This window comes from Streptomyces sp. NPDC046881 (assembly GCF_040645015.1).
Lineage (GTDB): Bacteria > Actinomycetota > Actinomycetes > Streptomycetales > Streptomycetaceae > Streptomyces.
Map to the genome: position 1 here is coordinate 1 of NZ_JBEYXJ010000001.1, position 57,671 is coordinate 57,671.

Annotated in this window: 45 protein-coding genes and 4 pseudogenes (1 of these 49 running past the window's edge); 21 read left to right on the plus strand and 28 right to left on the minus strand. The window is 70.1% G+C overall.

The genetic code is table 11. From position 1 onward, the window contains the following. Nucleotides 1-366: 366 nt before the first annotated feature. Both ABZ923_RS00005 and ABZ923_RS00010 read right to left on the minus strand, forming a co-directional pair. Nucleotides 367-933 carry a hypothetical protein gene (locus tag ABZ923_RS00005; protein WP_361464568.1) on the minus strand — a complete coding sequence of 189 codons (567 nt, stop codon included), beginning with the start codon at nt 931-933 and terminating at the stop codon, nt 367-369. Nucleotides 934-1,426: 493 nt separating this feature from the next. Next, nucleotides 1,427-2,173 carry a hypothetical protein gene (locus ABZ923_RS00010; RefSeq protein ID WP_361464571.1) on the minus strand — a complete coding sequence of 249 codons (747 nt, stop codon included), beginning with the start codon at nt 2,171-2,173 and terminating at the stop codon, nt 1,427-1,429. A gap of 365 nt (nt 2,174-2,538) precedes the next feature. Between ABZ923_RS00010 and ABZ923_RS00015 the strand changes: the two genes are divergently transcribed. The 6 genes and pseudogenes from ABZ923_RS00015 to ABZ923_RS00040 all read left to right on the plus strand — a co-directional run bounded on the left by ABZ923_RS00015 (nt 2,539) and on the right by ABZ923_RS00040 (nt 4,613). Beyond that, nucleotides 2,539-2,739, plus strand: a complete 201-nt coding sequence (locus ABZ923_RS00015) for a hypothetical protein (RefSeq protein WP_361464574.1) — start codon at nt 2,539-2,541, stop codon at nt 2,737-2,739. A gap of 30 nt (nt 2,740-2,769) precedes the next feature. Further along, the gene (locus tag ABZ923_RS00020; RefSeq protein ID WP_361464577.1) at nt 2,770-2,955 is read left to right on the plus strand and encodes a hypothetical protein; all 186 of its coding nucleotides are present in this window, start codon (nt 2,770-2,772) and stop codon (nt 2,953-2,955) included. After that, nucleotides 2,952-3,137: pseudogene (locus ABZ923_RS00025) on the plus strand (GntR family transcriptional regulator); the annotation flags it as partial. The gene ABZ923_RS00020 and the pseudogene ABZ923_RS00025, both read left to right, overlap by 4 nt. Nucleotides 3,138-3,785: 648 nt before the next feature. After that, on the plus strand, nt 3,786-4,022 hold the full coding sequence (locus ABZ923_RS00030) for a hypothetical protein (RefSeq protein WP_361465263.1): 237 nt from the start codon (nt 3,786-3,788) through the stop codon (nt 4,020-4,022). A gap of 31 nt (nt 4,023-4,053) precedes the next feature. Beyond that, nucleotides 4,054-4,197 carry a hypothetical protein gene (locus ABZ923_RS00035; RefSeq protein WP_361464580.1) on the plus strand — a complete coding sequence of 48 codons (144 nt, stop codon included), beginning with the start codon at nt 4,054-4,056 and terminating at the stop codon, nt 4,195-4,197. Between the two features lie 236 nt (nt 4,198-4,433). Then, the gene (locus tag ABZ923_RS00040) at nt 4,434-4,613 is read left to right on the plus strand and encodes a hypothetical protein (protein WP_361464583.1); all 180 of its coding nucleotides are present in this window, start codon (nt 4,434-4,436) and stop codon (nt 4,611-4,613) included. 169 nt (nt 4,614-4,782) lie between these two features. On the opposite strand, the gene ABZ923_RS00045 is transcribed toward ABZ923_RS00040, so the two are convergent. After that, nucleotides 4,783-5,178, minus strand: a complete 396-nt coding sequence (locus ABZ923_RS00045) for a hypothetical protein (RefSeq protein WP_361464586.1) — start codon at nt 5,176-5,178, stop codon at nt 4,783-4,785. 105 nt (nt 5,179-5,283) lie between these two features. After that, nucleotides 5,284-6,339 carry a Glu/Leu/Phe/Val dehydrogenase dimerization domain-containing protein gene (locus ABZ923_RS00050; protein WP_361464589.1) on the minus strand — a complete coding sequence of 352 codons (1,056 nt, stop codon included), beginning with the start codon at nt 6,337-6,339 and terminating at the stop codon, nt 5,284-5,286. Between the two features lie 113 nt (nt 6,340-6,452). On the opposite strand from ABZ923_RS00050, the gene ABZ923_RS00055 reads away from it, so the two are divergent. Then, nucleotides 6,453-6,917 (plus strand): Lrp/AsnC family transcriptional regulator, encoded by a 465-nt coding sequence (locus ABZ923_RS00055; protein WP_361464592.1) that lies wholly within the window; start codon nt 6,453-6,455, stop codon nt 6,915-6,917. 83 nt (nt 6,918-7,000) lie between these two features. Next, nucleotides 7,001-7,868: pseudogene (locus ABZ923_RS00060) on the plus strand (IS5 family transposase). A gap of 1 nt (nt 7,869) precedes the next feature. Here the strand turns inward: ABZ923_RS00060 and ABZ923_RS00065 are convergent. Together ABZ923_RS00065 and ABZ923_RS00070 are read right to left on the minus strand one after the other, a co-directional pair. Then, nucleotides 7,870-8,271 carry a DUF6193 family natural product biosynthesis protein gene (locus tag ABZ923_RS00065; RefSeq protein WP_361464595.1) on the minus strand — a complete coding sequence of 134 codons (402 nt, stop codon included), beginning with the start codon at nt 8,269-8,271 and terminating at the stop codon, nt 7,870-7,872. A 144-nt stretch (nt 8,272-8,415) separates the two neighbouring features. Then, nucleotides 8,416-8,640 (minus strand): transposase family protein, encoded by a 225-nt coding sequence (locus tag ABZ923_RS00070; protein WP_361464597.1) that lies wholly within the window; start codon nt 8,638-8,640, stop codon nt 8,416-8,418. Between ABZ923_RS00070 and ABZ923_RS00075 the strand changes: the two genes are divergently transcribed. Next, a complete protein-coding gene (locus ABZ923_RS00075) occupies nt 8,566-8,943 on the plus strand; it encodes a transposase (RefSeq protein ID WP_361464600.1) in 378 nt (125 codons plus the stop codon). The genes ABZ923_RS00070 and ABZ923_RS00075 overlap by 75 nt on opposite strands. Nucleotides 8,944-9,180: 237 nt before the next feature. Here ABZ923_RS00075 and ABZ923_RS00080 read toward each other — a convergent pair whose 3' ends face one another. From ABZ923_RS00080 to ABZ923_RS00110, 7 genes are all read right to left on the minus strand, one after another. Continuing rightward, a complete protein-coding gene (locus ABZ923_RS00080; RefSeq protein WP_361464603.1) occupies nt 9,181-10,827 on the minus strand; it encodes a M4 family metallopeptidase in 1,647 nt (548 codons plus the stop codon). 768 nt (nt 10,828-11,595) lie between these two features. Continuing rightward, nucleotides 11,596-11,820, minus strand: coding sequence for a hypothetical protein (locus tag ABZ923_RS00085; protein WP_361464606.1), 225 nt, complete (start codon nt 11,818-11,820; stop codon nt 11,596-11,598). A 369-nt stretch (nt 11,821-12,189) separates the two neighbouring features. Continuing rightward, on the minus strand, nt 12,190-12,357 hold the full coding sequence (locus ABZ923_RS00090) for a hypothetical protein (RefSeq protein ID WP_361464608.1): 168 nt from the start codon (nt 12,355-12,357) through the stop codon (nt 12,190-12,192). 125 nt (nt 12,358-12,482) lie between these two features. After that, on the minus strand, nt 12,483-12,776 hold the full coding sequence (locus ABZ923_RS00095) for a hypothetical protein (protein ID WP_361464610.1): 294 nt from the start codon (nt 12,774-12,776) through the stop codon (nt 12,483-12,485). A 755-nt stretch (nt 12,777-13,531) separates the two neighbouring features. Beyond that, nucleotides 13,532-15,448 (minus strand): hypothetical protein, encoded by a 1,917-nt coding sequence (locus ABZ923_RS00100; protein WP_361464613.1) that lies wholly within the window; start codon nt 15,446-15,448, stop codon nt 13,532-13,534. A 1,492-nt stretch (nt 15,449-16,940) separates the two neighbouring features. Continuing rightward, nucleotides 16,941-19,457 (minus strand): M48 family metalloprotease, encoded by a 2,517-nt coding sequence (locus ABZ923_RS00105; RefSeq protein ID WP_361464616.1) that lies wholly within the window; start codon nt 19,455-19,457, stop codon nt 16,941-16,943. Nucleotides 19,458-19,472: 15 nt separating this feature from the next. Continuing rightward, complete coding sequence (locus ABZ923_RS00110) at nt 19,473-19,970, minus strand: hypothetical protein (protein WP_361464618.1); 498 nt, start codon at nt 19,968-19,970, stop codon at nt 19,473-19,475. Nucleotides 19,971-20,492: 522 nt separating this feature from the next. Here ABZ923_RS00110 and ABZ923_RS00115 point away from each other — a divergent pair. Further along, nucleotides 20,493-21,080, plus strand: coding sequence for a suppressor of fused domain protein (locus ABZ923_RS00115; protein WP_361464621.1), 588 nt, complete (start codon nt 20,493-20,495; stop codon nt 21,078-21,080). A gap of 75 nt (nt 21,081-21,155) precedes the next feature. Here the strand turns inward: ABZ923_RS00115 and ABZ923_RS00120 are convergent, their stop codons facing one another. From ABZ923_RS00120 to ABZ923_RS00130, 3 genes and pseudogenes are all read right to left on the minus strand, one after another. Continuing rightward, nucleotides 21,156-21,407: a hypothetical protein gene (locus tag ABZ923_RS00120; protein ID WP_361465227.1), complete on the minus strand. Its 252-nt coding sequence runs from the start codon at nt 21,405-21,407 to the stop codon at nt 21,156-21,158. Beyond that, nucleotides 21,407-21,529: pseudogene (locus ABZ923_RS00125) on the minus strand (MarR family transcriptional regulator); the annotation flags it as partial. The pseudogene ABZ923_RS00125 and the gene ABZ923_RS00120, both read right to left, overlap by 1 nt. 25 nt (nt 21,530-21,554) lie before the next feature. Next, nucleotides 21,555-25,358: a hypothetical protein gene (locus ABZ923_RS00130; RefSeq protein WP_361464623.1), complete on the minus strand. Its 3,804-nt coding sequence runs from the start codon at nt 25,356-25,358 to the stop codon at nt 21,555-21,557. A gap of 831 nt (nt 25,359-26,189) precedes the next feature. Here ABZ923_RS00130 and ABZ923_RS00135 point away from each other — a divergent pair. Continuing rightward, on the plus strand, nt 26,190-29,777 hold the full coding sequence (locus ABZ923_RS00135; RefSeq protein WP_361464625.1) for a serine protease: 3,588 nt from the start codon (nt 26,190-26,192) through the stop codon (nt 29,775-29,777). 26 nt (nt 29,778-29,803) lie between these two features. On the opposite strand, the gene ABZ923_RS00140 is transcribed toward ABZ923_RS00135, so the two are convergent. Then, nucleotides 29,804-30,343: a hypothetical protein gene (locus ABZ923_RS00140; protein ID WP_361465266.1), complete on the minus strand. Its 540-nt coding sequence runs from the start codon at nt 30,341-30,343 to the stop codon at nt 29,804-29,806. Here ABZ923_RS00140 and ABZ923_RS00145 point away from each other — a divergent pair. The 3 genes from ABZ923_RS00145 to ABZ923_RS00155 all read left to right on the plus strand — a co-directional run bounded on the left by ABZ923_RS00145 (nt 30,271) and on the right by ABZ923_RS00155 (nt 32,924). Next, the gene (locus tag ABZ923_RS00145) at nt 30,271-30,639 is read left to right on the plus strand and encodes a BBE domain-containing protein (protein ID WP_361464628.1); all 369 of its coding nucleotides are present in this window, start codon (nt 30,271-30,273) and stop codon (nt 30,637-30,639) included. The two genes, ABZ923_RS00140 and ABZ923_RS00145, sit on opposite strands and share 73 nt — an antisense overlap. Before the next feature lie 200 nt (nt 30,640-30,839). Next, nucleotides 30,840-31,820 (plus strand): SDR family NAD(P)-dependent oxidoreductase, encoded by a 981-nt coding sequence (locus ABZ923_RS00150; protein ID WP_361464630.1) that lies wholly within the window; start codon nt 30,840-30,842, stop codon nt 31,818-31,820. 48 nt (nt 31,821-31,868) lie between these two features. Continuing rightward, nucleotides 31,869-32,924: a terpene cyclase gene (locus ABZ923_RS00155; RefSeq protein ID WP_361464633.1), complete on the plus strand. Its 1,056-nt coding sequence runs from the start codon at nt 31,869-31,871 to the stop codon at nt 32,922-32,924. On the opposite strand, the gene ABZ923_RS00160 is transcribed toward ABZ923_RS00155, so the two are convergent. The 6 genes and pseudogenes from ABZ923_RS00160 to ABZ923_RS00185 all read right to left on the minus strand — a co-directional run bounded on the left by ABZ923_RS00160 (nt 32,918) and on the right by ABZ923_RS00185 (nt 42,713). Further along, complete coding sequence (locus tag ABZ923_RS00160) at nt 32,918-33,055, minus strand: hypothetical protein (RefSeq protein WP_361464634.1); 138 nt, start codon at nt 33,053-33,055, stop codon at nt 32,918-32,920. The two genes, ABZ923_RS00155 and ABZ923_RS00160, sit on opposite strands and share 7 nt — an antisense overlap. 128 nt (nt 33,056-33,183) lie before the next feature. Further along, nucleotides 33,184-35,010, minus strand: coding sequence for a WD40 repeat domain-containing protein (locus ABZ923_RS00165; RefSeq protein WP_361465229.1), 1,827 nt, complete (start codon nt 35,008-35,010; stop codon nt 33,184-33,186). Nucleotides 35,011-35,601: 591 nt separating this feature from the next. Further along, nucleotides 35,602-36,922: pseudogene (locus ABZ923_RS00170) on the minus strand (hypothetical protein); the annotation flags it as partial. A 1,502-nt stretch (nt 36,923-38,424) separates the two neighbouring features. Next, nucleotides 38,425-40,050, minus strand: a complete 1,626-nt coding sequence (locus ABZ923_RS00175; RefSeq protein WP_361464637.1) for a M4 family metallopeptidase — start codon at nt 40,048-40,050, stop codon at nt 38,425-38,427. A gap of 145 nt (nt 40,051-40,195) precedes the next feature. Next, a complete protein-coding gene (locus tag ABZ923_RS00180) occupies nt 40,196-41,176 on the minus strand; it encodes a LysR family transcriptional regulator (protein WP_361464640.1) in 981 nt (326 codons plus the stop codon). Between the two features lie 688 nt (nt 41,177-41,864). After that, nucleotides 41,865-42,713 carry a GNAT family N-acetyltransferase gene (locus ABZ923_RS00185; RefSeq protein WP_361464641.1) on the minus strand — a complete coding sequence of 283 codons (849 nt, stop codon included), beginning with the start codon at nt 42,711-42,713 and terminating at the stop codon, nt 41,865-41,867. Between the two features lie 315 nt (nt 42,714-43,028). Here ABZ923_RS00185 and ABZ923_RS00190 point away from each other — a divergent pair, with 315 nt between their 5' ends. Further along, nucleotides 43,029-43,631: a cadmium resistance transporter gene (locus tag ABZ923_RS00190; protein ID WP_361464643.1), complete on the plus strand. Its 603-nt coding sequence runs from the start codon at nt 43,029-43,031 to the stop codon at nt 43,629-43,631. A 206-nt stretch (nt 43,632-43,837) separates the two neighbouring features. On the opposite strand, the gene ABZ923_RS00195 is transcribed toward ABZ923_RS00190, so the two are convergent. From ABZ923_RS00195 to ABZ923_RS00205, 3 genes are all read right to left on the minus strand, one after another. Next, complete coding sequence (locus ABZ923_RS00195; protein ID WP_361464646.1) at nt 43,838-46,621, minus strand: tetratricopeptide repeat protein; 2,784 nt, start codon at nt 46,619-46,621, stop codon at nt 43,838-43,840. Further along, the gene (locus ABZ923_RS00200; protein ID WP_361464648.1) at nt 46,618-47,055 is read right to left on the minus strand and encodes a hypothetical protein; all 438 of its coding nucleotides are present in this window, start codon (nt 47,053-47,055) and stop codon (nt 46,618-46,620) included. Before ABZ923_RS00200 ends, ABZ923_RS00195 begins: the two co-directional genes overlap by 4 nt. Before the next feature lie 259 nt (nt 47,056-47,314). Further along, entirely contained in the window at nt 47,315-48,286 is a 972-nt protein-coding gene (locus tag ABZ923_RS00205; RefSeq protein WP_361464651.1) for a LuxR C-terminal-related transcriptional regulator, read from the minus strand. 295 nt (nt 48,287-48,581) lie between these two features. On the opposite strand from ABZ923_RS00205, the gene ABZ923_RS00210 reads away from it, so the two are divergent. The 5 genes from ABZ923_RS00210 (at nt 48,582) to ABZ923_RS00230 (ending at nt 54,443) form a co-directional block, all read left to right on the plus strand. Continuing rightward, complete coding sequence (locus tag ABZ923_RS00210; protein ID WP_361465232.1) at nt 48,582-49,601, plus strand: alpha/beta hydrolase-fold protein; 1,020 nt, start codon at nt 48,582-48,584, stop codon at nt 49,599-49,601. 33 nt (nt 49,602-49,634) lie between these two features. Further along, the gene (locus ABZ923_RS00215) at nt 49,635-50,471 is read left to right on the plus strand and encodes a hypothetical protein (protein WP_361464654.1); all 837 of its coding nucleotides are present in this window, start codon (nt 49,635-49,637) and stop codon (nt 50,469-50,471) included. Nucleotides 50,472-50,548: 77 nt separating this feature from the next. Further along, a complete protein-coding gene (locus tag ABZ923_RS00220) occupies nt 50,549-51,652 on the plus strand; it encodes a hypothetical protein (RefSeq protein WP_361464656.1) in 1,104 nt (367 codons plus the stop codon). Nucleotides 51,653-52,185: 533 nt separating this feature from the next. Continuing rightward, nucleotides 52,186-53,127, plus strand: a complete 942-nt coding sequence (locus ABZ923_RS00225; RefSeq protein WP_361464659.1) for an RNA polymerase sigma-70 factor — start codon at nt 52,186-52,188, stop codon at nt 53,125-53,127. Between the two features lie 113 nt (nt 53,128-53,240). Continuing rightward, nucleotides 53,241-54,443 carry an FAD-dependent oxidoreductase gene (locus ABZ923_RS00230; protein WP_361464662.1) on the plus strand — a complete coding sequence of 401 codons (1,203 nt, stop codon included), beginning with the start codon at nt 53,241-53,243 and terminating at the stop codon, nt 54,441-54,443. Nucleotides 54,444-55,441: 998 nt separating this feature from the next. On the opposite strand, the gene ABZ923_RS00235 is transcribed toward ABZ923_RS00230, so the two are convergent. After that, nucleotides 55,442-56,344, minus strand: a complete 903-nt coding sequence (locus ABZ923_RS00235; RefSeq protein ID WP_361464665.1) for a LysR substrate-binding domain-containing protein — start codon at nt 56,342-56,344, stop codon at nt 55,442-55,444. A gap of 105 nt (nt 56,345-56,449) precedes the next feature. Here ABZ923_RS00235 and ABZ923_RS00240 point away from each other — a divergent pair, with 105 nt between their 5' ends. Then, nucleotides 56,450-56,953, plus strand: a complete 504-nt coding sequence (locus ABZ923_RS00240; RefSeq protein ID WP_361464667.1) for a hypothetical protein — start codon at nt 56,450-56,452, stop codon at nt 56,951-56,953. A gap of 251 nt (nt 56,954-57,204) precedes the next feature. Here the strand turns inward: ABZ923_RS00240 and ABZ923_RS00245 are convergent, their stop codons facing one another. Continuing rightward, a protein-coding gene (locus tag ABZ923_RS00245; RefSeq protein ID WP_361464670.1) for a hypothetical protein crosses the window boundary here: on the minus strand, nt 57,205-57,671 show its 3' portion. It continues 19 nt past the right edge of the window; the window shows 467 of its 486 coding nt (coding positions 20-486); its start codon lies beyond the right edge, outside the window; the stop codon is at nt 57,205-57,207.

Genomic DNA, 57,671 nt, shown 5'->3' on the forward strand with positions numbered 1-57,671 from the left:
TTATCGCCTCTCTACCGCCCCGCCCGCCGCCCCGCCGCGGGGCCCACGCCCACGCCCTTCCGGGCCCCCGCCCCCCCCCCCACCCCCCGCGGCCGGCGGCGGGATCTGGACGGCGCATCATCAGCAAGGAGCGCTTCGCGCGTGGCGGGGTCGTGCATGAGGTCGACGTGAAGGACCAGAACGCCGCCGGAGTTGCGCTCGGGATGCTGGACCGGGTCGGTCAGACGCGGTGGTGCCGCTGGGCGTGGCGGCCGGGGGCATCGCTCATGGCGTCGTAGCAGCGAGGGCCGCACGCCCGTCCCAGACTGGCCTGCATCCAGCTAGCTTCAGGAACTGGTTCGGCGTGATGGGGTCGAGCCGCAGTTGTCACAGTGCCGTACGCCCTGCCCGGGGCACGGCAGTTCCCGGTCTGGGATAGGGGCCGACGGTGCTGGCCTGCGGTGCGCGTCCCGGGCCTCGCACGAGTCGGTCCTGGCGCTGCGGGCGGACAGGAAAAAGGGTGGTTGTCTCACCGGCGTCGGCGTCCGCACCGTAGTCCCACCAGCCGTCGCTGACCTCCCACAGCGAGCGCGTCGAGCCATCCGCCAGGCCGAAGTCGTGGCGTGTCAGGCGTACCCAGACGCCACTGCCCTGAGGGCCGAACGGACTGCGGTGATCGTCCGTCCATTCGTCCAGAGCGACGGTGGTGTGGGTGCGTGCCCTCGGCAGCGCTTCAGCGAGGTCGTCGGGGACCGTCTCGGTGGCATCGGCCAGCAACTCCAGCGCCTCGCGGCTGGCCTCTGTTACCGCAACCGCATCCTGAGCGATCAACTCCTCGACGGTGCGGACGCTCTCGCCGTCGGCGCGCAGCTCATAGGCGCGCGCCGCGCCGATTCCGGCGTCGGCGAGGCGTGCAGCCTCGGCAGCCGTCCAGCACCGGGCCGGGTCGGCCATCGCGGCGAACGGCTGCCCGGCCAGGTCGAATCCGGTGCCGTTGAGGCTCCATCCGGCCTCAGCCCACTCGGCCAGCGCGGCCCCGGCTGCCGAGGGACGGCGACATCGGCAGCGTCGCGGACCGCGAGGATGCGCAGCATCCGGTAAAGGCGGTGCGGGGTGAAGTCGGTGGCGGCGAGTGCGGTGGCGGCGGCCTCGCTCGCGCCGATGGTGGCGTAGGCTGCCGACGACCGGCCGTAGGCCTGTGCGTATGCCTCCAGTGCCGTCCGCCGTTCGTCGGTCAGCGGCAGGACGTACTCCGTGATGTGGGTCGGTTCGTGGCTGGCGACGTAGATCCTGCCGGCCTGCTCATCCACGTGCAGGGAGTCGGCGAGGTGCTCGCCGGGGTAGTCCGTGGGCACCTCGTACAGGCCATGCGGTCAGTTGCCAGGGATGGGGCCCAGGCGTCCTTCGGCTGCGTCGGCCGGGGGCGGCGGGACGTGGTCGCCATACCTCAGGCCCAGCAGCCGCCAGCCCTGGCGACGCACCGGATCGGTGGGATCGTCCGTGCTGACGGCCACCACGTCGTAGGCATCGGCAGGTTCGCCTGCGAAGGCTGTGCGGGGAACGCCTTGTACCCACAGCACTGTGCCGGGATCCCAGGTGATCCGCCGCCGGGCGGTTTCCCCTGCCTCTCGGTCTCCAGGAGCATCGTGCCGGCGAGGACCTCGCAGTGCGTCAGTCGCGGGCTCGTCCAGGAGTGGTGATCGCCTGCATGAGCCAGCTCCACCCCCGCCCACTCCAGCAGCAGCCGCCCCTCGGCCCGGACAGCGTCCAGGCGCACGTCGACGTCGACGTACTCGGTCGGCTCCAGCTCGCGTCCGGTGCGGCCGCACACCGCACGCAGTACCTCCAGGAGCAGGTCACGGTGCTCGCAGGCCACGTGGGGCGTCGCGCCGTCCCAGCGGTCGATCAGCAGCGGCTCGATCCGCTCGATCCACAGCCGATGAGCGCGCACCGAGCGCGGCACCGAGACCCGTACGCCCGTCTCCGCTGTGGCCAGCGGCGGAAGCCAGCACAGGCCGTCGCGAAGTGGTCCGTGAGCGCGCCAGCGGTCCGGATCGGTCCGGGGGGTCGGCTTGGCGGTCCGCTCCTCGTGGCCGGCCCGCAGGCGTTGCAGGGCGGCTGCGTAGGAGATGCCTTCCTTCGCGGCTAGGCGCCGAGCGCGCGCCTTGAGATCGTTACTCCCGTGCTTCGCCATGACGAGTCCTCCGGACGGTTCCCCACGCCTCCCGCCACCAGGCTCACGACCGTCTCAGGCATGCCGCAGCGTCGCGGGCCCCCGCCCGGACCCTGGTCCGGGTGCCGGGCTTTCCCGGCGAGCCTTCAGCCTTGACCACCCGGCGGCGTGGGCGCCCGGATGATGGCCTCGGGGAGTGCGCGTCCAACCCCGCTCAGGACTCTAAAGGCAGGCACTGACAATCCCTGGTGGATCTCCGGAAACGGGTCCGAGGAGGCGGCACAAGCTGCGGGCGGAGGTGTCGCCTGCGGAGCGGGGTCGGTCGTGTGCCGCCGTTCCGTGAACCTCTATTGCGATCATCGCAAAATTCTGCGATTCGTCGCATCATGCGTCCGGTTGAAGAACTGACCGCCCTGCGCCACCCCATGCCCGAACCGGGCACCGTCATCCCCGAGGCCTGTTACGCCGACGCCTGCGAACAGGTAGCGGAGCAGCGCAGCAACGACGCCCTCGCCCTGGAGGCCGCGGGCCAGGAACTCCGGACAGACCCGCTGCTGCTGGCGCTCGACGACCTGAAGGCACATTAGGAGGCCGGGGACGCCCGGATCCGGCAACTGTTGGCCTTCGGGCGCGAGTTCCACGGCAGCCGCCCCTACGGGCTGGAGGAACTCGCCCGCCACGCCGGGTACAGCCCCTCCGGGGTGCGCACCGCCTACGGCGAGGCGGAGATCAGGCAGGTCGCCGCACAGATCGGCCGGGAGCCGAACCGGCCCCGCCGCGACACCACCGGAAGCCGCCGGTGAACGCGGCGGACGGCGCCGCGCCGCCCCCGTCAGATCTTGCACTGCTGCCTCCCTACCAGCGGACGGCGGCAGACTTGAGGCGGAAGATCCTGTCCGGACAGCTGCGGCCGGGTGAACGGCTGCCTGCCGTGCGCAGCCTCCAGGAGCAGTACGACATCGCGGGCGCCACCGCCCAGGCGGCACTGCGCGTACTGCGCGCCGAGAGGCTGGTCGACATCGTGCACGGCAGAGGCACCTTCGTCACCGACCCCCTCCCCCAGGCCGCAAAGGCAGTGCCCGGCAAGACGGCCGACGCCCGCCACATCGAGGTGCTGGAGGACCCATTGCGCGACGTCCTCAGCGGCATCCGGCCGCAGGGGCACCCGAGCTGGGGACTCAACACCTGCTTGGTGAGCAAGGAGGTGCCGACCGCCTACGCCAAGCCGGCCACCACGTGCGTGCTCGGCACCATCGACACCTTGGCCCCGGAGCCCGCGGGATCGCCAACGCCGTACCGCCACGCCTGGCCCCGTGGGGTCTGGCGAGTTGAGGCTGGGCCCCACGCCACTTCTTCAGGCCGGACCACCAAGCACTGCACCTTCCTGCGCATCCGACCCCAGCCCCCGGGTCCCCCAAGCATGGTCGGCCCGTGGGCGGCTGCTCGGCGGAAAGAATGTCGCCGGGGAGGGAAAGCGATGGTGGTAGAAGACGATGTTCGGTGTCCGCCGTACGGCCGCCGGGGCGCGGCGGCTCGCCGTGGATCGCGAGCACCGCACGGCACTGCTTGGGACACCCACAGGCGGCCGGGGGCGCCGCCCGCACCCGACCGCGAGCGCAGACAGGAGACGCAGGTGACCGCCATACCCCAGGGCCGGGACTGGACCCGGATGAAGCGCGCCGATTTCGACGACTGCGCCCCGCTGAACCTGGTCGACGCGGCCGTGTGCCGGCCGGTGCCCGCCGTGCCCGACGAGTGCGGGACCCAACCCCTGTTCGGGAAGGACCCCAAGCCCCCGCGTCCCCGCCGCCCCCGCACGCCGGGCCGGGCACCCGCCGAGGACTTTGAGAACACTGACACCTTGTTCTAGAGCGGGCACGTCGCGCCCGTAGGGTGCGGGCATGACCGACCCCGTCCCGCTCACCGGCCGCCAGGCCAGCCGGCTCATCACCGTTCTCCGGCACGGGCGGAACCTGGACGTTGCGGCCGCGGAACTCGGCATCGATCTGCGCGCTGTGTGGGCCAGGGCCCGTAGCGACACCTGACTGGCGATCGCTCTCGCCGGCCGGGATCCCGACGTCCTCGAGGAACGCGGCCACACCCTGCGGGCCGACTTCCTTCGCCTCCTGGCCCTCGGGATCTCCCCGGGCCGGGCAGAGCTGATCCTCGGGATCAGCGGTGCGGGGGCCTGGCGGGGAGACGATCCGACGTTCGCGGCCGCATGCGACGCGGTCAGCGCCGCCTCCTCCCCCCCCAGGTCATCCGGCTCACTCCCCAGCGCGTGGCTCGTTTCCTCGGGGAACTGAGCAAGCCGGGCACCACCGTCATCGCGGCCGCCGCCGCCATCGGCGTGAGCAGCGCGGCGATCTACCAACGGCGCGGCCGGGACGCGGAGTTCGCCAAGGCCCTGGACGAGGCGCGGGCATCCGCCCGACAGGCCACTCCCAGCGGGCCACGTTGAATGGGACGCAGCTTTACGGTGCTCGCCGGCCCTCGCCTGCACTGGGCGCGGAGGCGTTGTCAGGGTCTGTGCGCGGCCGGCCGGGCGACGTCTTCAGGATGCGGGAACGGGGTTGTGCAGGCCCGCCGCCGGTAGAGCCCCGCACCTCGCATTCCCCTCCTCGATGTGGTCAGCCCCATAGGGCGCCCCGACGGTGTTCCGGCGACGTCTGGGGCTCCGCCCGCGGCACCAGCGGGCGCCACGGAAGATGGACGGGGTTACGCCAGGCCCTCGCGGGCGGGAAGAGGTCGCCGTGCACGGGCCGGACGCTCGCGCCGTCGGGGACGTGCGCGAGCAGCTCGTCGAGCAGGGGGTGGCTGGTGTCCACCGCGACCACCGGGTGGGCACCGGAGCCGCAGCCCAGGTCGACGGCTGTGCCGGTTGCGGTGCGGGTCAGGCCGAGGCCGGCGAGCAACTCGGCCTGCCGGTCGGCGACCTTCCGCAGGTCGCCGCCCAGCATCCAGGTGTAGTGCTCGGCCAGCATCCGGTCGTAGTGGTCGACGGCGCTTCCCGTGTCGGGGGACATGATCCTCCAGGTGTGGTCGGTGGCCCGGCGCCCGGGCGACACCGGTGACGGCCGGTCCCGGTCCGACTCCCGTGCCGGCGGCTCGTGTTCGCGCGCCCAAGGGTGCTAGGCGGCGGAGGGGCCTGCGGGGTCGGACGCGGCGTCCAGGCGGCGCCGGGCCAGCTCGTCGGCCGCCTGGGCCGGGGTCCGGCCCCGGGATTCCGCGGTGTGGAGCAGCTCGCTGACGGTGTCCTCGATTGCGTCGACGCGTGCGCGTGCCTCCTCGGCGGCGAGGCGGTGGACTTCGACGCTGACGGCATGGATGACCCCGCCGGCGCTCGCCACGTAGTCCGGCACCCAGACGATGCCGCGCCGGTGCAGCAGGTCGGCGACATCCGGCGTGGCCAGTTGGTTGTTGGCCGGCCCGACCACGGCGCGGCAGCGCAGCTCGGCCACGCCGTTGCGAGTCAGGAAGGAGCCGAGGGCCGCGGGGACCACGATGTCCACGTCCGCGGCGTGGATCTCGTCGGGCGCGGCCCAGTCGGCGCCCAGCTCGTCGCCGATCCTCCGCTTGGCGGGGTCGACGTCGGTCACCGTCAGGGCGGCGCCCTCGGCGGCGAGCAGCCGGGCGAGGCCCGCGCCGACCCGGCCCAGACCGGCCACGGCCAGCCGACGTCCGTCCAGCCGCCCGGTGCCGTACAGCCGCCGGCCGACGGCCCGCAGAGCGGCGAGCGTTCCCCGTGCGGTGTGCGGGGACGAGTCGCCGCTGCCGCCCAGACGCGCGGGCCGGCAGAAGACGTGGGGGGTGGTCCGTCCGATCACCGCCATGTCGTCGGGGCCGGTTCCGACATCCGGTCCGGTGGTGTACGTCCCGCCCAGCGACTCGATGGTGTCGGCCACGTCTTCGAGTACGGCGCCACGTCGCTCCGGTTCCAGCACCGCGCCCTCCGGCAGGGCCACGACTGCTTTGCCTCCCCCGCTGGGCAGCCCGGCCACGGCGAACTTCGCGGTCATCGCCGCGGACAGGCGCAGGGCGTCGGTGAGGCCGTCCCGCCAGTCGGGGTAGTGCCACAGGCGCAGGCCTCCCGCCGCCGGGCCGAGTGCCGTGGAGTGGACGGCCACGATCACCGGCAGCCGGGAACGCCGACCGGTGCGGACCACTACCTGCTCGTGATCGAGCATCACTGCGTCCTTCCTTCGTTCGTGCGATCTGACCCTCGCAACACTGCCCGATTGATCCTCTGCGCGGGCCTTCCACCGAACGAATGAGTGAAGTTGGGCTAGGGTCGCCGACCATGGATGAACTTGATTCGGAGATTGTCCGGCTCCTCCAGACAGATGCGCGGCGGTCCAACCGCGACCTCGCCCGACAGCTCGGCATCGCCCCCTCCACCTGCCTGGAACGGGTCCGGGCGCTCCACCGCCGCGGCGTCATCCGCGGCTACCACGCGGACATCGACCCGGCCGCCCTCAACCGGGGCGTCCAGGCGCTGGTGTCGGTCCAGGTCCGCCCACTCAGCCGGACCGTCATCGACGGCTTCAAGGCCTTCGCCGCACAACTCCCGGAGGTGCTGCACGTCTTCGTGCTCTCCGGAGGCGACGACTTCCTCCTCCACGTCGCCGTGCAGGATCTCGACCGCCTGCACGCCTTCCTGACCGACCGGCTCAGTAAGCGCGGCGAGGTGACCGGCTTCCGCACCTCGGTCGTCTTCCAGCAGGTGAGCAACACGGCACCCAGCCGCCTGCCTCCGGCCGACTGACACGCCAGGAGGCGGGCGTCCGCGCCTCAGACCGCGTTTGAGATCTGCCCTAGCCGTGGGCTGACGTGCTCGTTCATCTCTCCATGAGTGGTTCTGGGGGCGGATATCCGTCGGATCTGACGGACGAGCAGTGGATGCTGGCGGAGCCGCTGCTGCCGCCGGCGCGGGTGGGGCCGAAGGGCGGGCGGCGGGAGAAGCATCCGCGGCGTCGGATCGTGGACGCGGTCTTCTACGTGGTGCGGACCGGGTGCGCCTGTTCGGCAGCTGCCGAAGGACTTCCCGCCGTGGCCAACGGTGTACTGGTACTTCACCTGGTGGCACGACGACGGCACCGTCGAGCGCGTCCACGACGCACTGCGGGAGAGGGTGCGCGAGGCTGACGGCCGCAATGTCGAGCCGAGCGCCGGCCTAGTCGACTCACAGTCCATCCGCACCGCTGACACCGTCCCCGCGGCAACCAGGGGCTTCGACGCCGGCAAGAAGGTCAAGGGTCGCAAGCGGTTCCTGGTCACCGACACCCTCGGCCTGCTCATTGCGGTCCACGTCGTCGCCGCGAGCGTCCAGGACCGCGACAGTGCCCGTCGACCGCTCTTGTGGGCCCGGCTCGACCACCCGCAGATCCAGAAGTTCTGGGCGGATCAGGGCTTCGCCGGCCGCCTGGTCGATCGGACCGCCCAGATCCTCGGCCACGAGCTGGACATCGTCCGTAAAGACCCTGGCCAGCGCGGCTTCCAGGTCCAACCCGAGCGGTGGGCGATCGAGCGCTCATTCTCTTGGCTCACCGCCCACCGCCGCCTCGCCCGGGACTACGAGACCATTCCGGCCCGGTCCGAGACCGTAATCCGCTGGGCGATGATCGGCATCGTGGTCCGCCGACTCACCCGTGGCGGATCGGCGACGCGGCCGGGCCCTCACCCGCTCGTACGCACCGCAGCTGGACAAGCTATTTGACTCAGCTGAGCGGTTCGAGGTCGTCGGGCGTGCCGTCAAGGGCAGGACCACAGTTTGGGGGGAGGTGCGAGGCTACGAGTTCCACGGCCTCATCGGCAGTGACAGCGCCACCAATCTGCTCCCGCCCCGAACCGCGCGGCTCATACAGCCGAAGAACACGGAAGTGCCGTTCGCCGTTGGGGAAGATCGAGGGCAGGTCTTGCGACCAAGGGAAGCGGGTGCACCGGCTGAACTGCAGCGATCCATGGCTGACCAGCGGAAACAGAGCTCGGAGGGCAGGGTTTGCGTATGCCGCCTCTACAAGGGCCTTGTCGATGAGGTTCGCGTCCATCTCCCGCACGACCTGCCACTTGGCTGCCACAGGGTCGTCTGGTGCTGTCCCGGCTATGTCCTTCTCTGCCATGCTCGGACATTAGCTGACTCTGCAACGGCTGCTTCGTAGACCGCCGTTCACCTTCCTCGCTGGTGAGCACTGCTTCACCGGTTCCGCATCTGTCACCTCCGTCAGGTAGCTCCCCTCAACAGCACCGGCCACTCCGGCGGCACCTCAGCCGCAAGACAGGGCAGATCTCAAACGCGGTCTGAGGGGCGTCGTCACCCACGGCCCGGCTCCCAGGTAGGCGCGGTCGGCGAGGATGGGGATGCCCTGGCGTTCGCAGATCCGGATGATCCGGTGGCTGCGGGCCGCGGTGAGGTCGTGCGCGCGGCCGGGCAGTGCGGGCGAGATCGACAGCAGTCGGCCGTCCGGATCGGTCACCAGCGGCACGTTCACGCCCAGGCGGTCCCACGCGGCAAGAGTGCCGTCCAGCAGGACGTAGTCGGGACCGGTCTCGCGCCCCTCCAGCAAGCTGATCACCGCGGTGGTGTAGGCGTGGGCGGTGCCCACCGAAATACCGAAGCCGACGGCAATCTGCGCGACAACCGTTCGCACCGCAACGTCCGCGCCCGCGTCGAGCACGTCTTCGCCCGCATGAAGACCTGGAAGATCCTCCGCGACTGCCGCCGGAAAGGCGACGGGGCTCACCACGCCATGCTCGGCATCGCCCGCCTCCACAACCTCACCCTTGCCGGATGACATGGAAACATCGCTGGTCAACCGGCCTGCCGTAGATCATTTACGGGACAACGCTTAGACGGCGTTCAAGCTAGCTTGGGCTTCACTTTGCTGATCAGCGCGGTCGCCTCGGTGTAGCGGTCGGCGAAGTCCGGGGCAGAGCCCGTCCATGTGGCTGACCCGCCCTTGATCTCCAGCTCCCTGGCCAGGGGCGGGCAGGGGGTTGAGTCCCTGCCCGTCCCCGGTGCGGTGTGTTTGTCAGCTGACGTTAACCGCGGTCCAGGCCGCGGCAACTGTCTTGGCTTCGGTGCTGTCCGCACCGAAGAGGTCCGCTGCCGCCTTGAGGGTGCCTTCGCGGGCTGCCTTGTAGTCGGTCTTGGAGGTGAAGTACGTGGTCAGCGCCTTGTACCAGATCTGCAAGGCCTTGTCGCGGCCGATGCCGGTGACCTTGGAGCCGTCCTGGGTGGGCGAGTCGTAGCTGACGTCGTTGATCTTCTTCGCGCCGCTCCCCTCGGCGAGGAGGTAGAAGAAGTGGTTGGCGACGCCGGAGGAGTAGTGCACGTCCTTGTTGCCGACGTCCGCGGACCAGTAGTCGGCGGAGCCGCCGTCCTTGCTGGGCTTGTCCATGTAGCGCAGCGGGGTGCCGTCGCCGTTGATGTCGATCTTCTCGCCGATGAGGTAGTCACCGGTGTCGGTGGAGTTGTTGGCGAAGAACTCCACGCCGGTGCCGAAGATGTCGGAGGTGGCCTCGTTCAGGCCGCCGGACTCGCCGGAGTACTCCAGGCCCGCGGTGTTGGAGGTGACGCCGTGGCTCATCTCGTGGCCGGCAACATCCAGTGAGGTGAGGGGGGCGGCGTCTTTGGTGCCGTCGCCGTAGGTCATGCAGAAGCAGCTGTCGTCCCAGAAGGCGTTCACGTAGGCGTTGCCGTAGTGGACGCGGGAGTAGGCGCCGACGCCGTCGTTCTTGATGCCGCTGCGGTTGAAGGTCTTCTTGTAGAAGTCCCAGGTCTCCTGGGCGCCGTAGGCAGCGTCCGCGGCGGCGGTGGCCGCGTTGGAGACCTTTCCGTCGCCCCAGGTGTCGCTGTCCTGGGAGAACAATGTGCCGGTGCCGTCGGAGCCGTGGTCGAGGTTGTAGGTCTTGTGGCCGCCGCGGGTGCCGTCGGTGAGGGTGTACGACGATCCGGACTGGGTGCTGGTCAGGTCGACCTTGCCGCTGTACTGGGTGTTGCCGGCGCCGGTCTCGATGCCCTGGTATTGGAAGAGCTTCTTGCCGGTGGCGGCGTCGGTGATGACGTGCAGCTGGCTCGGCGTGCCGTCGTTCTGGAAGCCGCCGACGACCGTCTCGTAGGCGAGGACGGGCTTGCCGGAGCCGGCCCAGATCACCTTGCGGGCGCCGTCCGCGGCGGTCTTGGCGGAGCCGAGCGTCTTGGCGGCGGACACCGCCTGCTTCTCGGCCTTCGCCGCGGTGATCTGCGGCTTGAGCGAGGCCACCTTGATGGACGCCGTGGTCGCTCTGGTGACGCCCTCGGCCTTGCCGGACTTGGTCGTGTGGACGACCAGGTCGCCGCCGAGCACCGGCAGACCCGCGTAGGTGCGTTCGTAGCGGGTGTGCACGGTGCCGTCGGTGTCCTTGACGACGTCCTTGACGACCAGCTGCTCCTTCGCGCCCAGCACTATTCGCTGCGCCGTGGTGGCGGCGCCGGCCTGCGCCTCGTGGATCAGGGTGGTGCGGGCGGCGGCCGACAGAGGGGTCGGGGCCGCACCGAGCGGCTTGGCCGCTGCGGATTCGGCTGGGATCTGGGCTGAGGCGCTGGTGGCCAGACCCGTGGGCAGCAGAGCTCCGGCCGCCACCGCGGTCGCGATGGCCAAAGCGGTGCGCTGATGACGCACGTTGAGGAGGCTCACGAACAAAGGCTCCTTGTTGTGGAGGGAATGCCGCCGGGCCGGTATGGGGCCAGCCCGAACAGCTGTGGAATGCAGCGGGTGACTCAGAGGCTGCCATACATGACGCGTACATGTCATGCCCTCTGAGTGGTGTGGGTTGAGAACCGGCCGACCCCTCCCACCAGGGAAAACGGCATGCCGAAGTCGCCGCGCGGTTCAGCGCGGCTGGCAGCAGTCGGCTCTGCATGAGCCGGCCTCACTGCCCTGCTCGACACGTGCGGCATTCAGCGGCGCCGGACCGTGCGCGCGGCCGACGGCCAACGGAAAACCGGTGCCTGGGACGGTGCCACGCGGAGCGCTTAGCAGGCGCCGAAGCCCCGCCGCCGCGCACCATGGGCTCCTTTGCGCCGGTGTCCGGCACGCCAGGGCCGACGCCTGCGTCGCGTCACTGCGGTTGCCCGCCAGAGGCAGACGCGTGGTGTCAGGTCGGGCAGGTGTCGAGCATGGCCGACAGAGCCGCCTTTTCCTGGCCGGTGGTGGTCAGCTTCCAGACGGACTTAATGTGCGTGTAGTCCTTGGCGTAGGTGCACCAGAAGGCGTGGTTGGTCGGCTTCCAGTCGGCTCCCGCTGTCGGACTTCGGGGTGTTCGAGGACTCGGAGGCGATCAGCAGCTGGGGATCTATGAGGTCGCTACCGAAAGCTTTCCTCTGATCCGCACTCCAGGTGTCGGCGCCGGAGCGCCAGGCCTCGGCTAGGGGCACCATGTGGTCGATGGTGGCTTTGGCGACTTCAGTGACCGTGGTGTCGTCGTACGACGAGTACCAGGAGCCCGGACGCGGGCTGACAGCTGCTCGGCTTGTTCTCCCCGTCCTTGCCGTCACGGGCCAGGACCGTCTGCCGGGTGGTGCAGCCGTCCGTCTGGGTGGACCAGATGTCGAACTTGTCTCGGGCGTAGCCGTCCATCGAGTGCGGGGCCTCCACGACGAGTGCTGCCAGCTCTTGCCGGGCGGTCACCGTGGACGGCGGCGGGGGCGGATCAGCCAGGGCGGGAGCCGCACTGGCACCGATCAAAAGTAAAGCCGTTGCGGGCAAGCCAAGGACTGCGTGACGCATGAAGTCTCCGAACGTGGTGGGGGGTTGGAGATGCGGTCATGAGAAAACCGCAGTTGCCCATGGGGCGCTACGCGCGTTGACGACCTATGACAACTCCCCCACGTCACCTTCACTCAACGGCCATCGCTCCCTCCATGTACCGGCCGGCCGCGTACCTGCCGGACACCACCGTTCTGGAGGTGCAGCCGGAAGGACCGTCAGGGCTGCAACGAAAGAACAGGGACTTGGGCAGGCCTGGTGGCGGGCTGCCATCAGGCCTGCCTCATGTGGTCAGCGTCTGCGGGCCCAGCCGGAGCCGATCCCTGCCACGTGCAGTGCCAGAGCAGTCAGCCCCAGCAGCATCACGTTCGTCGAAGAGAACACATCATTGGTACTGACGTCCGCCGCGTTGATCAAGAAAGAGACGAAGAACAGCACCGCCGCGACTATGCCGAGCATGAAACGAGCTCCTCTCAAAGGGGGTGAAGCCCGTATGCCCGGCCACCGCCACCACAGACGTAGGAACGCTGTGAAGCCGGTGCCCCTCGGCGCGAGCTGGTCGGCTCATCCTGGGGGGCGGAGCCTCAGGCGTGAGCGTGACGAGGGCTTGCTGCCTTGTTCGAGGCCGCGTGATGCGCGGGCCGGACCATCTCGGGGGCCTCCAGACGTCGCAGGGACAAGGCGGCGGTGACGAGGAGCCCGGTGAAGACGGCCAGGAGGAGGACGGACACCCACATCTGCCGACTCCCCGGTGCCTGCCAGCTGGTACAGGTGGTGCACACCGCCCACAGCAGGACGCCCCCGGCATAGAAAGTGCGGACCCGGTACAGCTGCCGCACGGCCCGTAGGAACATGACGCGTTCGGTCTTCAGTGCCATGCGCAGCCGTATACCCCGGGGCACGTTGTTCAGCGGCCCCGGTGTTCTACTCCTGCCTTACCGCCACCTTCCGCTCTTGCTGCATAGCGCACCTCTCGAAGTCACGCCGCACCGCTGCACCTTCGTCTTCGACCAGTCCTGCACCGTCCGGAAAGTCCAGAACCACCAGTGCACCCGAGGAGCTCCTGACCGCAATGGCCCGGCTCATCGCAGGCGAATCCGAGGCCCGCACCCCCAGTGGCAGCGGTGGTGGTTGACCCGACGGCACCGAGGTGAAGCTAGGCAGCGGCGGACGGAGCAGGGGGTGCTGTCGCAGGCCACTTCGCGCCGACCTCCAGAAGCCACGAGAGGGACGCGGACAACCTCGCGGGTACCCCATCCGGTCGGCCGCCGGTCGGGACCGGGGTGAGGAGGCCGGCGCGCGACGGCGTTCCACCGTGTTCGCCGCCAGCGGTCTCGGCTACGCGGTGGGGCCCGCGCAGAGACCGATGACGTTCGAGGCCGTCGTACCCCACGTCGAGGCTCCTGGAGCGTGGGCTCGCGGCCGCGGTCGGCCAGGTTCCGACCTCCTGGCTGTGGAGTGTCCGCGCCTGGATGATCTGGGTCGTGGGTTATGGGGCGCAGGAGACAAGATGTGACGCCCGCGTGCTGGAGCCCTGACCGACGGTACGGATACCAGCCTCCAGAACCTAACGAAGCACGTGTGCAGGAGTTCAGCTTCGGGCTGCCACGGCCGCCGTGTGAGGGGTCGGTGTTCAGCGCGAGGCTGCCACGGCTTCCGCGGCCGCGGTAAGGATGCGGTGCAGGACGGGGACCGGGATCGCCGGGTTGGTGACCGCTGCGGATGCCGTGTCGCGATCGTGCAGCAGTCCGGCCAGGACGCGGGCTGGCAGCCGCGGATTGCGCACCGCGGTGCCGCGGACGTGAGCCTCCGGGTCGTTCAGCAGACGCACCGCGTCGGCCGGTGACAGCCGGGGGTCCTCAGCCGCGCGGCGGCGTACCTCGGCTTCGGGATCCCGGGCCAGGCGTGCGACGTCGGCCGGTATCGACTCCGGATCGTCCAGGGCAAGGCGGCGCATCCGCCCGCTGGGGTCGGTGGTGTAGCGCAGCAGGCCCCTACGGGGGAAGTTGGGGTGGCTGCGGGGCCGGTCGGGGTGGCTGAAGCTGCCGTCCCACCAGCGCCAGACCTCCAGCAGTATGTCGGCCGGTGCGTCCTGGCACGATTCGGCGAGGAATAGGCGGACCACCCGGTCCTCGTCCCGCGCCAGGTGCGCCACGACATCCGGCGGGAGGTGCCGGGCTCGGGCCACACTGCGGCGGACCAGCGGGTGGGACGACGCGGCGAGACGGCGCATCGCGTCGGCGTCGCCGTGCAGGTCCTCGACCCAGGGCAGGGTGTGCGACATCGACGTCGGGTCCAAGTCGTGGCGCACCGCGGCACGTTGTTCCTCGGTGAGATCGGGGCGCAGCGCCACCGCGGAGCGGATGTCGTCATGCGGGTCCTCCGCCAGCACGGCGACGCCGTGCGCGCCCAGGCCCGGGTTGGCGGCCAGCGCTCGACGTACCTCGGCGTCCCCGTCCCGGACCAGATCCGCCTCCAGCTCGGGCGCGAGGCGGCACCGTTCGAGCGCCCGCCGCGGGTCGGGCAGGGCGGCGAAGACCTCGCGAGGCATGGGTATGCCGGTGTGGTGGGCGAGCAGCGCAGCCGTTCGCACCGCGTAGTCGGTGTCGGTCAGCAGCCGCTCCCGCAGCGGCGCAGCGAGATCCTGCCACCGGGCACAGGCCGCCGCCCGCACCCGGGGATCGGCGTCGGCCGCAAGGCCAGGGAGGTGCTGTGCGGGAAGCGACGGGAGTTCGGCGGCTCGCGCGCGGGACGGGCCGGCGAGGAGGTCGTCGTACAGGTCCTCGGGGAGTTCGGCGCCCCAGATGCAGGCGCGCTCCGCCCAGAGCACGCGTCGATTCGGCGACGGCTCGGCGCGGACCAGGTGTATCCACTGATCGGACGTGAGCTTGGGCCGGAAGGTGTCGGCGGCCCTTGACCGCACCCGCGGATCGGGGTGCGCCACGGCGGCGTCGAGGACGGCGGGCCGGTCGCATCCGTGCAGGAAGCCGTCTTCCACATCCAGCAGCCGGATCAGCAGTTCGTCCGTCGCGGCCTGATTGGACCCGATCCCCTCCGCCCAGTGCAGAGGCCACGCACCTGGGCCGGGCGCCGCCGCCCACACCTCGGCGCGATCGACCTTCGTCTCGCGGCCGGCGGCCGCGGCAGCCTCCTCCAGCCGCTCCGGCAGCCGGTCCAGGGCCGTCACCCGAGGCCCGCCCGCGCCGGGCACCTCCGCCAGCAGCACCTGCCCGTCGAGGGAGAGCGCCACGAACCCGGGGTCGCCGGTCAACTCCGGCACGCCGCTCCCGGCGTGCCGGACCCGGGTCCACCAGGAGTCGTTGCCGCCGATCCGGTGCCCGAGGACGGCCACCAGGAACTCACCGTCGACATCACAAAGACGACGCCACCACGCGGCATCGAGCACTCGGACCACGCCGTCCGGCGCCGCGATCCCCCGCCCGATCCGCCAGCCGGCCTCCGGCGGGAACAGGCTGCCCGGGCGCACGTCCTCAACGACCGTGAGTCCAGCACGTGCGAGTAGTTCGTGGAGTTCCACTCTGTGCTGCACCCGGTCATGATCCCCGCCGGCTCGCAACGGGACAAGGCCCTCGCCCCGCTTCACCGGCTCGACCCCGTATCGGGCAGCTGCATACCCAGGTCGACTGGGGTTGGGGCAACGGCGCCGACGCGATGCGCCGCGCGGTCAGCCACTATCAGGAATCCGGCGCTGCAGATCCCGCCTTCATCGTGAGCCAGGTCGGTGACGTGATAATCAGAGCGGCAAAGGGCCCCGAGGCGTAGCCCTGCGGCGCTGACCTTCGGCATGCACGGGGCATAGGAATCCGTACGCATGCGCGCCGACCGGGGCGGCCGGGGACCGGGACCAGAATGCCGTCCACAATCCCCAGCCGCTCGGCCGGCTCCAGCGTGAGCAGCGGACCGCGCCGCTGAGCAGCGAGGCGAGCTGCCGCATCGTGTGCGTCGCACCCGGTCAGCCAGCGGAAGCCACCACGGATGGCCCCACCCGCGGCCCGGTGAACGCCCGCTCCCACACCCGCTCGGTCCTCAACTTTGCCTGTGCGCAGGAGGGGCCCTGCTCGCGGCCTCCTACAACACCCTTCAGTACCACAGGTACAGGTGGTACTTGAACTTTCCGTCAGTGCCGAGGCCGGGGTCGCACTCCCACGTCCACGTGGGGTGCAGGCTCACCCAGTACCACCCTCGGTTCTCGCACTCCGCACGGGTCCAGTGACTGCTGTAGAAGTGCTTGGTCGCCTGTGCGCTCCGGCCGTCCAAGACGCTCTTCGTGCTGGCGGCAGCACTGGGCGACGTTGCGGGAGCCGCCTGGGCAGGTGCGGCCATGAGACCCAGTCCCACGGTGGTTCCGAGAGCGAGCCCTGCGATCATCTTGCGGATGTCCATCGGTATCCCTTCCTCCGGTGAAGGCCCTGGCCGGAAGGCCCGGGCCGCCGCACTTGTTCGACGGCCACCACTTTGCTCACGGGACCTTGCCCGAATCTTGGAGCATCCTTGAATCAGCTGATCAGGGCACCGTCCGCGCAGGGCGTGCAGGCGACTGGCCTCACACGGCGTTCCAGTGGGGAGCCACTTGGTCCGCTCGACGGCCTCGGCCAGCGGAACGCCGTGGGCTCCAGCGATGGTGCGGGCGGCTCGTCGCCCCGTAACCGGGCCCAGCCCCGAGTGTTGATTAGATGCGCGAGGCAGACCAACGCACGGTCTCGATAGCGATGGTGAACGCCCGTTCGCCCGCCTCATGGTGCCGAACGGGAGCAGGCCAAGGCCCATGAGCTGAGTGGCGTGCCGGGGAACAGGCGGGCGAGGTCGAAGGTGGCGGGGTTGGTGTCGGCGGCCAGGAGCAGCAGTCGCTCGCAGGGGCTGTGGGCGCAGGCCGGTGACGCTCGCGGCTTTGAGCCATCCTGCGCGCGGGCTGGCCGCCGTTGAAGGCGGCGCGGCTTCCCGCGCCGGCGTCCTTCGCGGTCTGACGGGGTCGGCTGCCGTGGCCGGCCTGCGTGAGGCCAGTCGGTTGCGGTCGTGAGGTGTCAGCCTCTGAGCCAGATCTCCCAGACGTACTGGTCTGCGGGGAGTGCGAGAGCCACGGAAGCGACGTCGGCTGCGACGAGGACGACGAGGGCCAGGGCCACGGTCCAGGCAAGGGGCCGGGCAGGTATCCGGCAGCCGCCTGCTGGGCGCGTGTCGCGCAGTGCGGGTCTCCGGCTCCGGGCGAGCGCTCTTGCGGCGGCTCCCAGCACGGCTGCGGGAATGACGGCCAGCAGCCCGCGCAAGGTGATGGTCCGCAGGTCCCCCGCGAGCACCTCGGGGTCGAACGGGACGGAACAGTGGCGGGTGGATGCGCCGAAGAGGCGGGTGCAGCCGACCACCGCGAAGGCCGGCGCGCGGCCGAGAGCCGCCGTCAGCGCGGTCAGCGATACGGCGGCCAGGACCAGTGCGGGCCGGTGCCTTCGGACAGTCGCGGAGAGCACCACGGCCACGGCCCCCTGGGCGACGCATGCGAGGGCGATGTAGGAGTGCCAGTAGACGGCCGGGAACCCCGTGTCCTGCTGTGTTCCGGAATAGTGCAGGACGGCCGGCGGCAGTGCGGTCCGCGTGAGGAACGGCAGAGCCGTGCCCGCGGCGACCACGGAGATCCCTCCGGCCAGGCCCACGAGCAGAGCCGTCCCGATCCGTGGCCGGACGTCAGCATCGGGGCCGCTCACCCTGCCCGAGAACAGGAGGAAGGCCAGCGGCACGAGCCAGAGCAGCATCAGGCCCACCAGGGCGGACGGGAGCTGTCCCTGCACGGTGAGCGGCGTCCATGTGAAGCCCGTCCAGCGGCCGAGCACCGTGTACCAGCCGATCGAGGAGCCGATGTCCGGGGCGTCTCCCAGGACGGGCTGGAATGCGTTGCTCGCGTCGACTCGCCGGAGGGAGTACCAGACGGCGAACCACGGGGCGAAGGAGACGACGGACGTGGCCGCCACCGCGTACAGAGCTTTCCGACCCGGGGCCCGGGGAAGCAGGCCGCGGGCCGCGGAGACGAGCCAGACCGTGACGCATATGGCCCCGGCCAGCAGAACCGGTCCCGTTCTCAGCAGCCAGGCGAAGCCCTGGACCTCGATCGTGGTGGCTGGCAGCTCGGTTCCGTCCGTGATCAGAGGCAGGCTGGCTCCGGCGAGGTACCCCCCGACGAGTCCGGTGGGAAGCGCCAGCCAGGCAGCCCTGGGGGGCCGAGGTTCCAGGTCGGACGCCGCGGCGGTGCGCCACACGGCTGCGGCGAGCACTCCCGTGAGTCCGGCGCCGATGGCGCAGCCGACCGTCAGGTTGCCCGAAAGGGTGTTGAGTTTGCCCAGGAGCAGCCGGAACAGGGTGTCCACCAGGTCATCGGCGCTGGCTGTGAAGACGCCTGCCACGACTCCGGCGGCCAGCATCTCCCACGCGGTCGGGCGGGTGAGCAGGGCCGGTTCGCGCAGGACGCGCTGCCGCGTCTCGGGTGTCGGCCAGTACCCCAGCCGGCGGGTGAGCCGGGCGAAGGCGGCGCGTGCGGGGCCTTGGCCCGAGGTGGGCCGGTCCGGTAGCCCCCGGGGGATCGCCGCCGCCCCCTCGTACCCGACCTCCGCCGCAGCCGTGGCGTCGGCGTGCAACTCGCGGGCCCGCAGGACCGAGTTCCGCACCAGGCGGACGAGCAGGGTGAGGGCGGCCGCCAGCCCCAGGGCATGCGGCGCGTCCACGAGGTACTGCAGGGCGCCTGAAGGGACCACGGGTGGCCCGCCGGACCACGCACTGTGCAGAGCCAGCGCTCCGAAGGGCATCACCGCGACGATCAGGAAAGCCCACCCGATACCGAAGGCCATATAGGTCTTGTCGACGTCGCGATTGCGCAGGTGGGCCAGCTCGTGCACGATCACGGCGCGGAACATGTCGCGGTCGTTGTGGAAACGCTTCGCTAGACCGGAGTCGATGATGACGCGCCGTCGCCGGGGCAGGCCGAAGGTGAGCCCGTTCAACGAACCTGCCGAAGTGTCCAGCAGCCAGACGGGCTCGGGTTGCACGCCGACCGAACGGCACAGATCGGCGAGGTACTCCGCCATCTCCCGCTCGTCCGGCTTGTCCTTCGAGGGAAACCGCGACAGCGTCCGCGAGCGCAGGCTCTGCAGTGCCGGAAACCTCTCACACCTGCTGCGGGTCACCCACCAGGGGTGGGAGAGGTAACAAGCCAACGACACGGCGCACAGCAGCAGGAACCCGATGCCGACCCACTGCGCCTGGTCCACGAAGGCGGGCTGCTCACAGGCCGACAACAGGCGCCGCGATTCCTCGTAGCCCTGGCTGGTCTGGTCCGGGAGCGAGATCCGGCGGTCCTGGAAGCATCGGCTGAAGGTGCCGAAGAAATAGTCCGCGTTCTGCGGGACGAGGAAGTAGGCCTGAAGGAACACGTACAGGCCACCCGCACCCACGGCCGCGATCAGAAGGACGAACCGGCTGGTCGTACCGCCGGGAAGACCGGGTGAAGCCCGCTGTCCGGTACGCCGTCCGGTGAATGCCTGTCTGTTCGTGGTCATGGCGCGGCCGCGGTGCTAGCTGGTCGGCCGCGGAGCGCGGCACCGGCCTATGATCGCGTCCGCTATCAGACGGGAGCTCTCCGGAGCGACCCCACAGTCGTGGAGGGTCGTTTCCACCACGTGCCTGAGCGGTTCGATGTCCTCCTGCCGCAATTCGATGGCGGCGGTTCCGGAGGATGCGCTCTCGGCAGCGTCATCCGGTGCGGTCGCGCCCTGCGAGCGCTGTCCGAAACGGAAGATCCGTCGCAGGGCTGAGACGGTGCCTTCCCTCGTGACGTGCTGTAAGTGTATTTCCGCCAGGCATTCGACGGCTTTGGCCGTGGCGGCCAGGACGACCGGCGTCAAGACGAGTTCGACCGCTTCGGATCCGAACCCGAGCGGCGACCTCCGTGACCCCTTTCCGGACATCGCCCGTCGAGGATCGGCGAAGTACGCTTGGCTGACCGCCGAGAACATCGGCACTTCTTCCGGGGCTAATTCCTTGATCACATCCCTGGCGATTTCCGTGATCACTTCTCGATGGGGTCCGTCGAGTGCCCCTCTGCGCGCCACAGTTCCTCCCCCGTCCGTGACCACACTTGACGTCACGTCATTATCAAGGCCGACGCCACTGACCGAAACAGATCGCCTTGCCTCTCTGGGTGCACGGCTGCGCTGTGGGGGCGCATGGCGCACATAGAGGGAGCGCAATACGGGCGTGCGGCTCCTTCAACCGCTCGAACGCGATATCCGCAGCTGGCTCGCCGACTGGAACGAACGCCCCCATGCCGTTCATGGGTGTTGGCCCACGTGTCCCAGAGGGAGGATGTGCGTACTCACCACGGAGCCGTTCCACCTCCCCGAGCTTCACAGCCACGAAGATGCCCCCTGCCAGGGAAGATCACCGAGGTAACAAAGCACTACCAGAGCCTGTCTTACGGATCGATCACGCGCCGCAAGCCTGGCCCGATGCGAAAGACAGGCCCCCAGCTGTCTCCGTTCCCTGCGCGGAGCCCCGTTGTGGTCGACAGCCCACGCGGCTGCCATGATCGGACCATGTCTTCCGTTTCCCTGCTCGCCGCCCGGGCGGCCCTGCGTGCGCACCTGGAGCGGCACTTTCCCGGGCAGATCATCGACGAGTTGCCGGGCGTCGACGGGCCCATTGAGGAGCGGGTGCCCGGGTTCCGTGTGTTCCGGATCCACCCCGGTGGGTCGGGCGGGTGGTGGGTGTACGTGACGTCCGGCTGCTGGGCGGCGACCCAGGAGGGCGGGCACGGCACGGAGTTCTTCCTCGCGGCCCCGCGGGACGACTGGCTGAACCGGGAAAGCCTCACCGTGAACGCGTACTACCACTGCGGCCCGGACCATCAGCGGCTGGACGTCGGGCACACCGTACCCATCGGCAGGCCGTGGCTCGACGACTCCGCGTGCGACCATTACCTGATCAGCCTGCCGTACCCGTACGGCCCCGACTTCGAGGTCTGCGTCTTGGACGAAACGGCCCACGCCCGCCTCCTGTGGCTGCTGCCGATCACCAAGGCGGAGAAGGACCACCGCCGCGAACACGGCCTCGAGGCCCTGGAGAGCCTCTTCGATGAGCGGGAGATCGACCCGGTCGACCCGCACCGTCCCTCCGTGGTCTAGGCCATTTCTCTCGAATCGTCTGACCGTGCCGGAGCGGCGAAGCCGTCGGCGTGATCGGTGGTATGTGCCGCGGTGTCAATGAAGGCGTCCTGGAGACCGCACCTCATTGACGTGACGTACATCAGGTGCGGTCTTCGGTCTCCTCCAGCCAGCCGGATGAGGAGCCATGCCCACGAGCTTGGCCAGGTTGGCGGCGGTCTCCAGGACGGCACCGGACCGGTCGGTGGGGTGGAGCCCGTACAGCATGACAACAAGGCGCTGGTTGGCGGTCATGCCTGCTGTTTCCTCAAGCAGCTCCAGGTTCTTCTTCTTGTCGTCGCTGCTGATCACTGGGCCTCCCACCGTGCAGGGGCGTTCCCATCGAAACCGGGGAGGATGCGGCGCTTCGCCAGCTTCCTGTTGATCTTGCCGACCGCGTCGGTGGACATGCCCACTCGCTTGGCGACGTCGAATCAGCGTGGCGTCGGAGGCGGGCTACGGGCAGGGCGATCGGTAAGGAAGGGCTCCGACGTACTGATTCCACTGCTGGGTGGTCAGAGTGCTCCCGGTGGCGGCGCAGATCTGTGCGATGGCTTGGTCGGCGTCTGTTGCCCACAGTCGAACCGTGCCGTCGTTGCCGGAGGTGGCGAGGGTGTGTCCGTGGCGGCTGAAGGCCATCGCGTTGACGGTGTCCGTGTGGCCCGAGAGGGGGTGTCCCAGACGCGTGGGGTGTGCCGCGTCGGCGGTGTCCCACAACTGCACCCTGGCTCCGTCCTCGCCGGCGCCTGTCGTGGCCAAGATGCGCCGGTCGGGGCTGAACGCCAGCACGAGCCCGAGATCATCTTTGCCTCCGGCCTGCAGGTGTCCTAGACGTTCGGCGTGAGCTGGCTCACTGGTGTCCCAGAGCCGCACGTCGGTGAGATTCGTACCGCTGTCTGCTGTGGCCAGCAGTTGACCATCGGGACTGAACGCCAGCACGGGAGTGAAGTCCCCGGTGGCGCGGTGTCCGGTCGACAGGCGATCCAAGCGCATCGGGTGTGCCGGGTCGGCGATGTCCCACAGCTGTACCTGGCTGCCGCCGTCGTTGCCATTGGTCGCGACGGCGAGGAGGTCCGTCTCGGGGCTGAGCGCCATGGTAACGATTCCGGGAGACGGGATCGCGCTCAGTCGTCTGGCGTGGGCCGGGTCGCTGGTGTCCCACAGCCGGACGCGGTCACCGTTCTGATCGGTGCTCGCGGTGGCCAGGGTGTGTCCGTCGGCGCCGAACGCCACAGCGATGGTCTCGCTGCCACGGCGGTCCAGCAGGTGCCCGACGACTCTGGGCCGAGCCGGATCGGTGCTGTCCCACAGCCGCACCGCGCTGCCGTCCACCTCCGCAGTCGAGGTGGCCAGGAGATGTCCGTCGGGACTGAGCGCCATCGCGTGGACCGAGTGGGAGGGACTGACGCTCACACGCCGGGGGTTGGCGGGGTCTGTGGTGTCCCACAGCCAGATGGCACTTTCCATGTCGGGGTTGTCCTGATCCCCGACGGTATCGCTGGCGGTGGCCAGCAGGTGGCCGGTGGAGTCGAACGCTGTCTGGTGGACGGGACCGGGGTAGCCGCGCAGAACCGTTCCCGGCAGCCTCCACAGGTGAACGCCGTCGCCGCCGGTGGCCAGGCTGCGCCCGTCGGGGCTGAACGCCACGGAAGCGGTGGATACCGCGAGAGGTTTGTCCCAGGGCATTGGGTTGGAGGGATCGCTGACGTTCCACAGACGCACCGAGCCGTCCTCGACAGCGGCCAGGGTGTGACCGTCCGGGCTGAGCTGGGCCGCTTCGACTACGGCGGAATCAGCGGTGATCGGTTCACCGAGGCGTCGTGGGTGTGCGGAGTCGGCGGCGTCCCACATCTGTACCGCGGCCTCCTTCCCGCCGCTCGTGGTGGCCAGGAGGTGACCGCGCTGGGCGAATGCCAGTCCGGTGACGTGCTGGGACGGTAGGCCGCACACACGGCGGGGGTGTGCGGGGTCGGCGACGTCCCACAAGCCCACCGCGTCACCTCGGTCTTCTTCCACCGCGGCCAGCAGGTGACCCCACGGGGCGAAGGCTACGACGCCGAAGCCATTGCGCGAACCGCGCAGAAGGGGTTCAAGGAGTCGGGGAGATACCGGATCGGTGACGTCCCACAGCCGGATCCTGCCGCTGTCGCCCGTGCTGGCCAGGGTGCGCCCGTCAGGGCTGAAGTTCACCGTGTCGACCCTGTCGGGGGTAGAAGCACTGGTGCCGACCAGGGTTGGATGTGCTGGACGGGTTACGTCCCACAACTGAAGTCGTGCCGGAGTACCAGTGTCTGTATCGCTGCCCTCGCTGGGAGCGGTGGCGGCGGCCAGGATGTGCCCGTCGGGGCTGAACGCCACCGCGGTGACTTCGGTGCGGCGGTCGTCGGGAAGGTGCCCGAACCGCTTGGGATGCGCGGATGCGGCGGTGCTCCACAACTGTACCCGGGCCGGACCGGAACCATCGGCCTCCACGGCGGCCAGGACCTGCGCGCGCGGACTGAACACCACGTTGCCGGCCGAGTCCGGCTCACTGCTGAGGGTCGTGGACAGCACGGCGGTCGTGGCTGCGACGAGGTTTGTATAAGCCTGCGGAGAGTGCCGTAGACGGTAGGCGACGATATCGAGCCGGGCCGCGAGCGACACGTCTTGGGTCTGCGGTGACATGCCGGACATGCCGGTGCCCCGCAACTGGTCCGCTTCGGTGATGATCCTGTTGGAAATGGCGGTGTTGCGCTCGGTGCGCGCGCTGGCCCGTTGTTGCAAGGCGATCGTGGCGGTCACGGTCGTGACCAGGCTCAAGACGGACAACACTGCGATCAGGATGCGCAGCCTCCGGGTCGCGCGGGCCCCCGCCCGCTGTTCTCGACGGCGCATCTCGAGGCTGGCGGTGAGGAATTCCGCTTCCCGCGTGGTGAGGGCGGCACGGTAACCGGTCGCCTCGAATGCCTCCTCGGCCGCTGCGAGCCGCACGCCGCGATACAGGGCTCCCGGGTCGCGGTCGACACTCTGCCAGGCATTGGCGGCGTCGGTGAGTTGGCGGTGAAGACGCAACCGGTCCCGTTCTGCGTCGATCCAGGCCTGCAGTCGCGGCCAGGCGGTGATCAGGGCTTCATGGGCGAGGTCGACGGTGGCGTCGTCGGCGGTGATCAGCCGGGCTCTGACCAGGCGTTCCAGTACGGTGTCGGTGTCGGCGGGATCGGCGAAGTCGAGTTCGGCGCGGGGTGTGGGTCGGCGGGTGTCGGGGGTGCCGTCTCCGGGGGTGATCAGGCGCAGTACGAGGCGCCGGGTCAATGCGGCCTGTGTAGGGGTCAGGCGGGCGTAGAGGTCTTCGGCGGTGCGGGTGATCGCGCCGTGCAGACCGCCGGCCGCCGTGTACGCATCCCGGGTCAGGGCTCGCCCCTTGCGGCGGTGCCAGGTCTCCAGCAGGGCATGGGACATCAGCGGCAGGGCGCCTGGTTCGCCCTCCACCTCGTCGAGGATGCAGGCTGTCAGGGAGCGTTCGACGATGAGACCGGCACTCTGGGCGGGTTTGACGATGGCCTCGCGTAACTCGTCGCGGCTCATCGGGCCGACCAGTGCGGTGGCATCCTGCAGCTCGGCCGCCAGCCGCGGATGCTGGGCACAATGGCCGAGGAAGTCGGCCCGCACGGCGATGACTACACGCAGCCGGCTTGACGTGTCGGTGGCGGCCAGGAGGTGGTCGATGAACTGCTTGCGTTCGGTCGGGTCGGGGCAGAGGGTGTAGAGCTCTTCGAACTGGTCCACGATCAGCCACGTGTCTCCATCCCCATCGGCTGGCACCATGCGCTGAGTGTGTGTGGTCAGTGGGTGCTCGCCAGGGGTGAGGACGCGCAGGGCGGTTGGTCTGGGCTCTGTCGAATCAGGGTCGCGCAGGCGAGGGATGAGACCGGCCCGCAGCAGAGAGGACTTGCCACTGCCCGACGGACCGAACACCGCGGTGAACCGGTGGGAGCGGGTCAGCTCGACCAGGCGGTCGGTGAGCTCGTCGCGGCCGAAGAACAGATTGGCGTCGCCCGGCTCGAAACGGGCCAGACCCCGGTACGGAGGCTCGACATCCTCATCCTCGGCCCGTGGTTCCGCCGCTGCTTCAGCGGCCGCCTGCCGCCAGCGCTCCTCCCACACCTCCGGATCACCGCCGCACGCCTTCACGTAGGCGAGCACGACGGGCAGGGTCGGCAGCCGCTCACCACCAGCAGCCTGCGACAGCGTGCTCGCCCCCTGCCCTGCGCGCTGCGCCATCGTTCGGTACGTCGGACTCCCGGCCTCCGCCCGGAGTTTGCGTAACTCGGCAGCGAACCGCGCAACCGGCCCCGCACTCGGATCGAGCGGGCTCTCAGGACGTCCTGCCATCGATGGCTCACCCCTCTACCCGCCGCCTCCCCCGTGGAGCGGCGCGATCACCCGGACGCTACGCACGCCCGGGGAGAAGGGCAACCGACAGGCGCCTTCTTCGGTCAGCGTCGTGTGCCGTGCCAGTGACCTGCAACGCAGCCATTGATGAGGGTGGCGAAAGCGACTGCCCACTCGATCCTCAGCCCGCTGAAGTCGTTGTCGTGAACCCGCTGACGCCCACGACGGCGGCTCCAAGCTCAGTCCGCGGCGTCCGGCGAGTCAGTCCATCGAGTGCCGTGGTCCTCGCCATGGTCCACGACGCCTGGTGTGGAGGTCGCCGGGGCTGTTCTCCAGCCCTGTACGGATGAGGTTGACGGAGAGATCGCGCGTCGGCCCGCTCCAGCTCACTCACCAGCACACCAGCCTCGAGGACCTGTTCCACGCCCTGGTCAAGGCCCGCGCCCACAGCTGCGAACCGGTCTGCGAAGCCGCGCGGGCCCGCAGACGCAAGCCCACGACTGCGGTCGCCCTGTTCCGCCTGACCCGACGACATCCAGGCCCACTTACCGCCCCGTACTCCGGCCGCCACTCCCATGGATATGAGGTGCGGGACGACGCTGTCCCCTCTGCACCCGTGGTTGTTCTGGGTGATTGCCGTATCGGACGGCGGGAGCCACACTGATCCCCGTCAGCCGCCTCGGCAGCGTTGAGTCGCCGGCTGGATGATCGGGGGACATCGTGAAGCAAGGCAGTGCCGCGCCGAGTGACGCGGCCGTGGTGAGAATCCTGAACGCCGACGGCAAGCCGGAAGGGGCCGGGTTCCTCACCGGCCACCGTGAAGTGATCACCTGTGCCCATGTGGTGGCCAGAGCGCTGGGCGCGCCGTCCGACATGGTGACGGAACCACCCGCCGCACGATTATGGATCGACTTCCCCCTGGCTGAGCCCGGCCGACGGGCTGAGGTACGGATCGGGTCGTGGACCCCGATCCGGGCCGACGGGTCCGGTGACATCGCCGTCCTGCGGCTGCTCACCGACCCACCCGCCAAGGCAACGGTGGCCCGGCTGGTGGAGGACGTGGCCGAACCGGACCGCCGGGTGCGCACCTTCGGCTTCCCCGTCGCCTACGACGACGGCGCGTGGAGCGTCGGCTGGTTACGCGGGCGGACCGGCACCGGCTGGCTGCAATACGACACCGATCCGTCCAGCGAGCACCGCGTGCAGAGCGGCTTCTCCGGCGCTCCGGTCTGGGACGTAGCCGAGGGCGGCGTGGTGGGCATGGTCGTCGCCGCGGACGGCAGACCGGACGTGCGCACGGCCTACCTCATCCCGACGCAGACTCTGCGCGAGAACTCGGCGGTCCTGGCCGACACCGCTCTGCCGGCCTGCCCGTTCCGGGGCCTGGAGCCCTTCCAGGAACGCGACACCGGGCTGTTCCACGGCCGTGAGGAACCGGCTCGGCGCATTGTGGACCTGCTCGACTACGCACCGGCGATCAGTGTGGTCGGCCCGTCCGGTTGCGGGAAGTCCTCCCTGCTGCACGCCGGAGCGCTGCCCGCTCTGCGCGCCCGGCAGGACCGGGAGATTTTGCTCTTCCGGCCCGGACAGCTCGGCCGTAGCCCGCTCGCCGCCCTGGCCCTGGCGCTGCTGCCGCGACTGGAGCCGGACCTGTCCGAGACCGCACGTCTGCACGAGCTGCCCGGCCTGACGAGCCTGCTGCGGGAGGGCCGGATGCCCGAGATCGTCGACCGGCTGCTCGCCCGCCAGGGCAAGGACAGGTTGTTGTTGGTCGTGGACCAGTTCGAAGAGGCTCTCATCGGTACGGAGCAGGCGGAGCTGGACGCGCTGGCCACCGCACTCGGGCACGCCCTGCGCCCCGGCTCCAGGCTCCAGGTCGTGACGGCCCTGCGCGCCGACTTCCTCACCCCTGCCCTCAACCACCCCGGTCTCAGCCCGCTGTTGGGCGGTGACCGGTTGTTCACCGTCGGCGCGATGTCCGACGCGGAACTGCGTGCGGCCGTCGAGCGTCCGCTGGACCACACCGGCGTCCGCTACGAACCGGGTCTGGTGGACCGGATCCTGGGCGACCTCGGCAGCGATCCGGGCCGACTGCCGCTACTGGAGTTCACGCTCACCAGGCTGTGGGAGCGTCAGCAGCGCGGCGTCATCGGGCACGCCGCCTACGAGTCCCTGGGCCGTGTCAACGACGCGCTGGTCACCCATGCCGAACAGATTTGGAGCGGTGCCCTGACCGAGGAGGAGCGCCTGGCCGCCCGCGCCCTGCTCGTCCAGCTCGTCCACCCCGGTGACGACCGGGTGGCTCCCACCCGCCGCACCCTGACCCGGTCCGAACTGCCTCCTCGACAGTGGCGCATCGCTCAGCGGCTGATGACCACCCGCCTGGTCGTGCCCGGCGAGGAGTACCGAGCAAGCGACGGGGCGCCCGTTGAGACCGTGGAACTGGCCCACGAGACACTGCTGACGCACTGGGTCCGACTCCGCGACTTCTTCGAGGCCGACCGCGGATTCCGGCTCTGGCAGGAGGACCTGCGACGCCGAATCGCCCAGTGGGCGGCCGACGGGCGCCCCCGCAGCCGGTTGCTGCGGGGGGCGGATCTGCGCGACGCCCGAGACTGGTACGCGCGTCGGCAGCAAGAAGTGTCCCCCGCGGAGAAGGAGTACATCGAGGTGAGCGTCCGGGGCGCACGCCGCCGCCGCACGCTGCTCGTTGCCCTCGTCGTCGTGCTCAGCCTCGTCGGAGGGGCCGCGGGGTTGGCGGTCCGGGCCCGGGAACGCGACGCCGACAAGGTCGCGGCCACGAAGGCGTCCCGGATCCTGCTGCAGCAGTCGCGCGACGCAGAAGACCTGGCCAACCCCAGCGACCGGGGGGCGGGATACACGGCGCTGCTGCTGGCCCTGCGCGCCTACCGCACGCAGGACACCGAGCAGACCCGTGTGCGTCTCGGCGAAATGCACGCACGTTACGGCTTCGCCGACGTGATCGCCCCGCGGTATGTGTCGGTGAACGCGCTCCTCACCGAGTCGGTGCAGCAGTCGCCGAGTTCCTCCCTCGCCGACGCGCAAGGACGGGTGATCGCCTCACGGACCGCCGACGGCAGGGAGGTCGTCCTGGAGCACACCCGCGGTCCGAGACCGCGCCGGCTGTCCGTCGGCCGCGACGCGGACGTCACGGCGGTCAGCCCGGACGGCTCCCTTGTGGCGACGGCCCGGGCACCGATCTCCCTGGACTCCGGCACCGTGCCGTCGGCTCCTGCGGACCCGGGCGGGCTGCCGGTGCGCCTGTATGACATACGGACCGGGCAGACCCGGGCACTCGAGCGCCCCAGGGAAGGAGATCAGTTTCCGAAAGACGTGGGCAACATACCAGGGCTGCCGGACATGAACCTGCCCGACCTCGAACTCCCCGACTTCCCCGGCCTCACCCTGCCGACGCAGTACGCGCGACTCGCCTTCTCCACGGACGGCACGGTGCTCGTGGGCCAGACCGGGATCTTCGGCAACGACGGCCGACTCGTCCTCTGGGACACGGCCAGTGGACGCATCAAGAAAATCATGCCCGGCCTGCCGGAGCCGGTCAGCGCGTTCTGGCTGGACGTCGGCGGGAAACACCTACTCACGCTGACCGAGGGACTCCAGGCGACGTCATTCGAGACGACGACGTCGCTGAAGCTGTGGGACCTGACCGGGACGAGGCCGCAGGGGCGGGAGCTGCTCAGCTTGAAGGGATCAGCCAAGCATGGCGTGACGGTGGACGTGAGTCCGGACCTCACCCGGGCGGCCGTCGCCGAGACCCTCGTCAGGGGCCTGAAGACCGAGCAGCGGTTGGGCGTCTACGAACTGCCGAGCGGGAAACTCCTCAAACAGCGACACTTCCGGCAGCAGGCGGTGGTGACTGGAGTCACAGTGTCCGTCGGCGGTTCACGGGTGCTGGCCTACGCCGGGTCCGACACCCCCTCCTCCCCTCGCTCGGTGGCCGGCGGTTCGCTCGGCGACGCTCCCGTCGCCGTCGACCAGCGGTGGCACATCGACCTGCTGGGCTCGGGCGACGGCTTGTCGGCGCTCCTGTACGACCACACCGGTGTGCTCACCGTCATCGAGCCCGGCAAGGGCGACCCGCTGCGCCGGCTGCCGGCACCCACCGCCAGGACCGGCGCAACCGGTCAGCCTGCCGATATCCCGTCGGTTGCCGAGGCGAAGCGGTGGATGGCGCACCTGTGCGACATCCTCAGCGACGAGACGCTTCCGCGGGCCGCGGAGGAGAAGCTGCCCCCCGGTGCGCACCGCGGAGTGCTGTGCGCCAAGTAGGGATGAGACACGGGCCGGGGCCCGACTTACAGCTGAGTCGCTGCGCGGGTCCGGGGTGTCTGGCGGCGCCGCACGGGTGGTGATGCAGGTCGAGCGTCCGCCTTTGGCATGGCGCGTGCCGCTCGGACCGGCGAGATCAGCGGCTTCGCGATCTCCCACAGCCCGTCCGGAACAACCCAACTCCATGTATCCCGCCTGTCCTGGCCGGCCGGCCAGGCCCGTACCTCGTCCGCCTGCCAGCGCTGCACGAGGGCCCGGGTGAGCAGGCCCCCGCAGAGCAGGCGGGTGCGCCGGTGCGCGCCACCGCCGACGTCGGGGTCGTGCGTGGCGATCTCCGCGAGCACCTCCTCGTTCCGGCGGAGCTCGACGGGGTGCCGGCTGAGGGGCAGTTGGGCGACGACCATGCCGACCGACCACCAGTCACCGGCGTGGGAGACGGACGAGGTCGGCCCGATCGCCGCGGCGCGAGGGCACCATGATGTCGGCGGGGGTGATGTCCCGGTGGACGACGCCCCGTTCACGAGGGTGGCGACGGCGTCGCACAGCTGGCTCACCAGGCTCTTCACGGCCTCGGGGCGTAACCCGTCGGGGTGGTCGGCGGCGTACCTCTCGTGGGTCTCCGCGCCGTGCGACCAGCACAGGTGCCAGGGGTGGCCGTGGGCGGTGCCGGTCTCCAGGAGCCGCTCCAGATGGGGGCCGGGGTCTCGGCGAGCTCGCGCAGCTACTGTGTGCAGCCGGTGGTACCGGCGACCAGGAGCGGATCGGGGCCGACTACGAGGGCGACGACGACCCTCTGGTGACGGTCAAGCGCGCCTACGACCCGGCTAACCTGTTCCACTTCGCTCAGAGCATCAGGCTCTGAACCGGCCCCGGTCACGCGACGGCGCGTGCCGGAGCGCGGGACGGCGCACGCCGCGTGCACCGGCACTTGGGGTGCGCACGGCTGCGTCCACTCAGTCTGCGCGCCCCCTGCCCTGACGCGGGCTGCCGGGGCAGGGTGGGCGGTTGCCCGGGGGAGAACTGCCGTCCCGGCGTGCCGTTCAGAAGGGGTGGGTGGGCCGGGTGGACGAGGGGTGTGACGAGGTCCGTTTCGACGGCCGCGTGGTTGTGGTGACCGGCGGGGGCCGGGGACTGGGCAGGGAGTACGCGCTGCTCCTCGCGGCGCGCGGCGCCCAGGTTCTGGTCAACGACGTGGGGACCGCAACCGACGGACACGGGGCGTCGCCCGCGCCCGCACGGGCCGTGGTCGAGGAGATCCAGGCGGCGGGCGGGCAAGCGCAGGCGGATGGGCACGACGTGGCCACCGCGGCCGGCGCGCGGGCCCTCGCCGCGGCTGCTCTGGAGCGGTGGGGTCGGCTGGACGCCCTGGTCAACAACGCGGGTATCTCGATCCTGCGCCTGTTGGACGAGCTCACCGACGACGAGTGCCGGCGGGTGCTGGATACGCACGCGGGCGGGACTTTGAACATGCTGCGGGCCGTCTGGCCGCACATGGCCGCCGCCGGCTACGGGCGGATCGTCAACACGTGCTCCGACGCCCTGTTCGGCGACACCGGGCTCAGCGCGTACGCCGCGGGCAAAGGCGCCGTACTGGGGCTGACCACCTCCTCGGCAGCGGAAGGCGCCGCATACGGCATCAAGGTCAACGCAGTCGTGCCTGTCGCCGCGACCCGCATGTCGCTGGAGGCGGTCCGGGACGACGAACGGACGACCGCGCTGCTCACCGACCTGTTTCCCGCCCGGCACGTCGCCCCGGTGGTGGCGTTGCTGGCCCACGAGAGCGCCCCCTGCACCGGCCAACTCCTCCATGCGGCCGGCCGCCGCACCGCCCGGATCTTCCTGGGGGCCACCGACGGCGTCGTATGGACGGAGGACCCCACACCGGAGATGGTCCGGGACGGCTTCCCGCGGATCCGTGACACCGGAACGTTCCGCACACCGGGGAGCGTCAGCGAGTCCATAGGCTTCTCCTTGGCCCGGCTGGGCGCCGGGGCAGCCGGGCCGCCGGCCCTCGACCTCACGACCCCGGCCGCCCGCGAATGACGTGCGCAGACCGGCCCCGCGCCGCCCGCTACGGCTCCGGGAGGACCCGTGCCACAGGACATGGACTTCGGCCTCCCCGCCGCCACGCAGATCAGCCCCGGCCTCGAAGGTGCCCGCCGGCACAACCTGGACTGGGTGCGCCGCACCGGTCTGGCCGCTGACGACCGGTCCCTGGCCTGGTACGTCTCCTGGGACATGCCACGCCTGGCCGCGCTCGGCTTCCCGCACGCCCGGGGCCCGGCCCTGGACCTGTTGACGGACGCGATGGGGTTCTTCTTCGTCTTCGACGACCAGTTCGACGGTCCCCTCGGCCGGGACCCCGCCGAGACCGCCCGCGTCTGCCAGGCGCTGATCGACATCGCGCACGGCGCCCCGCCGCCGCCCGGCGCGGACCCCTGCACGACGGCGTTCGCCGACATCCGGGCCCGCAGCACCGACGGTGCCCACCCGGCCTGGACCGCCCGTACCGCACACGAATGGGAGTACTACTTCGCCGCGCAGGCCCACGAAGCGCGGGGCCGTCTGCGCGGCACCCCGGCGGACCTCGACGCCTACTTCCAGGTCCGGCGCGGCATCGCCGCCACCGATCTGCCCCTCTCGCTCGGGGAACGCGCGGCCGGCCTCACCGTCCCTGCGTCCGCCTTCCACAGTCCCGAGCTGCGCATCATGCGCCGGGCCGCCATCGACGTCACCCTGATGTGCAACGACGTGTACTCCCTGGAGAAGGAGGAGGCCCGTGGCGACATGGACAACCTCGTCCTCGTCCTCGAACGGGCCCGGCACCTCACCCGCGGCGAAGCCCTCATCGCGGCCCGGGACGAGGTGGACCGGCGCGTCCTGCGCTTCCAGGACCTGGCCGGACAGGTGCCCGCCGTCTGCGCGCAGCTCGGCCTCTCCGAGCGGGAGCGGGCCGACGTCGCCGGCTACGTCCGCGTCATGACCGCGTGGATGAGCGGCTACCACGCCTGGCAGACCCGAACCCAGCGCTACCGGAACGCGCCCCGGGTCGTGCCGCCCTCGGGCCCCGGCCACCTCGGCCAGATCCTGCGCACCGGCGTGCGCCGGCCGCCGCGTTCCGGGCCGGAATCATCCCCGGCTCAGTGATCGACCAGTTCCTTGCCACCGTCGACCCTGCCGACGGTGTACGCGCCCTCGCGAACAGCACTCTCGCCGAGAAAGCGGCCTACGCGTACGGCCTGGCCCACGAGCTGTCCGGCGGCCGCGACCTCCTCCACGATGCGACGGCAGCGCCAATCCCCTGGCCCACGCGGTGCCGGCAGCCGTGGCCTTCGCACTGCCACCTCGGTGCGCTCCTGCCCGGCCCGGACGCTCGAACAGTGGAGGTGGCGACACACGGAGTGCTTCAACACACGTCCCGGTAGGACAGCTCTGGGAGGTAGGTCTGCCACTGCTCTCGTGTGAGCCCCCCATGGGCCCGCTTGCACACCTCGGCGGCGATGCGCTCCGGGTCGACGTCATAGGTTCGCAACGCGCTGTGCTCGCCGGCCACCTGGAGGGTCCGGCCGTCGTGGGTGAACGACAGAGCAAGGGTCCGGTCCCCGGAGGTCGACAGAGGAGAGCCCAGTGGCTGGCCTGAGCTGACGTCCCACAGGGTGATGGTCCCACCGGCTCCGCCGACGGCGAGGACGCTCCCGTCCGGGCTGAACGCCAGCGCGGTGACGTGCTCCGGGTCGCTGGTGAAGTCCCCGGACAGTGTGCCCGCCAGTTCTGCGGTGCGCCGACGGCCGTCCTTGTCCCAGACGGACACCCAGCCCATGTCATCACCGACGGCCAGCCTGTCGCCCGACGGGCTGAACTGCGGCAGGGTGGCCACTCCGTTCCCCAGTTGGCGAGTGACGGAGCGGCCGGAGGGCAGGGCGACGAGCGTGGAATAGCCGTTTACCAGAAGTCGCCCGTCTGGCCGCAGGGTCATGGAATGTGTCCCGTCGTACGAGGGTGACCGGAAGTGTTGCAGCCCGATGCCGTGGCGCTCGATTCGCTCGCCCGTGCGCACGTCCCACCGTTCCCACACGTCCACGCCGGACCGGTAGACCAGGAGGGAGCGCTGGTCGGGGCCGAGTACGAAGTCGTCACCGAAAGCTTCGTCCGGCTCCTGAAGCGCGATGTCCAAGGACGAGCTCTCCCGTTTCCTCCGGGTGTCCCAGACCCTGACCCGCTCCGGCCGGCGCCGCGACGACGGCCCGTCTACGGTTTCCGTCCCATAGGCGAAGGCGGCACCGTCCATGCTGAACGTCATGTGGACGATGCACTCGCCTCGGTCGGACTCGCAATGCGCCGACGGCAGACGGGTACCGCGGCTTCCGGTCGTGGGTCGCAGCGCGAACTCGGCCTCGTTTCCGACGAGCCGGGCGGTCGCGATGAGCCGCCCGTCAGGACTGAACCTCGCCTGATAGGTGGTGGCGCGCTGATGCCAGCGCGCGTCGGCCATCGTGTCGAAGGCGACCGTCCTGAGCGCGGACGGCTCGCTCCCGGCCCGTACCAGATAGCGGATCACCCCTGCTTCCGGATCGATCCGCACCTTACGGATCTGCTCATTGCGCAGGGTGTACCGCAGGACCAGATGCGGGGTGCTGCCAAGCCGCCACAGATCGACCGTCCTGGAACCGGTCACGGCCAGGTACCTGCCGTCCGCACTGAACGCCAGCTCGTCCGGTTCGTCCTGCGAGAGGTCCGGCAGATCATGTCTGCGGCCCGAGGCGGTGTCCCAGAAGAGTACTCGGTCGTCGGTGATGGCCGCGAGGAATCCGCCGCCGAAGTCCAGGGAATTGCCGTGGCATGCGCTGCGTCCGGCCGTGCGCACCCACGGAGCCCTCACCCGTCGACGGCCGGCGACGTCCCACACCTTCAACGAGCCGGACAAGCCCGTGCACAGGATCAACAACCGACCGTCGGGACTGACGAGCGCCGTCTGTACCTCCGCGGACTCGGCTCTCAGCAGGAGCCGGTGGCGCGGGACGTCCCACAGCCGCACGGACTTGTCATCTGTAGCGATCAAGGTCTTGCCACCAGGCCCCAGCCTCACGCCCGGGACATCGTCGCCCAGCTGGAACGGCCTACCGACCGCGGCGTCCGAGTAGGCATCACGGACTTGGAGGGACCCGTCCCCCCGGTATACAAGGAACCGGCGACCGTCGGGAGACACATCCGTCAAGCTGTCGTCGGCGGACATCCGGACCTCCCCGGAAGGTCGCTGGGTGGCGACGTTCCAGCGCCGTACCCGGCTGCCGTCCGCCATGACCAGGGTCCGGCCGTCAGCGCTCAGGAACGGATCGTCACTGGTCCGGGTCTCCGGGACGCGGAAGACGGCGCGCTCGCGCTGAGTGTCCGCCGCGAAGAGCGCCCCCTTGGTCTCCGTGGTCGCACTCGTCCGCCATGCGGCAACGCTGAGCCGCATGGCCAACACCGGGTCAGTGCTGCGCAGCGAGTCCCCGAGGAAGGCGATGCGCCGGGCCGTAGCCTCAGCCCGGCGCCTGTCGCTCTCGCTGTTCTGCTGCCAGGCCACGACTCCCGCCACCAGGGCGAACGCCAGCAGCAGCGACAGGGAAGCGGTGAACGTACGCACACGCCGGCGTTCCCTGTCTCGGCCAGCGCGACCGGCGAGCAGGAATTCGCGCTCCAACAGGGTGAGTTCGTCGGCTTGCCCGTCGGACAGGAAGGCTTCCTCGGCCGCGCCCAGCCGTATGCCCCGGTACAGCGCACCAGGGTCGCGGCCGAGGGCGTTCCAGGAGTGGGCGGCTTCGGTGAGCTGACGGTGAAGGCGCAGCCGCTCACGTGCATCGTTGATCCACTGGTGCAGCCGAGGCCAAGCGGTGATGAGCGCTTCGTGAGCGATGTCGACCGTGTCCTCCTGAAGTGTGACCAGGCGCGCGGGCCAGAAGCTCCAAGACGGTCACAGTGTCCGTGGGATGGCCGAAATCGAATTCCTCACGCTGGGCGGGTCGGCGGGTATCCGGTGTCCCCTCACCGGGCATCACCAAGCGCAGCAGGATGTGACGGGCGAGAACTGCTTGCGCCGGAGTGAGGCGGGCGTAGACGTCTTCAGCGGTGCGGGCGATCGCGCCCTGGAGACCACCAGCGGCCTCGTAGGCGATCACGGTGAGGGCGCGGCCTTGGCGGCGCCGCCACGTTTCCAGTAGGGCGTGGGACATCAACGGCAGCGAGGCAGGCTCGTCTTCCACCTCGCCGATGACGCGCTCAGTCAGGGTTCGTTCCACGATCATCCCTGCGGACTGAGCAGGTTTGACGATGGCCTCGCGTAGCTCGTCGCGGCTCATCGGGCCGGCCAGCACGGTGCCGTCCTGCAACGCGGCGGTCAGCGCAGGGTGTTCGGCGCACCGGCCGAGGAAGTCGGCTCGTACGGCGATGACGACACGCAGCCTGTGCGCGGGTTCGGTGGCGGCCAGGAGGCGGTCGATGAAGCGGGTGCGTTCGACCTTGTCTGTGCAAAGGGTGTAGAGCTCCTCGAACTGGTCGACAATCAGCCACGTATCCCCCTCCGCGTCGGCTGGCACCAGGCGCTGCGCATGAGTGCGCAGCGGGTTCTCTCCGGGGGTCAGGACGCGCAGGGCGGCCGGCCTCGGCTTCCCAGGGGCGGCGGTACGCAGACGCGGAATGAGGCCGGCGCGCAGCAGCGAGGACTTGCCGCTGCCCGACGGGCCGAACACGGCGGTGAACCGGCGTGAGCGGGTCAGTTCGAGCAGTCGGTCGGTGAGCTGATCACGGCCGAAGAACAGGTCGGCGTCGCCGGGCTCGAAGCGGGCCAGTCCTCGATACGGTGGCGCAGCATCCTCACTCTCGGTGCGCGGCTCGGCCGCCGCCTGCGCAGCCGCCTCACGCCACCGCGCCTCCCACTCCCCCAAGTTCCCGCCGCAGGCCTGGACGTAGGCCAGGACCACCGGCAGGGTAGGCAGCCGGTCCCCCGCGGCTGCCTGCGACAGCGTGCTCGCCCCCTGATTCGTGCGCTTGGCCATGACCCGGTACGTGGGACTCCCGGCTTCCGCCCGCAGCTTGCGTAATGCGGCAGCAAACCGTGCCACCGGCCCCGCACTCGGATCCAGCGAGCGTTCCGGACGCCCCGCCATCAACCACTCCCCTCCCAGTCCCGCTTCCCCCGTGGACGCGGCGCAGTGGCCCGACAAGGTACGCACGCCTGTGATGGGAGGGCAAACAGGGGGCGCGTACTTTGGTCAGCACCGGGACACCGTGCCCGTGACCTGTGGTGCAGCTGTCGAGCTGCCCAGCCCGGCAGCGGGTGCGCAGTCAGCGCCACAGTCCGTGACCGCGGTGCGGCAGTTCCCAGCGCGCCGACGGCGCGTGGTGTCCTGGAGCGGTTCAATGCCTACCTCGCCGCCCTCCGCGAGGGCGTCGCCGAACCGGTCCGGGCCGACATCCCGAGCCCCCACGAAATCACGTCGTGGATCACGCGTCCCCCGGGACGCTCACCGAGAGCCAGAACAAGTACCGGCAGGACGTACGCACTTGGCTTCGGGAACCGGGCACACTGGACCGCCAGGACGATGGTGCGATCGGCCGCTCGGTGTCTGGCAAGTCGCCGACTCCCGTTGCCGACTGTCAGCCGAAGAACGTCATCAGTTCGCGCGTGAGGTCCTCGCGGCGTTCCTGGCGCCGGTAGCTGACCAAGCCGGCGATGGCCGGCCCGGTGCCGCAGGCGAGACCGCGCACGAAGTGCCCAGGTGCGTCGCGCCCAAATCGCTGGGAACTGCAAAGTGACCTTGCCATACTGGTGCGATGTGCTTTCGTGGGGGGACTCCGAACCGGCATTACGTGTGCTTGCCCTGCCGTTCCTCGTTCAAGAAGCGCGGCACGTGGGCAAGCCGATGCCCACGCTGCGGTGGAGACCTGATCGACGCGGGACAGGACCTCGCTGTGCCGAAGCGGCGCGACACCGCTGGGTGGCGGACGTTGACCGCCCTGCTGAACGCGGGTGTCACGTTCCACTCCGGCTGCTGTGATGGGCCTGGCTGGCGGCCTCGAACACTCCGCGAGGTACGCGAGCGCCTCGCTGCCGCCGCCGGCACCGACGTGCCGCTGAGCGTGGCGCTGACGACGGTCGACACTGACGAGCTCCGTTCCGGGCGCACCGCACGCTGAGCCCGCACGGCCCGTCCCATACTCGGCGACGCGCGCCTGCACGAGTAGGCCGTCGCCGACCATGGCGACCACCTGCGCGTCCACCCCGACTGCGAGCCCGGCGACGGCGGGGCCCCGTCCGGCCCCGGGTCTCCATCACGGCCACGGCGCACAGCACCACTGGGTGGAGCCCGCGCAAGCATCCGGTGGGAAGGTGCACACTCGCCGGCTTCGACCACGGGATGTGACGTCCGACCGGGCCGCGGCGACGGGCGGGGACGCCGGCCCACGCGGCGACAGTGCCCCACCTGGATCCGCTTCAGGTTGCTGCCTCCTGGCCAGGTCGGTGACTTCGCCGATCCCCGTATTCGGGCGTGGAGCGCACCGGTGGGTGAGAAGGGTGGTGTCGTCCCAGACGCCGGGGCCCGGGCGACGGCGGTGGGGCTCTCGTCGTCCGGGCCGATTCGCACGGATCAGGCGGTGCAACGGTGTGTCAGAGGACCTTGACCGCGCTCCAGGCAGCGGCCGTCGTCGCGTACTCGGGGCTGGTGGCGCCGTACAGGTCCTTCGCCGCGTTCAGAGTCGCGGTGCGGGCGCCCTTGTAGTCGGTGGTGGAGGTCATGTAGACGGTCAGCGCCCGGTACCAGATGGCGGAGGCCTTCTGATTGCCGATGCCGGTGACGGTGGAACCGTTGCAGGTGGGGCTGTTGTAGGTGACGCCGTTGATGGTCTTGGTGCCGCTGCCCTCGCTCGCGAGGTAGAACCAGTGGTTGCCGACGCCCGAGGAGTTGTGGACGTCGAGGCGGCCGACCGACTTCGACCAGCAGTCGGCGGAGCGGCCGTCCAGGGACGGCTTGTCGAAGCGGCGCAGCCACGGCGGGGTGGACTGGTCGCTGAAGAGGTAGTCGGGGGTGTCGACCGGGTTGTCGGCGTACCACTCGACCATGGTGCCGAGGATGTCGCTGGTGGCCTCGTTCAGGCCGCCGGACTCACCGCTGTAGCGCAGGTTGGCCGTGGCCGAGGTGACGCCGTGCGTCATCTCGTGTCCCATGGTGTCGAGGTCGACCTGTTCGGGGTCGGTGGTGCCGTCGCCGTCACCGGTCAGCATGCAGAAGCAGGAGTCCGACCACTGGGCGTTGTCCCAGTTGGTGCCGACGTGGACGAAGACGGTGGCGCCGCGGCCGTCGTTCTTGATGCCGTTGCGGCCGAAGGTCGCCTTGTAGTAGTCGTACGTCTTCGCGGTGTTGACGTGCGCGTCGACGGCGGCGGTGGCTCGGTCGGTGGAGAACTTCCTGCCGTCGCCCCAGATGTTGTCGGCGTCGGTGAACAGCGTGCCGGAGGTGCTCTTCACGGACGAGGACGAGAGGTTGTTCGCGTCCTTCGTGATGTGGCCCCGCACCGGGTCGATCAGGGCGAAGGTCCCGTCGGCCTGTTGGGTGGTGTCGATGCCGACGTCCCCGGTGTACTCGGAGTGACCGGTGCCGGTCGACTCACGCTCGGCGTCATAGTTCTCGATCGCCGCGCCCGTGGTGGCGTCGGTGACGAAGACCTCGCCGTGCGGCTGGCCCTTGTCTCCCAGGCCCTGCACGGTGGTGCGCCAGGCCAGGCGCGGGGTTCCGTCGGCGGCCCACACGATCAGCTCGGGGGTGGACTTGGCCTTGCGCACCAACCCGTGCGAGCGCTTCAGGGCGTCAGCCGCGGTGCCCTTGGCGTCGACGGCGGGAGCGACGGACTTGAGCTGCACCTTGTGGCCCTTGGCGCGGGTGGATCCCGCGAGCGAGCCGTCGGCCTTCTGGTGGACGACGAAGTCGCCGCCGACGACGGGGAGGCCGCGGTAGGTCCGCTCGAAGCGGACGTGCTGGGTGCCGTCGGCGTCGATGACGACGTCCTTGGCGTGCAGTTTCTGACCCGCACCGAAACCGAAGGTGTCGGCGTGCCGGGTCACGTTGGCCTTGGCCCGGGATATCGCCGTGTCGCGGGCCTGGGATGTCGCCGTGTCGCGGACGGGGGTTCCGCTCTGCGCTGCATCGGTCTGCGAGTACGCGGGTACGGCCATCGCACCCGTGGTGATGACGCCGGCGGCGACCATCGCGGAAAGAGCAAGAAGGGGACGGGGCATGACAGGGTGATTCCTTCGCTCGTCGTGGGGTGACGACGTCCTCGGACGTTGACGCGAAGTGTTCACCAGATGGCATGTTCCTGACGTGATCCCATCTGGGGTATAACTGCCGAGCTATAGGACTTGGATCTCGGGGACCCGCCGGTCACCCGCCCTCGCCGAGAGCGAACTCCTCTCCCCCGGCCTCCCACCAGGCCAGATACTGCGGCCGCTGCCGCACCAGCGACCGATAGGCGGTCAGCAGACGCTCGCACGCCGCGTCGGCCAGCTCGGCCGGAATCGATTCCGTGTTCCAGGCGAGCAAGAGCCGCCGGTGGAACGGGACGTCCACGAGCGGCCTCTGCACGGTTCCCTGGGCGGAGACATCGGCGGTCGGCCATACGCCGCAGACGGCACGCCGGCCGGCGACCAGGATCTGTGCCACGGACAGGTCGGGCGTCACATGGGCGATACGCGGAGTGAATCCCGCCGACTGGCAGGTGAGGTGGAGGTACGCATGCATACCGCTCTCGTCGGCCTCCGGCATGACCCAGTCCTCGGCCGCCAGTTCATGGAGGCTGACCTTGTCCTGGCGGGCGAGAGGGTGGTCCTCGGCGAGCAGGACGAAGACCGGCTCGCGTAGCAGGGTGCGTGTCGCCACCCACTCTCCGACCGGGAGAGGAAAGCCCGGGAACTCGCCGAACACCGCGATGTCGCATTTCGACAGGCCCAGCAGTTTCACCAGCGTGTGGACGGAGCGCCGGGCGTCTATGGTGAGCCGGCGTTCCGGGACGAGTTCGAAGAGTGCGGAGACCAGCAGAGACACCAGAGGGCCGGCGGTTCCGCCCGCTCTCAAGGGGGCGGCGGCCCGTCTGTCTGCCTCGGCCGCCGATCTCGCGTACTCGCGCAGCCTGTCGAAGCCGGCGACGAGGTCACGGGCGCAGCGCAGGACGTACTGTCCGTTCTCGTTCGGCGTCACCCCGTCCGCACTACGAATGAACAGCGGGCCGCCCAGCTCGTGTTCGATCCGCTTCAGCTGAGCGCTCGTGGCAGGCTGAGAGAGCTGCAGCCGTGCGGCGGCCTTGCGAATGCTGCCCGCTTCGGCGACCGTGAGCAGCGTACGGAGGTGCCGGAACTCAAGGTGCATGACCCTTCCCCGCTCAGCGCTGGGGAGCCCTGCACCCCCCGTGACCTGCAGAACCAGTTGCCCGAGGGGCATGGTGACCAAGAGTCTGACGGAGTTGTTGAGGCGGCAACCACGGGACGGTAAAACCTGCGCTCATACGCCACGGCGCCGCACCGTCATCGCGGCACCAACTCGCCCCTATCGGCATGATTCGCCGAGCTGCTTACGCCGGGCCGGGCTGTGCCTGCTCGCGGCCGCGCGGAACGATGACCCCGCATGCAGGTGGTGGTCGTCGGGGACTGTCTGTCTTCGGCCGCACGCCCAGACCTGACCGCGGATATCTTCCGCATCAGCGCCGCGACAACGGCACAGGCGGCCTCGGTGCTCCCGCAAAGCCCCTTCCTGGCCTGCCCAACCGGCTGCCCGACCCCACGAAGCCCTCGGTGCCACCTGCCCCCGAGCGCCCAGCCGACACGACCACCCGTCGGCTGAGCAACGAGCGAACCCACGTCAGGGCCAACCCTGCAGAGGAAGAGCCGCGACCGGTTCCCGGGAGGAGTCCTCCGAGATTCGGCGAACCGGTCGGTTTCAGGTGCGGGGCGACAGCATGATCGAGGCGGCAATCTGTGACGGCGACATCGTCGCGGTCCGCCGCCAGGACTCCGCCGACCCTGAAGCGGAGACTGTCCCATGCCTCCAGTCCGCGAGCCTACGACCGTGCGGGTTGATTGGCGATCAGAAGAGTGACACCGGCCGTGCGAAAGCCCAGGCGAGCGTAGATACGGGCGATGACCTCCTCCGCGTAGGCGAGGAAGACGGTGTGCACCCCGTGGTCGCGGGCGTGGGTGGCCAGGGCCGCCGTGACAGCGGCGGCAAGACCCTGGCGGCGAGCGGTGGGCAGGGTGCCGACACCGCCGATCTCAGTCGTGCCGTTCGCCGGGTGGTAATGGCCGGCCGCAAGCGGGGTGCCGTCCGGGGCGAGAGCAGCGATGAGTGTCTTGTGCCCGGCGCGAATGGCGGGGCGGACCGTTGCGACCGTGCCGTCCGCGACCAGTACCTCGGCCACCGCCCACAGTTCCGCGCGGCCCGCCGAGCCCACCGCGGTGCCCGCCTCGGCGAAAGCCAGGCGGGGAAGGGCGAGGGCCCCGGGCAGTGCCGAGTCGTCGGCCGTCAGCACGCGGATCGTGACGCCGTCCGGCAGGGACTGCGGAGGCACCGGGCGGTTCGGGTCGAGGGCCATCAGCGGGCGCTCTTCCACCGGGAGCCCGGCGGCCTCAATACGGGCGCGCAGCATCGGCGCTGCCTCAGCGAGCCACTCGAAGGCTTCCGGCACGCCGAGTTCGCGCTGCCGGGCACGCACCCGGGCGATGTCGGCCGCGGTGACGACTGCGGAGCCCTCTGCGGTGGGCTGAGCGTGACTCGGACCGCCGTAGTACGGGGTTCCTGGCTCCTTTCGCACAAACAGCCGCAACGGGCCGAACGCTTCGGCGTCAGCGAACAGCAGGGGCACGGTGGCGTAGTACTGCTCGATACGGGCACGCAGCGATAGGTCGCTCATGCGGCGCATCCCACCACGGAGCGGCGGCGTGCCGCATTCGAAATTCGCCGTCCGGAACCGACACAGCCTCCCCAACGCGTCCGCTTGGCGACACGGCAGCAGTGCCAGAAAAGGTCGCTGTCGGTCGAGAGCGTGGCGCCGACGCACGGACCGTCGCGCGAGGCGTCAGGCGCGACGCGCAGCCGTCACAGAATCGAACCGTACTCGCCGGTATGCCAGCGAAGATTGATCACGCTGGTCAGGGCGGCTGCGGCTCCTCATCTGGGACCAAGTACGGTCGTCCGGTCTTGTCCTACGAGTAGAGCGGGCCGGTTCGTGGACCTGAGCGTAATCGGGCAGGCGGCTGGCCTGTTCGCCGTCACCAACATCGACGACATCCTGATCCTGGCGCTGTTCTTCGCCCAGGGCGCCGGGCACAGCGGCTCCACACGGCGCATCGTACTTGGCCAGTACTTGGGGTTCGCTGCGATTCTCACGGTGGCCGTAGCCGCCGCCTTCGGTGCCACCTTCCTGCCCCAGTCCGCCATCCCGTACCTCGGTCTGTTGCCGCTCGCCCTCGGCCTCAAAGCCGCCTGGCAGGCGTGGAAGGACCACCGCGATGGCGAGGAGAACGACGAAGCCGAGGCCAAGGAGGGCGGGCCGGGCTCCCTGGATGTCGCCGCGGTGACCTTCGCCAACGGCGGAGACAACATCGGCGTCTACGTGCCCGTATTCGCCACCGCCGGCGTCGGTGGGATGAGCGTCTACGCCGTGGTCTTCCTCGCCCTTGTCGCTGTCTGGTGCTTCGCGGGCAAGTTCTTGGCCACCCGCCCGGTCGTCGCCAAGGCACTCGCCCGCTGGGGCCACATCCTGTTGCCCGTGGTCCTGATCGCCATTGGCCTGCTCATCGTTATCCAGGGCGGAGCCTTCGGGCTCTGAACCCGCGCAGGATCGGGTGGCGGTCTAGGCCCCGAAGTTCACGATGTGCGCCTCCTGCACGGTCAGCGTCCTTGTTCGGGTGGCCGCCCCGCCAGCCGGAGGGCGTTACCAAGGAGATGCCGGTGATGCGAGGCCGGTGCCGTCGTCGGTGAGGTCGTCCGGCAGCGCTGCCGCCTGGGCTGTCGCGTTGGCGCCTGTTTCCGGGATCATGCCCGGTGATCAGCTGCCTGAGTCCAGCGGACCAGGGTACGCCAAAGCTGGAGGGTTCCGGGATGGCGAGGGCCCCGTACCCGCACCATGTCCGGCAGCAGTTCGGCGAGCACGGCCGCCGCACCGGCCGCATTGCCCTGCTGTCCCACCAACTCGGCAAGCTGATGGCGGCTGGAGAGGGTGTCGGGATGGTCAGGGCCCAGCACCCGCCGTCGGTCGTCCAGTAGCGCGGCGACGGTGGCCACAGATGCGGTCCTGTCCCCCGCCTCCCACTGCCAGCGGGCGAGGGCGCTTCTGGCGATGAGTAGGTCAGGGTGATCGGGGCCGAGTACCCGCGTCATGTCCGGCAGCAGCGCGAGGAGGTCCGCTACCGCGCCGGCCGCGTTCCCTGCCCTCCCCCGCCAGCGGGCGAGGTTGCCCCGAGTGAGGAGGGTCTCCCGGTGGTCTGGGCCCAGTACCCGTTTCACGTCCTGTAGCAGTTCGGCGAAGCCGGCCACGGCGCCGGGTGGATCGCCCGCTTCCCCCCGCCAGTGGACGAGGTTGTGACGGGTGGTGAGGGTCTCGGGGTGGTCAGGGCCCAGTCTTCGGATCATCTCCGGCAGCAACCTGACGAGGACGGACACCGCGTCGGCCGCATGTCCGGCCCCTCCTCGCCAGTGGGCGAGGTTGCTTCGGATGACGAGGGTGTCAGGGTGGTCAGGGCCCAGCACCCGTTCCGTGTCCGGCAGGAGTTCAGCGAAGCCGGCCGCCGCGCCGACCGCGTCCCCGGCAGCTCCCCGCCAGTGAGCGAGCCAGTGCCGGGTGGTGAGGGTGTCGGGGTGGTCAGGGCCCTGCTTCCGCACCATCGTGGGCAACAATGCGGCGAAGTCCGCGGCCGCGCGGGCCGCGTCCCCTGCGGCTCCTCGCCAGCGGCCGAGGCTGCTTCGGGTGATGAGGGTCTCGGGGGCGTCGGCGCCCCGTACCCGTATGACGTCTGGCAACAGTTCGGCGAGGCCTGCCGCAGCAGTGGCCGGATCCCTCGCCTCGCCCCGCCAGCAGGCAAGGTTGTGCCTCACGGAGAGGGTCTCGGGGTGGTCGGGGCCCAGTACGCGGATCACGTCCGGCAGCAGTTCGGCGAGATCGGACATCGCGCCGGCCGCATCGCCCGCCTTGCCTCGCCAGTGGGCCAGGTTTCCCCGGACGGCCAAGGTGTTGTGGTGATCGGGGCCCACGTATGCGCCGGCCTTGTCGAGCATCCGACGGAAGTAGTCCCGGGCCCCTGTCGCCTGGCCCGATCCCCCGAGGCTCTGGCCGGAAAGGTAGAGCACGAAATGAAGGTCGGGTCGGTACAGCGCAGCCTCGCCTGAGGTGATCAGTGCCGCGGTGTTGGCTCGCAGGGCCTGGGCGAGGCTGGTGTCGCGTTCGATGGACGGCCAGGCGGCGGTCAGGGCGTCGGCGCAGGTGCGGGCCGTCGTGTAGTGCTCGTGGGGGGTGAGGGTGTCGCTGACAGCCCGTTGCACGAGTCGGTGGACTCGGACCGCGGTGGCCGCGTCCCCGGGGCTGTGGGTGATCAGACTGAGGCGGCGCAGGGCGCTCAGGGCTCGGCGGGCGTCCTGTTCGGATACCGGGCTGGTTGCCGGGGCGCCGGGTATGGCGTTGTCCGCGGCGGCCGGTGTCAGGTTTCCAGGGCGGGAGGCCAGGTGTTTCGCCAGGTGGGTGCGGGCGGGAAGGCTGGTCAGGACCGTGTCGGGGATGCCGTTGGGGTCGAGGAAGGCTGCGAGGTGGAGCATGGGGCAGGCCAGGCCTGCCGGGCGGAGTGCATCTGCGTGTTCGATGGACAGGGACCAAGTGGCCGCGACAGTGAGGGTTTGTCCGTCGGGCAGGCGGTCTGGGGCGGCGTCGCGGAGGGCGGTCGTGCGGTCGGCGAGCAGGCGCCGGTAGGCGGCGGGAGTCATGCCGGTATCGGAGAGTTCGGCGATGTAGGCGGCGGCCTGCGCGAGCGCGAGCGGGAGGTGCCCGAGATCGGCGGCGAGATCGTCCAGTTCCTGGGTGGGGTGGCCCAGGTCGTAGGGTTCGAGCACCGCTTCGAGGTAGGTGCGGGATTCGGAGGGGCTGAAGACGCCGACGGTGATCAGGTGGCGGTCGGCGAGCAGAGCGTGGTCCTGGCGGCGGGTGGTGATCAGGGTCCGGCCGATGGGTGAGCGGGGTGGCCACAGCCCGGTCATGTCGGCCGGGTCGGAGAGATCGTCCAGAACGACCAGCCAACGGCACGGTGGCCGGCCCGCCTTGGGCTCCAGCCAGGCCAGCAGCGCGACCGCCGCCTGCTCCGGGTCATCGGGTGCGGCAGAGCCGATGAGTTCCGTGGCAGCCTGGGCGTAGGTGGCGACGACGGTGGCCCTGTTGGCGGCGCTCACCCAGACCAGCACGTCCAGCTCGCCGCGTTCCATTGCGGTGCGGGCGTAGCGGGCGGCGATCTGGCTTTTGCCGACCCCGCCCAGGCCGGCCACCACCCCGGAGGTGTGTGCCGCCGACAGCGCTTTGGGAGCGGCGTGGCCTAGTACGGCCTCGCCACCGCCGGCCAGTGCTGCCGCGAGCGCACTGGTTTCCGGCCGGTCGTGGAAGAAGGCGGCCTGCGGGGGCAGGGCGGTGCCGGTTTGGTGCGGCCAGGTGGCCGGCAACCGAGGCGCCCCGTAATGGTTGTGCTGGACGCCGTTGCCCTGCACCGGGCCGTGAAACGTGCTGCCGCTGAAGTACGTTCCCGCTCCGGTGGTGGCCCCGCGCTGCGGAAGCCCTCCGGTCACTTCGGCTGCTCCCCGTAGTAGTTGTGCTGGGTGCCCTTGCCCTGCACCGGGCCGTGAAACGTGCTGCCGCTGAAATCGATCCGATCGCCCCCGGCCGAGCCGATTCCCTCGGCGTTCTCCAAAGACCGCAGCTCGTCGACGAGTTTCTCCAGGAGTGCGGCGAAGTGTTCGTCCCGCTCACCGGCTTCCTCAAGAGAGTCCGTCAGCCTTCGCCGGGTCCGCTCGGACAGCTCCGCGCGCCCTTCGGCGGCTTCTTCCTTGGCACGTTCCAGTGCCGGGTCCTGGCCGAGCTTGCGGCTGACCAGATCGTGGAGGCGGTCCATTCCGGAATCCAGGGCCCGGTCGACCTCACTGTCAGCGCGCCCCCCGACGCGCTTGGCCTTGCGCACCGCCCACGCGAAGACGTAGGCCACCGCAAACTCAGCGCCGAACATCACGACCCCCTCGCTGCCGAGCAGAACCCGAAGCCGACCGTATCCAATCAGCACACCCGGGCACTGGCGATTGCGGCCTATGACAGCCTTTGTCAGCGGGTAGAGCTGTGCTCGCCACCGTCCGGCTGCTGGCCGTCCGGGGGGTGTCAGGCGAGCAGGCCGGACTGACAACATCGTCCGCCGGCGGGCGCTGCCTGCTGATGCCGGGGCCTGAGCCGGAAGGAAGACCGGATGAGACCGGATGCCGGGGTCGGCGTCCTCAGAGCCAGCCCCGGCGTGCCGCTTGGACCCCGGCCTGGAAACGGGTCGTGGCGCCCAGTCCGGACAGCAGGGCGGAGACGCGGCGGACGACGGTGCGGCGCCCCACCCCCAGGTGCCTGGCGATCGCGTCGTCGGTGGCGCCGCTGGCCATGAGGGAGAGGATCTGACGGTCTCGGGCGTCGATCTGCGTACCGGTGCCCGCCGCCGACACGGGGACGGCCAGTCGCCACAGCGACTCGAAGACGTTGGACAGCGCCTGGAGCAGGCTGGACGGGCGGATCACGAGGGAGACGACGCCGGGGCGTTCGTCGGCAGCGAGGGTGACCACCGCCAGGTCGTCGTCGCGCAGGCTCAGCTTCAGGGGTGGATCGTCCAGGGTCCGGGCCTGCTCCCCGGCCTCGATCATGCGGGCCATGTTGGGCCACGCGATCGGGTCGTCGAACGCGGAGCCGGGGTAGATGGCGCGGTAGGTGACACCGGCGGCCATGCGCTCGCGCTGCAAGGCCTCCTGCGCGAGGTAGAAGTCGGGCGTGCCGGAGTACGGTGGCACGTCGATGCTCCGCAGCTGGTGGCGCGCCGTCTGCTGGAGCTGCCGGCTGATCGCCAGGACCCGCGCGAGGTCTTCGACGACCTCCAGCGCGCCGTAGTGAGTGCTGTCCCGCCTGGCGGAACGGTAGAGCCGCTCCAGTTCCGTACCGGTTCGGCGCAGCGCCGTCCGCAAGGCGTCATCGCGCCGCAACAACGCCTCGACGAGCTGCGTGGGCGGTACCGCTTCCCAGATGGCCCCGGCGCTCCCGGGGTCCGTCGTCACGACGCCGTCCTCGGCGGCGAGTTCGTGCAGCACCGCCCGGACGACGGCCTCGGTCAGTCCGGTACGAGCCGCCAACTCCCCGGCCGACTGGTGCGGATGACGGACCAGGCACTGATAGACCCGGCCACGGTCGGAGTCCGGGTCCAGCACGTCGTGCACGACCACCCCCTCGCCTCACGGAGCGATGGACCAGGTCCGCGCAGCCGTCCAGTCTCAACTCCCCGGAGCCTACTGGATGGTCAGCGCACTGGCGCCAGTGGCGCAACTGCGCCAGACCGTCCCTATGGCGTCACGCACAGGTGGTGCGATGTGATTCCACGTAACCGGCCGACCGACCGTCCCATGGCAACCATGGCAACCAGTCCCCCTAGGACACATGATGAGACCAGCTCTGTCCCCTCGGCTGAGACGAGTGAGAGCGGCAGGCGTCGCCGCGGTGGCGACCATCCTCCTCATGGGCGCGTCGTTCGCGCCCGCCGAGGCCTCGGCTCCGCGCCCGCCGCAGATGACCGACGGCTTCGGCCTCACGCAGACCGGTGACGCCGTCGGCTCCGCCACCAACTTCGTCATCACGGTGACCACGCCCGAGGTCGAGGGTGAACACCACATCCGCATCCTGCTGCCCACCGACTACGCCCGACATCCCGACAAGCGCTACCCGGTGCTGTACTTCCTGCACGGCGCGTCCGACGATCCCGGCAACCCGAACGTGGCGTACCCCGCCCTCACCGCAGCCCAGTCCATGATCACGGTCATTCCGGACGGGGGTCGAAGGGGCTGGTACACCGACTGGCTCGACCAGAGCACCGCCGCCGGCGCGCAGAACTGGGAGAACTTCCACATCAACCAGGTGATCCCGTTCGTCGACGCCAATCTCCGCACCGATGCCACCCGGAAGGCGCGGGCCGTCGCCGGCCTCTCGATGGGCGGTTTCGGCTCCCTGCACTACGCCCAGCGACACCCCGACCTGTTCGGGCAGGTCGCCACGCTGTCCGGCGCCAACGAACTCTCGGTCCGCCACGCCGTCATGCGTGCGGCCGTCGTCGCCACGCTCACGAACGTCGGCGCCCCGCTGTGCGGGAGTTCGAACCCCACGTGCAGTCTCGACTTCGGTCCCACGGTGTCCAGCGACGCGATCTTCGGCACGCCCTACCCGGTCTTCGGGGCGGACTGGCGCTGGGACGAGGCGGACCCGGTCTCGCACATGGACGTCCTGGCCCGGGCCGGTACAGGCGTCACGATCTACACCGGGAACGGTGCCGGCAACCCGGCCGAACCGGAGTTCTGGGTCCAGTCGGCGTCCCAGCACGCCAAAGAACGACTGGACGCACTCGGGTATCCAGTGCACTTCGTGGACTACGGAGACGGATCCGGCTGGGGCGACGACTGCGCCGGCGGCCACACCAGCGGTTGCTGGGCGCAGGACCTCGTCGACTTCGTCCCGCGTCTCGAGGCGGCATTCGCGTCCGCCTGATCCCCCGATCCCACGACAGACAGGCGACCGCACATGAACAGACGACTGTGCACTCTGCTGCTGAGCCTCGTGGTCCTCTGGACCGTCGGAGCCGGTGCCGCCCACGCCGATGAAGGCAAGCGCGTCCACAACGCGATGCAAATCGTCTTCAGCCCGTCCATGACGTATCCCTTCTGCACGATCGGCGCGGTGGGCACCGACAAGTACGGGCACCGGATCGCCATTTCGGCCGGCCACTGCCTCAGGGACGCCGCCTACGCGGACCGCGAGATCCACGACGACGTGGCCCCCGTCTACGACCGCGCGGACACCGACTTCGGTCCGATCGGATACGTGCGCTACTTCAAGGACCCCGAGGGCTCGCAGACGGGCCACATGACCAAGGACTACATGATCATCGAGCTGGTCCCGCAGGTGACGCTCTCCTCACAGGGCCCCTACCTCAAGCAGACCGGTGTCCTGGAGGTCCCCGGCGGAACGGCCAGCCCGAACGCCCCGGGCCCCGCGCTCGACACCGAGCGCCTGCTCGCCGCCGGTGACAACGAACTCGTCGTATCGGGCCAGACGGGCGTCTGGTTCGGCACGGTCATGGACAACACCGGCGGCATCTACCGCTCGGCGGCCGCGAACCTGACCGGCGACTCGGGCGGGCCGGCCGTCTGGCACGTACCGGGAAGCGAGCTCCCGTCCCAGGACAACGGTTTCCAGGCATCGGGTCCCTGGGCCGGGATCACCAAGGCGATCACCCTGTCCTTCCCACCGTTCGAGTACACCAGCTCGGCCAACATCCTCGCCGACCTGCGCGCCCGGGACGCCGCCGCCCCCGAAGGCGTCTACGGCGCGGGTTTCAAGGTGACCACCAACCCGTGAGTCCGGCCGTCGGCCCGGACATCCCACCGTCCGTCTGCACGACTCAGCCCGAGGAAGGGAAGACATTGCTCACCGGCATGCCCTCACGACGTGTGCTCACCACGGTCATCGGCCTGCTCGCGCTGGTGGCCGCACTCCTCGCGACGGCGCCCCCGGCACGCGCCGACGCCGCCCCGTTCGAACTCCGCCCGCTGGTACCGGCCGGTGCCGACTATCAGGACAGGCTCAGGGCGGAGGTGGACTACTGGACCCTGGGGAAGATGGCAGACGCCGGTCTCAACAACGAGGACGCGGACGCGACCCCGCCTCCCGGCGGCTGGGACGATCTCGGCAAGCCGTGGCCGCGGGGCCAAGGGCTGGTCTCGCGCACCGCCGGCAAGCTGTTCATGCAATACACGGACGTGGACACCGGTGCCGTCTCGACGTCCTCGTGTTCCGGCAACGTGGTCACCAGCGCCAACCGCAGCGTCGTGCTGACCGCTGCCCACTGCCTGCGCATCCACACGCCGCTCGACATCGGCTTCGGGAACGTCGTCGCCACCAACATGGTCTTCGTACCGGCCTTCGACGGGACGAACCTCCCGCGCGACCCCTCCGCCACAGGTCTTCCCGGCAGGGACATCGCCCCGTACGGGGTCTGGGGAGTGACCCGTCAGTGGATCACCCACACCTGGAGCCAGAGCGCCGACTGGCTGCTCGGGCGGGACATGGCCGCCGTCCTGGTGGACAACCCCGACGATCCACGCCCCGTCGGCGAGGTCACCGGAGGCCAGGAGGTCGCCTTCGACCAGCCGCAGAACCGGACCGCCCACATCTTCGGCTACCCGACCATCAACGAGCGCAACTACTACCGCCCCGGCAACGTGCCCACCGCCCTCCAGCGGACCTTCGACGGCCGGAGCCTGATGGTCACCCAGGGAACGGCCCGGAACGACCCGGTCTACTACAACGACGTGATGGCAGGCGCGCAGTCGCCCGGCTGCAGCGGCGGCGCCGTCCTGCAGAACTTCGACCCTGCCACCGGCGCGGGCGTCCAGGTCGGGGTCTTCTCCCGCTACGACGACCCCGCCCAGATCATCGGCCTGCTCGGCTGGGTACAGGGTCCCAACATGAGTGCCACCCACTTGGGCGCCGAGGAGCAGGCGGTCTACGAGGCCGCGCAGGCGGCGGGCATGGCCTAGGGTCTTTCTTCCGGATCAGGCCGGCCCCGAGCGACCGCACCACCTGGCGCTCCGCGACACCGGCAAGATCCGGAAGAGAGGCCATAGCTGTATTGCCCCAGCCGAACGGAGCCAGGCGTTCGGCCAGTGGCTGCACACCTGCAATCACCACCGGAAACCCACCGCCTTCGCCGGTCTCTGGCGGGTGGAGGACGCTTCTCGGGAAGTGCTCGGCGTGGCGCTGGTTGGAGCGCACCATGGCGGGCAGCAGGCTCATCGCTCGCAACAGTGCGATGGTCTCGCTCACTTGGCGGGGGCGCGCTTCTGCCTCAGTGAGGCAGATGAGGGCGACGGTGTCGAAGGCGGTCTGGCTGAAGCAGCAACGGCCATCGATGTGGGGGTGCGGTCAGGGCGGTGGTGCTGTGCACAGCAGGGCCGCAGCGTCGTCATCGGAACGGATCGAGCGACCCTTCGCGGGGGCGGCAACCGCGCGACGGCCGCCGTGCCGACGCCCGGCCCCGGCCTTCGGGGAACCGTGGCCTAGGATCGTCCCCATGGCCCTGATCACCAGTGACGTCGATCGGTTCCAGACCTCCAGGCCCCGGCTGGAGGCCATCGCCTATCGGTTGCTCGGCTCGGCGAGCGAGGCCGAGGACGCCGTGCAGGAGACGTTCCTGCGCTGGCAGGCGGCCGACGTCGAGCGGATCGAGGTGCCCGAGGCCTGGCTGACGAAGGTTCTCACCAACCTCTGCCTGAACCAGCTGACTTCGGCACGAGCCCGGCGTGAGACCTACGTGGGCAGGTGGCTCCCCGAGCCGCTGCTGGGCGGGGACCCGATGCTCGGCCCGGCCGACACCGTCGAGCAGCGCGAGTCGGTGTCGTACGCCGTCCTCGTCCTGCTGGAGCGTCTCTCCCCCAACGAGCGGGCGGTGTACGTGCTGCGGGAGGCCTTCGACTACCCGCACCGGGAGATCGCCGACATGCTCGACATCACCGAGGCCGCCAGCCAGCAGATCTTCCACCGGGCCAAGAAGCACGTAGCCGACGGCAAGGCGCGCACCGAGATCGACGAGGCTGCCGCCCGCAGGATCGTCGAGGAATTCCTGGTCGCGGCGACGAGTGGCCGGACGGAACCCCTCGTGCGTCTCCTCACCCAGGACGCCGTCTCGGTCGGCGACGGCGGCGGGAAGGTCCCGGCCCGCGCGAAGGCGTTCGAGGGCGCGCTCGCGGTCGCCAAGTTCCTGCGTGGCCTGTTCAAGCCCAGCGACGCCAAGCGGGCCTACGTCGGCGGCGCGCCGGAGATCTATGCCGCGACTGCCAACGGCGAACCCGCCATCGTGGCGGTTGTCGACGGCCGGGTCGTCGGGATCACCTGCCTTGAGGTGACCGAGCAGGGGATCGTCGCGCTGCGCAGCCAGGTCAACCCCGACAAGCTGGTTCGCGCGAGCGAGCAGTGGGCGGCTGCAGACCACGGAAACCCGCTGTACATCCTCTGACTCGGGTGTGACGTGCTTCACATACGGATCCCGTCAGGAAACGTCGGGCTGTCCGGTTCAAGGGGCGAAGCCGCGCAGGCAAGCGGCGGAACCTCGCAGACAGGAGCAGGCCCATGCAGCACCGCATCGTCGTCCTCGGAGCCGGCTACACCGGAGCCGTCGCCGCCGGCCGCCTCGCCAAGCGGCTGCATCGCGGCGACGTCACGATCACCCTCGTCAACCCCGAACCCGACTTCGTCGAGCGCGTCCGGCTGCACCAGCTCGCGACCGGCGAGGACCTCAGGCCGCGGCCGTTCAGCGAGATGTTCGCAGGAACGGGCGTGGAGCTGAAGCTCGCGAGGGTCACTGCCGTGGACGTGGACCGCAAGACGGTGTCGATCACCGCCACCGACGGCCCCGGGCGGGAAGAGCTGGGCTACGACACCTTGGTCTACGCTCTTGGCAGCGGCTGGGATGATGGAGGCGTGCCCGGCGTCACCGAACACGCCCACGACGTCTCCGGCCGCGCCGGCGCACTGCGCCTGCGTGACCGCCTGGCCGCACTGGGCGCCGGGCAGCCCGTGGTCGTGGTCGGCGGCGGCCTGACCGGCCTGGAGGCCGCGACCGAGATCGCTGAAGCCCGTCCGGACCTCAGCGTCGCCCTGGCCGTCCGTGGCGCCCTCGGCGACTGGCTCTCACGCAAGGGGCGCGCCCACCTGCGCAAGGTGGTGGAGGGACTCGGCATCACGGTCCACGAGCACACGGCGGTCGCCCGTGTGGAGGTAGACGCCGTGACGACGGCCGACGGTCGGACGATCCCTGCCGAGGTCACGCTCTGGACCACCGGCTTCGCCGTCCACTCCCTCGCCCGGGCCACCACGCTGGAGGTCACCGACGGCGGCCGGATCGTGGTCGATGCCACGATGCGCTCGGCCTCGCACGAGGACGTGTACGCCGTGGGCGACGCGGCCATGGCGATCGGCCCGGGTGGCAAGCCCCTGCGGATGTCGTGCGCCTCGGGCGTCCCCATGGCCTGGCAAGCCGCCGACGCCATCGCCGCCCGCCTCACCGGCGTCGAGGTTCCCCACGTCTCCATCCGCTACTTCCAGCAGTGCATCTCCCTCGGCCGGAAGGACGGCCTGATCCAGTTCGTCACCGCCGACGACCGAGCGATCGAGCGTGCCCTGACGGGCCGTTGGGCCGCTCTCTACAAGGAACTGATCTGCAAGGGGGCGGCCTGGGGCGTCGCCCACCCGACCGTCGGCGTGCCCTCCCGGCACCGGCGGGTCATACGGCCACGGACCCCGATCGACGCATCGGCCCGGGCTGCTGCCTGATCCCGAGCCCGGTCAGGGACGACCACATGAGCCACAGCACCTGCCGAGAACCGCCAGGCTGATGTCGATCGTCGAAGCGTCACCGCTGAGCGGCGCCGTGGCTTGGATGTGGGATCGAGTCGAGGAGCGGGCTGGTGGTCCTCGTGCTGGTTCTCGGCTCTACAGCGGCGATCGATGGTGTGGTCCACCAGGGGACCGTATGGGTGGGCCGCGTACTCCGCGCGGGCTCGGCGATCCTCTTCGCCGAGAGCGGGGTGGACCGGGGCCGGTGCCGGGCCCGAGCACCCTGGTGGGTCGCGGGTGGGTCGCGGCTGGCTCATGGCCCTCTCCTCCGATGGCGGCGCTGGGCCTGACCGGTCTCGCACCGGCTGATCCGCTCTCCGGCGACGGTGCGGGACCACCGGGTGCGCATCGCGCCCAGGTGAGGTTGGCGGAGGTGCCGATCAGCGTGTGGGTCGTTCGCCGAGACCGATTCAACCTCCATGCGGCCGTTACGGAGCCGGTCAGCTGCGGCTGCAGACGGCTCGCTCCGTGCGGAGGCTGCGGAGGCTGAGGACCGGGCCCGACAGCGCCGCGCGCTGCGGGCCCGGGAGCACACCGCCTCCCGTATCCCTCGTGACGGCAGTCGCTCGAACGGGCACATCGTCCCGAACCCTTACAAGACATTCCCCCGCACCTACTCCGCCGGATGCATCACCGTCGCACGACATCGCCGCCACCGGCCCGTACGTGACGAGGTCGCGAAGAGCGTCACCGAGGTGGCCTGCTTTTCGCCGGTTCCTCCCTCTTTTCCCGGCATGGCGTACGTCTGGTAGACCGAGACGGACGACCCGCGATGCGACAGCGATCTCAACAGTGCATACAGCGGCGACGGTGTCTGCGTTCATCGCCTCCCCCGTGGCGGGACTCCTCGCTCGAACGCCATCCGAAGCAGAGACGAGTCCGAGCAGCGGCAGGCGCGCCACCTGCTCCCCCAGGTCGGTGGCACGTGGCCGCGGTCACGGGCCGCCGCCTTCGCCAGCACGCCGGTGCCAGTTCCAGTCGATGAGAGTGGTGCGCAACTGCCGGGCGGCGGCCGAGGGATGGCCGCCCGCGTCCCAGCTCAGTGTGACCGTGCGACGGCAGTCGGGGCTGTCGACGGGGATCCAGGCGACGGGGACATGCTCGCCCTTGTGGCGGGCGAACGACGGGACGAGACCGATGCCGAGTCCGGCGCCGATCAGATCCGCGATGGCGCTGTGTTCGTCGCTCTCACAGACGATCCGCGGAGCGAGGCCCTGGGCGGCGAAGAGCCGGTCGAGCAGCCGGCGCAGCCAATGTCCCTGGCGGGCGGTGATGAAGGGCTGGTCGGCGAGTTCGTGGATGCTCAGGGACGTGCGGCCCGCGAGCGGGTGATCGAGCGGCACAGCCACCCCCACCTCCTCGTCGAACAGTCGTACTGTCTCTACTTCCTCGGCGTGGATCGGCTGCGAGGCGACGCACAGGTCGACATGTTGGGCGCGTAGGAGACGTGCCATGTCTTCGGCCGGCGACCAGTGCAGTTCGAGCTCCACGGAGGGGTGGGCCCGCTTGTAGGCCGCCAGGGGGCCGGTGAGGGTGAGGAAGGTTTCCGACGCCAGCCTGACGCTGCCGGCGCCCTCGCTGACGGACTCGGCGACGGCGCGGCGTCCGGCCTCGAGCTCGCCGAGAGCGCGTTCGACGTGAGCCCGGAAGAGGTGGCCTGCGGCGTTCAGCCGTAGCCGACCGCTCCGATCGAAGAGCGGCGTCCCAAGGGCGTGCTCCAGCCGGGCGATGGTACGGCTCAGTGACGGCTGGGCGACATGTAGTTCGTCGGCTGCGCGGCTGAGGTGTTCCAGCCGCGCCACGACGAGGAACTGCCGGAGCGAGTTCAGGTCCATCATGCCTCCTGCGGCATAACACCATAACGATATTGATCTTAGACAGGATGCCCATGCCGTCATAGCGTCGAGGTGCTCGCACAGGGAGATCCAGTGAGGAGGGCCCCCGTGGCCAATGGCAGCCCCAGTTCGACATCCGCGTCCCGCGGCGCGAGGCTCGGCGCCGTGGCACTCGCCGCCGCCTTGCTCGGCGTCGGGTCGATGGACAGCGCCGACGCAGACACCGGCGAGAGGAGCCGATATGAAGTCCTCGAACTCAAGGTCGACAACGACCAGTACAAGGCCGTCGATCTCGGCCCCGAGGGGCCCAGCCTGGGCGACATGGACGTCTACTCCGGCACCGCCGTCGAGGACGGACGCAGGATCGGACACGGCGGCGGCTCATGTCAGGTCGTGCGCATCGAGGACGGAAAGCGCACCACGCAGTGCGTGATCACCATGGAACTCGAACGTGGCTCGCTGACGATGCAGTCGCTGTGGACCAGCGGATCCAGCACGCTCGACATGGCGATCACCGGCGGCACCGGCTACTACGACAACGCGCGGGGCACCGCCCGCTACTGGGACATCGCAACCCCGCAGGAACGGATGCGCGCCGAGATCCTGCGCTGACAACGACGGCCAGGGCAGGCCGCAGTGCGGTGGGCAGGCATCTGAGAGTGCAGGCGGCGGCCGTCGGTGTCGGGCTCGTAGGCGCGGGTCGGCGGGTGCAACGCGGCGGTCGGCGTCCAAGGGCGCTGCTCGGCGCGCAGGCAGACAGCAAGCGCCGACGAGGGAAGAGACCACGCATACGTGCCGTGCCGACTCCCGGCGTCACCAGTCGCTCGTTTCGACTCTGGCTGCCCTGACTTTGCAGACACGACCTAGGCCTCCTCCGCGGCGCGGCCCTCTCCCGCCATGAACCGCCAGGTGAGGGCGTGGCCCAGGATGATCAGGGTGATCAGCAGGACCGCCTCGGCCTGGATGGGGCGTAGCCGGACGTGGTCGGCGAGTTCGGGGGCCGCGCCGACGATCGCGATCAGCGCGTAGAGCAGTGTGGCGCCGGCCTGTTCCCAGGCGACGAAGTCGTCGCCGCGGGTGCGGGCCAGCAGCCGCAGGGTGCACCAGCATCCGACCACTGCCAGGACGATGAAGGCACCCCGCCAGATCCGTGGCTGCTCGGCACCGCCGACCTGGGCGAACAGGCCCATCACGGCAGGCAGCAGGAAGGACAGGTACACGCCGCCGGCGACGCGGCGTTTCGCGGGGTCGCTCAGCCAGTCGGTATGGCTCTGGACCACGTTCCACCACAAGCCGACCAAGGTGAAGCAGGTCGCGGAGAAGAGGGCGT

Coding starts and splice junctions, on each gene's coding strand:
- ABZ923_RS00005 (WP_361464568.1), bottom strand. CDS start 933: ATGGCCGACCCGGCCCGGTGCTGGACGGCTGCCGAGGCTGCACGCCTC.
- ABZ923_RS00010 (WP_361464571.1), bottom strand. CDS start 2,173: ATGGCGAAGCACGGGAGTAACGATCTCAAGGCGCGCGCTCGGCGCCTA.
- ABZ923_RS00015 (WP_361464574.1), top strand. CDS start 2,539: ATGCGTCCGGTTGAAGAACTGACCGCCCTGCGCCACCCCATGCCCGAA.
- ABZ923_RS00035 (WP_361464580.1), top strand. CDS start 4,054: ATGACCGACCCCGTCCCGCTCACCGGCCGCCAGGCCAGCCGGCTCATC.
- ABZ923_RS00045 (WP_361464586.1), bottom strand. CDS start 5,178: ATGTCCCCCGACACGGGAAGCGCCGTCGACCACTACGACCGGATGCTG.
- ABZ923_RS00050 (WP_361464589.1), bottom strand. CDS start 6,339: ATGCTCGATCACGAGCAGGTAGTGGTCCGCACCGGTCGGCGTTCCCGG.
- ABZ923_RS00055 (WP_361464592.1), top strand. CDS start 6,453: ATGGATGAACTTGATTCGGAGATTGTCCGGCTCCTCCAGACAGATGCG.
- ABZ923_RS00065 (WP_361464595.1), bottom strand. CDS start 8,271: ATGGCAGAGAAGGACATAGCCGGGACAGCACCAGACGACCCTGTGGCA.
- ABZ923_RS00090 (WP_361464608.1), bottom strand. CDS start 12,357: ATGCTCGGCATAGTCGCGGCGGTGCTGTTCTTCGTCTCTTTCTTGATC.
- ABZ923_RS00095 (WP_361464610.1), bottom strand. CDS start 12,776: ATGGCACTGAAGACCGAACGCGTCATGTTCCTACGGGCCGTGCGGCAG.
- ABZ923_RS00105 (WP_361464616.1), bottom strand. CDS start 19,457: ATGACCACGAACAGACAGGCATTCACCGGACGGCGTACCGGACAGCGG.
- ABZ923_RS00115 (WP_361464621.1), top strand. CDS start 20,493: ATGTCTTCCGTTTCCCTGCTCGCCGCCCGGGCGGCCCTGCGTGCGCAC.
- ABZ923_RS00130 (WP_361464623.1), bottom strand. CDS start 25,358: ATGGCGCAGCGCGCAGGGCAGGGGGCGAGCACGCTGTCGCAGGCTGCT.
- ABZ923_RS00145 (WP_361464628.1), top strand. CDS start 30,271: ATGTCCCGGTGGACGACGCCCCGTTCACGAGGGTGGCGACGGCGTCGC.
- ABZ923_RS00165 (WP_361465229.1), bottom strand. CDS start 35,010: ATGTCCGCCGACGACAGCTTGACGGATGTGTCTCCCGACGGTCGCCGG.
- ABZ923_RS00175 (WP_361464637.1), bottom strand. CDS start 40,050: ATGCCCCGTCCCCTTCTTGCTCTTTCCGCGATGGTCGCCGCCGGCGTC.
- ABZ923_RS00180 (WP_361464640.1), bottom strand. CDS start 41,176: ATGCACCTTGAGTTCCGGCACCTCCGTACGCTGCTCACGGTCGCCGAA.
- ABZ923_RS00185 (WP_361464641.1), bottom strand. CDS start 42,713: ATGAGCGACCTATCGCTGCGTGCCCGTATCGAGCAGTACTACGCCACC.
- ABZ923_RS00200 (WP_361464648.1), bottom strand. CDS start 47,055: ATGTTCGGCGCTGAGTTTGCGGTGGCCTACGTCTTCGCGTGGGCGGTG.
- ABZ923_RS00210 (WP_361465232.1), top strand. CDS start 48,582: ATGGGCGCGTCGTTCGCGCCCGCCGAGGCCTCGGCTCCGCGCCCGCCG.
- ABZ923_RS00215 (WP_361464654.1), top strand. CDS start 49,635: ATGAACAGACGACTGTGCACTCTGCTGCTGAGCCTCGTGGTCCTCTGG.
- ABZ923_RS00220 (WP_361464656.1), top strand. CDS start 50,549: ATGCCCTCACGACGTGTGCTCACCACGGTCATCGGCCTGCTCGCGCTG.
- ABZ923_RS00225 (WP_361464659.1), top strand. CDS start 52,186: ATGGCCCTGATCACCAGTGACGTCGATCGGTTCCAGACCTCCAGGCCC.
- ABZ923_RS00230 (WP_361464662.1), top strand. CDS start 53,241: ATGCAGCACCGCATCGTCGTCCTCGGAGCCGGCTACACCGGAGCCGTC.
- ABZ923_RS00235 (WP_361464665.1), bottom strand. CDS start 56,344: ATGATGGACCTGAACTCGCTCCGGCAGTTCCTCGTCGTGGCGCGGCTG.